The sequence below is a fragment of the Bacterioplanoides pacificum genome (assembly GCF_042648445.1).
GTDB lineage: Bacteria > Pseudomonadota > Gammaproteobacteria > Pseudomonadales > Oceanobacteraceae > Bacterioplanoides > Bacterioplanoides pacificum.
This window is the reverse complement of the sequence record NZ_JBHRYB010000003.1, coordinates 1-57671: the sequence shown is the minus strand read 5'-3', so window position 1 is coordinate 57671 and position 57671 is coordinate 1. Positions and strand designations below refer to the sequence as shown.

The window sequence follows — 57671 nt, the reverse complement described above, 5'->3', positions numbered from 1 at the left end:
TTTCGATCAGACCGAACAGGTAGCGAAATATGGCGATGAAATCCGTTAATTCAGCGCTCCGTGGAGCGACCCGTGGACTGGCTGCGTGCTGTGTTGTGTTGCTGAGTGCCTGTGCCGGTAACAATACTAAACCGGAGTCGCCAGCCGTGGCGGAAGCCGGTGTGTTACAGCCGGACAGCAGTCAGCCACAACTGATGGCGACCGAGGGGTATTTACCGCAGCAGAAAAAAGATGCGCAGGGTAAATGGCTGAGCTATGACGCCATAAAAAATCCTTATCTGGCGAATAAGTCTCAGGTGAATAAAGGTTCGGTATTATTATTTATCGAAGCACAGAAAGCCTGGCGGGATGAAGATTACACCACAGTCGAGCAGAAACTGAATGTCATCGTTAATAATGACAAAGCGTTGTCTGGCCCGTGGGTAATGCGTGCTCGTTTATCGCTGCAGCGTGAGCAATACGAAAAGGCCGAAGAGCAATTATTAAAGGCACTGGCGCTGAACAGTGAAAATGTGAATGCCTATCCGCTGCTGGCTCAGGTACAACGGTTACAGGGTAAGTTTTTCCATGCTCAGAATACGCTGGCTCGGGCGCTGACCTTATGGCCGGATTTTCCTGAAGCTCACTACAACCTGGCCTTGCTGTATGACGCTTATCTGAATAAAGAGGTGGCGGCGCAGCAACATCTGGAAGCGTATCTGTTTCTGGAGAAGGAAGTGGAACCTGCGGTTTATGCCTGGCTGAAAGATATCGCCAGCCGTACCGGCGTGCAGCAAAGCTCGGTCGGTAAACAAACCAACCCGAGCGAATTTTTGCGTCAGGCCGACGTGTTATTAGCTAATGAATAAGCGGAGTGATGATGATTATTAAAAAAACAGTCTGTCTTTCTGCGCTGATCATTGCCTTTGTGAGCCCGGTCAACGCAGATGAACCCATAAAACTGGAAAGTAGTTTTGTTGGTGATAAAGAACAGCCTGCGGTCAGTTATTTTGTTCCCTGGAAAGGACCGGGCGGGGCGGAAAAGCTGTATCAGAAGCAGGAAGATAAATATGAAAAAAGCATTGATAGCGTTGATCGTGAAGTGATGTTGCGATCTATGCGAATTTATAACGAAATGAATTTGGAAGGCCGTGGCCAGCAATAGGCCGGGTAATCAGTCAGAGGTTTTTATGGAATTTTATTCGGCAATTGTCACCTTCTTTCAACAGGGTGGTTTTTTTATCTATCCGATTGCACTGGTGTTTGCACTGGGTTTAGCGATCACAGTGGAACGCTGGCGTTTTCTGAAACGTGAAAAAGAGCGAAACCTGAAAGCCTTTGATGACTTTCTGCCTTTGCTGCGCACCGATGATCACGAAAAAATGACACTGTTCACCCGCGACAATACGGCACCGGTATCACGCATGATTGGTTGTGGTCTGGATATGATGCAGGTTACCCGTATGCGTGCTGATGTGGAGCAGGCTATGAGTGAGGGCATGATGGAATCAGTTCCACGCCTTGAGCAGCGTACCGGTTATCTGGCGGTATTAGCCAACGTCGCCACACTGCTGGGGCTGCTGGGTACCATTATTGGTCTGATTGCCGCGTTTACTGCTGTGGCCAGTGCCGACCCGGCAGAAAAATCACGGCTTTTGTCTGAGTCCATTTCGGTGGCGATGAACACCACGGCGTTTGGTCTGATTGCCGCAATTCCGTTGCTGATTTTCCACGCGGTATTAAGCAATAAAACCAATGCCATTATTGGCAGCATCGAAATGGCAGGCGTTAAATTCCTTAACGTAATGACTCTGAATCGCGCCATTGAAGCGGGAATGCCGAAGTCAAAGGGTTAAGCGTATGAGCTTAAAAATCAAACGGCTGAACACCGACGCGGCAGAAATCGACGTCACCAGCTTTATGAACCTGATGATTGTTCTGGTTCCGGTACTGCTGATGAGTATGACCTTCACCAAAATCACGGTGATGGAAATTAATCTGCCGGAACTGACCGGTGGTGGTGGTGCAACCTCGCTGGATCAATCGCAGCTGGAAGTGGTGGTGCGTGATGATGGCATTGGTGTGTTTTTTCCGGCGGGTACCCGCATTAAAGACATTCCCCTGACGGCGGATGGGCAGTATGACTTTACCACGCTGTCGCTGGTATTACGCGAGCTGAAAAAGCAAGTCAGCGAAAAGCGTGACGCTCTGATTCTGTTGGGTAAAAATCTGGAGTATCAGACGCTGATTAATACCATGGATACGGTTAAATCGTATCAGACGGTGGTTGCCGCAGATCTGGCGGAAGTCGAATTATTCCCGGAAATTTCTCTGGGTGATATCGCGGATAAAAAGCAGGTGAAGCCATGATGCACGGCGGCACGTTTTATAAGCGCGAAGACAAGAAAAAAACCATTGGCCTGCACCTGGTGTCGCTGATGGATATTTTCACCATTCTGGTTTTCTTTCTGTTGATGAACAGCGGTGACAGCCAGGAAATTGAAAGCGCGAAATTTATTACCCTGCCTGATTCCCAGGCAAAAAGTTCCTTCAGTAACGAACTGCTGATTACCGTGACCAGCGAACAGATTCTGATTGATGACAAACCGGTGATGGCTCTGCAGCAGGTGATTGAAGCAGATGGCAAACCGGTGGATGCCATTATGGAAGAGCTGAAGCTGAAAAGTGATGAGCGGGGCGAACTGAGCGAGTTTGAAAAACAATACGGACGTTCGGTGACGATACTGGGTGACCAGGAAATTCCTTACGCCATTTTACGCAGCGTGATGGCCAGTTGTTCACAACAAAACTACCGCGATATCGCCCTGGCTGTGAACCAGGTGGTTAACGGCGTGATACAGGTGGCCAGTGATGAGTGAAATAGCACACAACCCGGTTGATCACCTGGCACTTGAGGTGCTGCTGCCCTGGCATGAAGACCAGGCGCAGAAAGAACGGTTTAAAAAACTGGCGCAGCGCATAGTTATTCCGTTTATGGCGTTTTTGCTGGTGATGCCACTGTTGCCGGATCTGTCTCCGGAAAAAGAGGTGGAGAAAAAAGTCATCACCAAGCTGATGCTGGATAAACCGGAGCCGGAACTGGTAGAGCAGACACCACCGGAAGTGGCGAAGCCGGAACCGGTAAAACCTAAGCCGAAACCGTCGCAGAAAACTCAGCAACCCGGCGCTCCTAAAGCGAAAACCGATTTGCAGGCTTTAAGCCAGCAGTTGTCGGCGTTGCGCACGTCCGCCAACAGCGTGAAGCGTACCCGGAAAAATGTTCTGGTGGCAAAAAGCGGCAAGGTGCAGAAAAGCACCCGCTCTCTGCTGGGGCAAAAAAACGCCACCTCCACCAGTGCCGGACTGGCCAGCAGTGATGTCACGGTGAATTCTCACGGTGTGCAGCTGGCGGGTCACGAATCCGGAGCGGTGGAAAGCCCGGTGATGCCGGTTGAGTTACCAAGTGAAGACGAATATCTGGATCCGCAGCAGGAAAGCCGGCGCGACATGCAGAGTATTCGCCGCACACTGGAACGCCATAAAGGCGCGGTGTATGCGTTATACACCAAGGCGTTGCGCAGCGAACCGGAACTGAATGGCCGCTTTATTTTTGAATTTACTATTTTGCCGAGTGGCGTGGTTTCCGGCCTGAAAATTCAGAGCAGCGAACTGGGCAATGCCGCGCTGGAACAGAAGATGTTGGATAAAATCCGCCAGATCCGGTTTGGTGAACAGGATGTGATTGCCACCGCGGTGCAATACACCTTCACCTTCGTTCCTTCGTAATAAAGCGCCAGTTCAAACCCTGGCTGGCTGTGTTGAGCTGATCCGTTGTTGCTTAACCGGCCAGTCTTTAACCTGCGTCACATTAATGTGGCGTTAATGCTTAGTAAGCTGGCGGCCAATAATGACGTCAGCCTTCTTTTCCGAATGACAAGATAGCTCAGACGATTGATCAGAATGCGTCGAGGTAAAACACTGTGGATATGATTACGATGCAAAAAGGCCTGTTAACTCTGGCAGTATCAGCCGCCCTGGCTGGTTGTAACAGCGAGCTTGGCTCAGAAGGGAACACCGATCAGGAATCGGTGGTTGCCGCCAATACTCCTTTTGCTTATGTCTACCGTGACGGCGAACCGGTATTTCGTGATGCCGACCAGCCGCAGCAATATTATCCCGGCGCCCGTTTAATGGTGCGTTCGGCGTTGAGCCAGGAAGTCGCGGAAGCGGAAATTCTCAGCCAGCGGTTTGCCGGACAGTCTTACGATGCGAAAGATCTGAGCGTGTCGAACGACGGTAAATGGCTGTTGTTCTCTGCCCGCAGTGAACAGGACAGCAGCTGGAACCTGTACGAATATTCGTTCGAATCACAACAGCTGCGGCGCATTATCGCTGATGATCAGCTGGCCGCTGCCGGTAATGATACGGCGCCGGTGTATTCCGACGGCAAAATTGTGTTTTCTTCCGATCGTGGCGACAGCGCCGATGCCACCTTGTTGTTCGTGATTGAACGCGATGGCAGCGATTTAAAAGCCATTACCCGCGGCGATCAGCAACAGGACGTGGAAGGTGTATCACTGGGTTCGGGTGAGGTGGTCTTTACCCGTCGCAGTGGCAACAGTCAGAACGCGTTTGTTCGTGGTGACAGTAACGAACTGAGCCAGCCTGCACTGATGCAGGTGCGCGTTGATGGGGAAGCGTTACAGCCACTGGCGGACAGCCAAACCATCAATACTCAGCAGTTGTCGGCGCTGGTGCAGGGACGTAATGGCCGCCTGATGGGGCTGGCCGGAGCACAGAACTCCAGACTCGGCGGTGGGCAGATCATTGAACTGTATGGCAACCAGGCCGAATCCACGGCCAGCCTGATGACCGCCGGTGAAGACGATGCGGCGATCCGGGCGGTTTACCAGGAATTGCGCAGCCGTTCGTTAACCTCAGATAACACCACTCAGGCGAGCAACGAAGTCAGCACCAATGGCTGGTACAGCGCTTTCTGGCCGTACCGGGATGGCACCAGCCGGATGCTGGTGAGCTGGTCTCAGTGTCTGAAAAACAACGCCGGAGTGGCCCGCTTATGTGAAGCCGGTGAAAACCTGGATGGCGTTGAGCCACGTTATGGCATCTGGGTATTTGATGCGGCAGAAAACTCCCGCCGTCCGGTATTGCGGGCTAAGCAGGATCGTATCTACAGCGAAATTGTACTGGGTTATCCGAACCGCAACGGCGGACTGGGATTTGATGAAATCCCGCCGGGCAAACCAACCGAACCGCCTTACCAGCCAAAAGATCCGCAGGGTCAGGCGTTAACGGCCAGCGTGACGGCGAATGAAGATCAGGCGATTGATATTAATCTGCTCGACGCTGATATCACCGCGCTGGAACAGTTGACCGCATTAACCATCGCCGGAGTGCCTCAGGGTGCCCGTTTGCAACCCGCCACTGAGCTGGAAGACGGTCGCTGGCAGATTGATCTGGCACAGCTGGCCGCGCTGCAGTTTATTCCGCCAGCAGATTCTGCCACCGACCTGCAATTAACCACCAACGCCACCTTTACCGAATATAACCTGGCCGGCAGTGATGATGATCGCAGTCAGAGCTATCAGGGCAGCATTGATATTCAGCTGTTTGCCCAGGCTGACCAGCCGGCACTGACCCTGACCCAGCTGGACTCAGCGACGGGTGAAGTGCGGGTGAAACTGGCTGCGGTACTGAACGACAGTGATGGCAGTGAAACGATTAAAGCACTGCAGATCAGTGGCGTGCCGGCAGGCTCTCAGGTACTGGATGCGGAGCAGGACGGTGAGCGCTGGTTGCTGAATAATCCGGCAGCCAGTGAGCTGGTGATCAGCCTGGCGGCGGAACAGCGTGACGACTTTACCATCGCCGCCTTGCTGACGGTGCAGGATATTGATGCGGATGATCAGCAGGCAGGGGCGGATAACGCCCGGCCAATCAGTGAAAACAGCGTCACCGTCTCCGCCCTGCTGGATATCAGTTCGGTAGTGACGCCGGAACCGCTGGGCCAGCCGCTGTCGTTATCGGCTGTCAGCCAGGAAGATCAGGCGTTTGTTTTTGCCATCGACAGTGCCTCTGTTCGTGATTTTGCTGCCTTGCAACAGGTAGAAATCAGTCAGGTGCCGGCTGGTGTAATGCTCAGCCCGGCAACCGATCTGGGGAACGGCCGCTGGCAGGTCAGTGCCGCTCAATTACCACAGCTGACGCTGATGCCGGCACTGAACAGTGGCGACGATCTGCTGTTATTGACCCAGGCGACTTTCAGTGCCGATGGGGTTACGAATACTCATAACGGCCAGCTGCAATTACAGGTGACCGCAGTGGCCGATCAGCCACAGCTGAGCCTGAGTCAGCTGGCGTCGGATCAGGATCTGGTGATTAAGCTGCGTGTGGCTGCCAGCCTGCAGGATAACGACGGCAGTGAATCTTTCAGCTCGGCGCTGCTCAGCGGTATTCCGTCGCTGGCGCGGGTTGATGGCGCCAGTCGCAGCGGTGACGGCTGGCAGCTGGATCCGGCTAAGCTGGGCGACATTGTGATTCGTCTGGATGCCCAGCAGCGTCAGGACTTCAGCGCCCGGCTGCGACTGGATAACCAGGATATCGACCAGGATGATCAGCCCGGTGGTGATGAGTCACAGCGGCCATTAAGCCGTAACTCCGCTCAGGCCAGCATCAGTATTGTGTTACCGGAGCTGCCGCAGGAACCTCAGGGTGAGGCGGTCAGCGCCAGCCTGCAAACCAACGAAGATCAGCCGGTTGCACTGGCGATTGACGTGGCGGCATTACAGGGCGCGGCACAACTGCAACAGGTGATTCTGGCCGGTCTGCCTCAGGGCGTGGCGTTATCCATGGGTAACGATCTCGGCAATGGTCGCTGGCAGCTGACGCCACAACAGCTGGCAGCCGCTCAGCTGGCGCCGTCCGCTCACAGTGGTGATGATTTTGTGATCAGCACCAGTGCCACCTATGTTGAAGAAAATGGCCCGGGCAGCGAAGACGATCGCAGCAAAACCTATCAGGGCGAAATCCGTGTCAGCGTTCATGCGCTGGCCGACACGCTGGACCTGCACCTGCAACAAAGCGCGCTGAACAGCGACCTGCCGCATCAGGTTGGTATTGAGCTGAGCGCCAGCACGGCGGACAAAGATGGCAGTGAAAGTCTGTCGTCGGTACTGATCAGTCAGCTGCCTGCCGGTGCGGTGGTGCAAAACGCCAGCCAGCAAACTAATGGCTGGTTATTAAACGATGCCGGTGCCAGTCACGCACTGATCGATCTGGACCCACAACAGCGGGATAACTTCAGCGCCCGTGTGACCGTCGTGAACCAGGATATCGATAGCGATGATCAGGCTGGCGGCGATACCTCACAGCGTCCGCTGAGCACCAGTACGGCCAGCGCTACGCTGGCGATTACCACCGCTGATCTGCCCAACGAAGCCAATGGTGAAGCCATCAATGGCCGCTATCTGATTAACGAAGACGAAGTGTTGAGCTTTGCCTTTGATACTGACGCTATTAAAGGTTACGACCAGTTACTGCAGCTGGAGATTTCTCAGCTGCCGGCTGGTGCCACGCTGACTCCGGCAACCGAACTGAGTGCCGGTACCTGGCTGGTGGATGCCGTTGATCTGGCGGCACTGACGCTGACGCCGGTCACGGACTCAGGTGCGGATATGCAACTGCTCACCAAAGCCACCTTTATTAACCGCAATGGTCCGGGCAGCTGGGACGATCATCAGCGCGACTACCATGGTCGCCTGGACGTGGTGGTTCATGCACTGGCAGATACGCCGTTACTGACGGCGGTACAACAACCGCTGAATGCCGAACAGCCACAACGTATCGCACTGCAGGTAAACACCGCAGTCAGCGATAACGACGGCAGTGAAAGTGTTGTGGCGCTGGAACTGAGCGGTGTGCCTGCAACTGCGATTGTGGAACAGGCGGAACTGCTCGATGGCAATATCTGGCGCTTAACCGATGCCAGCTCCAGCGATGTGGTGTTACAGCTGGCGGCAGATCAGGCCGATAACTTTGACCTGACGCTGACGGTGAAAAACCAGGATGTTGATGCTGATGATCAGGCCGGTGGTGATGAATCACAACGGCCACTGAGCCGTAATCAGGCGCAGCTGAGCCTTAATGTCCGGGTGCAGGATGACAGCACCAACCCGGATGAGCTGGCGCTGGTGCACCTGCGCTCTGTGTATGTGCTGAATGATCAGGATCAGTCGGCGCAAGGCATTGACCAGTTGGCGAATCCAACGGAATCGCCGCTGGCACAACGCAGCGAACGGTTTGTACGGGTGCTGGCGGAGCGTGATGAAGGCACTCTGCAGTTCGATATCATCGGCTACAGCCCGATTCAGCCGGACGGTTCGGTGTTATTTGCCGCACCACAAGGGGTGCGTCTGGCACTGGAAGTGGTTAATGGTTATGGCAAAGCACTGAATCAGATGGACGGCAACGACTATCGTTACCAGAACTTTAACCGCAGTGTGGTGTTTATCCGCGCCGAACAGGGTGTGGTGAAACACTTTACCGGACTGGACGACGACGGTAATCCGATTGCTCAGCAGGGTGACGAAACCGGCGTGTATGCCGGAGCAACCGGGCAACAATGGCCAGGCACCAGCAGCGGACTGGAAGCCCGTCGTGGTGAAACCATGGCCCAGACCCTGGCGCGTTATATGCCTGACAGCCTGTTGCTGAAACGCGATATGAGTTATCAGAACCCATGGACCAATGCGGCTGCCGATGCACTGAATATCACGCTCGACCAGCTGACGACCGCGAAACCACTGACTGCCGCCTGTGAGCAGGAATGGCAATCAGGCTGTCGCATTGAAATCCGTTACCAACAGCATATTCAGCCGCTGTGGGATGAGGTTGAACGTGGCAGTGACGGTTATAGCTGTGTGAACTGCCATGACAGTCGTGGCTTCACTGAACTCAATCTGCTGGCCGATGTGCAGGCGGATGGTAAGCTGGCGTCGTACGACCGGTTATTCAGCGACGGCACACCTTATATGTATCTGTTGCATGACTTCAGCCCGGTATCACTCAACAGCTGTCGTCGCACCATTCATCCGCCATTGCTGGTACAGCCGGAGAATGACTGCTTTACCTGTTATGCCCAGTCGCTGATGAATCCGGGCGGTGCGGTATTAAGTGGTAACTTCTTTGATCTGTTCGATAACGACAGCAATGATGACCACAGTTACTTCCGGCCAACGGCGTTAACCGCTGAACAACGTCAGTTGCACCAGCAGCTGCTGACACCAGCAGAGCGTCGTCTGATTGCCGAATGGCTGGATCAGGGCGCAGCGCGCTAACCCCCGGGGGGCAGTGCTGCTGAACCAAGGCCTTCTGCTTGTGGCAGGAGGCCTTTTTTATGACGTTTCTTCCGGCTCGGTATACCAGCAGAAATGGTTTTTACCACGTGATTTAATCCGGTACATGGCCTGGTCGGCCTGTTGATACAGCCATAACATATACGCCAGCATCAGGGCGGTTCAGTATAGCCAAGCTGCCGCGGGCTGCCGTCAGCGCTGGTATTTGTCTTCCACCCGCTGAATCAGGTCATTGGTGATACGCAGACTTTCCAGCAGGTCCAGCAGGTTGTATTCCAGATTGACGTTCAGGTGCGTCGCCTGGCCGCCAAAAAATCCCGGGTTGTGGCCCTGAAACTGCAGCGCCAGATTCAGGCGGCCGTCGGGTTGATATTCGATGCCGGACTCCAGCTGGTCATAACGAAAGTCTTCCAGCAGCTGCATCGCCATGCCGACGGTCTGATCGGAAGATTTCAGCGCCGCGCTGGTGCTGTTGTTATAACGGATAACGCCACCCGGGTCGCGGGCGAACAAATTGCCCCCCGGTACCTGAGGCCCATCCGGGGTTAATACGATCGGTAAAACGCCGTCGAGAACACCGCTGGCTTCGACGTCGGCATTCGCTTCCAGTGCTGCCAGCTGACTGAGCTGGATATTATCCACCTCGATACCGAAGGCGTTAATCTGTTTGCGGCTGTCGAAGCTGATACGTGGGGTATGGATCCGGCCGCCCAGCAAATTGGTGTGCATTTCGTAGATATCCACCAGTGCGTAAGACAGGTCGGCGGGCAGGCGGGTCTGGCTGCGGCCCAGCAGATTATTCAGCTGGATGCCGGCATTCAGACTGTCGGCGGAAATCTGGGCATCAATCAGATAGTCACCCGGATCGCCGAGGTCAAAGTTCAGTGGCCGGCGCAGCGCCAGCAGCCCTTGCCAGCCTTCCAGCGATACGCTGTTGTCGTAGATTGCACTGAGGTTATCAAAGCGCAACATCAGGTCGGGCTTAAGTTGCAGCGGCTGATTCTGCTGTTGTTGCCAGTCCAGCCAGCCCTGGCCGGATAACGCACCACTTAATAGCTGAATACGGCTGAGTTCGGTTAATTGCTCGAGTCCCAGACCACTCCAGTTCAGGGGCAGGTCGGTCAGATGCCACTGCCAGTGACCGCGTTGCTGATTACCCTGTTGCCAGTGGTGTAACTGACTACGCAGGGACAGCTGTTGGTTGGCTCCGGTCAGCTGTGGGCGGGCGTTAACTGTCATAGTGCCCGGTTGTTGGTTGGCTGTTATCAGGCTGATGTTAACGGGGCTGCTGAGCTGCAGATCGGGGATTGGCCAGCCGTCATAGTCGGACGGGGCTAAGCCGGCTTGTAGCTGACAGTCGGCACTCAGGCCAGTGCTGAACAGCCGCGGATCACAGCTGAGATGACTGCGCTCAAGCTGCAGCTGCGCCAGAGGAGACTGGCGGTCTGGCTGTTGCAGCGTCAGCTCAAATGGCTGTATATCCAGCTGCACTGGAGCGAAGCTGAGTTCGCCGGCCTGTGAGTTAAGTTGCAGTTGTGGTAATAACGCCAGTTGCAGCGCTCCGGCAGTGGCTGTCAGGCTGGCGTCACCGGGTAACGCGTAAGGCTGGCTGATAATGCGGCTGACCAGGCCCTGTTCCGAGCTCAGTTGCCAGTCTCCTGCGGCATCGCTATACCAGCGAAACTCCCCCTGACTGCTGAGTGTCAGCTGTGGCCAGCGCGGGTCCTGTTGTTGCGCCTCCAGTTGTACCGCCAAACGGGCTTCGCTGCCCTGTTGCCGATGCCAGCTGAGTTGTGGCGTCAGCTGTAACTGCGCCTGCAGTTGCTGGCTTTGCTGCTGGACCTGTAACTGCCACGGCAGCAGGCCCTGAATATCACATTGTTGCAGCCGGGCATCACAGCTGCCACGTAACAGCGGCTCTGACGCTTGTTGGCTGAGGCTCAGTCGCTGTTGCTGCAGTTGCAGTTGTAGCTGATGCTGGCCAGACAATTGCCACTGCAGCGGCTGATCGCTGTTTTTCTGCAGCTGCAGCTGAAACTGGCCAGACTGCCAGCTGAGCTGCTGGCCGGGCTGGTCAATCAGGGTGGCGGCCTGGCTGTTGAGTTGCAGTTGTGCGTCAAAGCTGAGTTGTTGTGGCAACTGCAGTTGTGGCGGTAACCGGATGCTGGCCTGCAGTCGGGCATCGCTGAGTGGCAAGCGGCCAGCCAGTTGTGGCAATAAGCGGCTGCTCAGGGCGCGGAGATCCAGTTGCTGTTGCAGCTGAATAAGGGTGTTGCCCTGATCGTCCTGGTTTACCTGACCGTGTAGCTGGCTCAGCAGCCGGCGTGCTTCCGACAACATGATTAATAACGCACCGCTGCTTTGCAGCTGCACTTCCAGTTGCCATGGCAGCGGCTGATTATCCAGCTGGGTATCACCCCAGATGCGCCATAGCTGCGGTGAGACATCGGCCTGCAAATGGGCAGCGATGGCCGGATGCTGGATGTCGATATGTTTAATCTGCAACGATTCGAGCGGCAGGCTGAGCCATTCAGTAAAGGCCGGAATATCGATCTGTGGTGTTTGTTGCAATACGTCGGTGGCTGTCTGGCGCGCTTCAGCGGCAGCAGCTCCCGCCAGTTTTTTGCCGCTGTCGGCGGCCAGATGCAGGGTCAGCTGTTGCAGCCGGGCGGTTTTCAGCCGGCCCTGCAATAATCCGCTGAGGCTGTAATTCAGCTGCAGATCCTGCAGCGCAATCAGGCTGCCGTCGGCCAGTGGCAGGCGCAGCGCAGTGACCCTCAGTTGTTGCCATGACAGCCCGGCAATTTCGATATGACCCTGCTGCATACCGGCTCCGGCCAGCATGTCGGGCAACCAGCGGTTGAGCGTGGGTTTTAATAACGCGGGCAGAAACGCGAACAGCAGGAGCAGGACTCCCGCCGCGATAACCAGGCCGGTTAATAAGGATTTAACCCAGCGTTTCATCGGTAGCTCCCTGCGCCAGAGATCGTTGGCTGTGCCGCCTGCGGTAAGTGGATTATTGGCTGATGGTTTTTACGCCATCCTGGGTGCCCAGTAATAACACGTTGGCCGGCCGCAGCGCGAATAAACCATTGGTGACCACGCCGGTGATCTGATTGATTTTGCTTTCCAGTTCTATCGGTGAAGCGATGCGCAGATTATGTACGTCGAGAATATGGTTGCCGTTATCGGTGACCACTCCGGTGCGGTAGACCGGATCGCCACCGAGCTTGACCAGCTCCCGGGCGACGTAAGAACGGGCCATGGGAATCACTTCCACCGGCAGTGGGAAATCGCCCATCGTATCGACCAGTTTGCTTTCGTCGGCGACGCATATAAATTCACGGGCCACGGCTGCAACAATCTTTTCCCGGGTTAATGCGGCACCGCCCCCTTTAATCATTTCGAGATTATTGTTAATTTCATCAGCGCCATCGATATAAAAATCGAAGCCGGCGACCTGATTCAGGTCGAATACCTCAATGCCATGATCACGCAGCCGCTGAGCCGATGCTTCCGAGCTGGCCACCGCCCCTTCAAACAGATGTTTATGTTGCGCCAGTGCATCAATAAAGCAGTTGGCGGTTGAACCGGTGCCGACGCCGATAATGCTGTCTTTTTCCAGCCGGGGCAGAATATGTTGGACCGCGGCTTCGCCAACGGCGCGTTTCAGTTCGTCCTGATTCATGGGATGTACGCTCGTGATCATTCGCTTAAGGGGTGTTGATGCGGGGAATTATATGCATTGATGGGGTACAATGCGCCCCGTTAAATGAAAAAGTGTCTAAAAACTTCTGTTAAAACGGCCAACTCATGTCGAATCCATTATTAAACGATTATCTGAAAAAAATACTCAGTGCCCGGGTCTACGATGTTGCTATCGAGACACCGCTGCATATTGCGCCCTTTCTGACCGAGCGCCTGGGTAATCAGATCTGGCTGAAACGTGAAGACGAACAGCCGGTATATTCGTTTAAGATTCGTGGCGCTTATAACAAGGTCAGCCAGCTTAACGAAGAAGAAAAAGCTGCCGGTGTGGTAGCCGCTTCTGCCGGTAATCACGCTCAGGGTCTGGCACTGGCCGCGAAAGAACTGGGTATTAAAGCCACCATCGTGATGCCGCGTACGACCCCGGAAATTAAGGTGAAGTCGGTAAAAGCCCGGGGCGCCAAGGTGGTTTTACACGGCGATGCGTTTGATGATGCCTTTGCGTATTCGCAGAAGCTGGTGGAAGAAAAAGGCATGACCTATATCCATCCGTACGATGACCCGGACACCATTGCCGGCCAGGGAACCATCGGCATGGAAATTCTGCGGCAGATGCGCCAGCCCATCGATGCGGTGTTTGTACCGGTTGGTGGCGGTGGCCTGGCAGCCGGTGTGGCTGCATATATCAAAGCGCTGCGTCCGGAAGTGAAAGTTATTTCGGTCGAAAGCACGGAATCTGCCTGCCTGGCGGCGGCCAAAGCCGAAGGTGAACGGGTGGTGCTCGATCAGGTGGGTATTTTTGCCGATGGTGTGGCCGTGGCCCAGATCGGCGAAAACACCTGGCAGGTCTGCAAGGATCATATCGATGATTGTCTGACGGTCACGCCGGATGAAATCTGCGCGGCGATTAAAGACATCTTTGACGATACCCGGGCGGTGTGTGAACCGGCGGGAGCGCTGGCCGTGGCCGGTATGAAAAAGTACATCGAGCGGGAAAGCTGCGAAGATCATAACTTTGTTGCCATCCTGAGCGGTGCCAATGTGAACTTCGATCGCCTGCGTTATATCTCCGAAGTGGCGGAGATCGGTGAAGGCCGGGAAGTGATTCTGGCGGTGACCATTCCGGAACAAGCCGGCAGCTTCCAGAAGTTCTGCAGCCTGCTGGGAAAACGCCCGATCACCGAGTTTAACTACCGTTATGGTGATGACGACAAAGCACGTATCTATGTCGGGGTAAAAGTCAGCGATGAAGCCAATGCCCGCCAGGCGTTACTCAGTGAGTTGCAGTCAGACGGTTACCCGGTGATGGATATCACCGATAACGAAATAGCCAAGTATCATATTCGCCATATGGTGGGTGGCCATGCGCCGGACTCAGTGAATGATGAACGGGTATACCGGTTTGAATTTCCGGAACGTCCGGGGGCGTTACTGAACTTCCTGAAGAAGCTGGGTAAACGTTTTAATATCTCACTGTTTCATTACCGCAATCACGGCGCCGCCTATGGCCGGGTGCTGGTGGGTATGCAGGTGCCGAATGACAAAGTGCCGCAACTGGAAGGTTATCTGAACGAGCTGGGGTACCGCTTCTGGGATGAAACCAATAACGAGGCGTATCAGCTGTTTTTACGCTGATCGCCTTGACCGCTGAGTTAAGCACATAAAAAAGACAGGCCAATGCCTGTCTTTTTCGTTTATGGCACAACAGAATCTGCCGCTAAGGCTTGCCTGAATGCGTTGAAAATCAAATAATTACAGAATTGTGACGGCCACAGGGACGGGGCTGAAGAAGAATAATGAGAAGTCCTATGCTGTTTTATGCCCGAGTCGTGCTGCTGACCCTGTATTTCCTGCTGGTGTGTGCCGTGGTTATTCCGTTTTGTATGCTGCGGCCGTTTCACCGTAACAATACCCGTGATGGTTCCTGGCTGATGAGTCTCGGACGTTATCTGCTGGGTATTCGTTTACGGGTGGTACGAAATAACCGTCTCAGTGATGACCAGCCGGCGGTGTATATCTCGAACCATCAGGATAACCTGGATGTGTTTACCGTGACCGCACGTATGCCGGGGAATACATTTTTTCTGGGTAAAAGCACGCTGAAATACATCCCGGTTTTCGGTACCGCTTTCTGGCTTGCCGGTAATCTGTTTATTGACCGTAAAAACAAAGCCAAAGCCTGGGAAACCATGGCTCAGGTGGCACGTCAGGTGCGCCAGCGGCAATGTTCTGTGTATATCTTTCCTGAAGGCACCCGCAGTCGCGGACGCGGGCTGATGCCGTTTAAGTCCGGCGCTTTTGCCCTGGCGATTGAATCCGGTCTGCCGGTGGTGCCGATCGTGTTTTCCAGTTCGGATAAAAACATCGACCCCGGCCGCTGGCAGGCGGGCCAGTGTCTGGTGAGTTTTCTGGACCCGGTGCCGACTGATGGCCTGGGCGAAGCGGATGTGAAAAACCTGGCTGAGCAGTGTCGTCAGCGGATGCAGCTGGCAATCGACGAAATGGATAACCAGCTGGCCGGCGAAACAAAATAAAACGCGCTAAGTGCGCGGCTGCTGGACTACAATTGCCGCTTAATTAACTGAGTGATGGCCAGTGGCGGTGAACGAAGACGAGTTCCTCATTAAACGAAAATTTATTATCAAACTGGGCAAGGCATTGCACAAGTTTGGTACCCCGGCTTACCGGCTGGAATCCCACCTGCGTAATGTGGCCGCGACACTGGGGCTGGAAGGCTATTTCCTGATTACCCCCACCACCATGACCTTTGTACTGCAGCGCGAAAATGATCAGGAATATAACCATATTGCCCGGGTAAAACCCGGTGAGCTTGATCTCGGTTCGCTGGCCCGTTGTGATGAGCTGGTGGATGAATTAACCACCGGTCAGCGTGACCTGAACGACGCCATGGCACGCCTGCAGGATATCGAAAGCCGGCCCAACCCTTATGGCGCTCTGCTCAGTGGCTCGGCGTTTACCGCGGCGGCGGCGGCGTTTGCCATGTTGATGCAAACCAGCTGGAACGATGTGTTGTGGTCGGCGTTATTGGGGCTGATGGTGTATGGCTTTGTGTATCTGGCTGAACGTTCGCCACGTACCAGCGAAATGCTGGAGCCGCTGTCGGCCATTGCCTGTGGTGTATTGGCCTGCCTGATTGCGGTGCTGGATGCCGGCATTAATATTCCGGTGGTGATTTTATCCGGGCTGATTATTTTTGTCCCCGGGCTGGCACTGACGATTGGTTTGTCGGAACTGGCAGCGCGCGACCTGATCTCAGGTACTGCACGGGTGATGGATGCCATGATGTTGCTGTTTAAGCTGTATTTTGGTGCTGTGCTGGGGATGGCGATTGGCAAAGCACTGGTCGGCCCGGTGGTGTACCTGGAGCCGGCAGCGCTGCCGGACTGGGCCCCCTGGGGATCGGTGCCGGTGTTGTCGATGGCGCTGGTGATTGTCTTTAAAGCACGGCTGAAAGATGCCTTCTGGGGCATTCTGGCCGGCGCCATTGCGTTTTCGGTGGCGGCACTGGCAGGCAAATATTTTGGGAATTCCATCAGTGTGTTTTTTGGTGCCCTGGCGGTGGGCCTGTACGCCAGTCTGTATTCGCGCTGGATGAATGCTCCGGCGTCCATTGCCTTGTTGCAGGGCATTGTGATTCTGGTGCCGGGCAGTAAGTCTTATATCGGTCTGAACGCTATGATCACCGGTGAAATGATGCTGAAACAAACCCACCTGGGGTCACAGGTGTTTCTGATTTTTATGTCGCTGGTGGCCGGGCTGATTTTTGCCAATGTACTGATGCCGCCACGGCGCACGCTGTAACAAGGGGAAGCGTCGATGAAACGATTGATCTGGCCATTGCTGCTGCTCAGCCACCTGCTGCTGGCAGCGCTGGGGTTTGCGCTGGGCATTTATACCTTGCCGATTCTGACGGCACCGGCGTCGCCAGCGCCACTGGCGATGATGCGCAGTGCCACTCAGGCCCGTTATGTTGCCCGCATGGAGCGTGATTTACAGGACAGCGACTGGCTGCACTGGGCGGAAGGCACCCTGCGGCTGGCGGATGATTTTATCGCCTTTGACGGTGCTATCGCGCCCGGCCCGGACTACAAACTGTATTTGTCGCCGCAGTTTGTCGAAACCGAAGCCGATTTTTTACGGCTGAAATCCAGCATGGTAAAAGTGGGAGATGTACGTACCTTCGACCGCTTTATTCTGCCGTTGCCCGAACAGATTGAATTGGCGCGGTTTAACAGCGTTATTATCTGGTGTGAGTCCTTTGGCCAGTTTATTTCCGCGGCCCGGTATCGCCCGGCGACCGATTAAAACAGAGAAACCCGGCGGCTTACTCTACAACCGATACGTTGCCTGATAAAATCGCTGCTTTGTCACTGTCAGTACGGATTGCTTAGTCATGCCGGAACAAATCCCCAACGATTCAGTTGGATTGGTGACTCCTCAGATTCATCACTTTGATCAGCCGCTTACGTTGCGCAGCGGCCGGGTATTACCGAGCTATGATCTGGTGTATGAAACCTACGGGGAGTTAAACGCCGATAAATCCAATGCGGTTTTAATTTGTCATGCCCTCAGCGGCGATCATCACGCCGCGGGTTATCACAGCATGGAGGATAACAAGCCAGGCTGGTGGGACAGTGCTATTGGCCCGGGTAAAGCCATTGATACCAACCGTTTTTTTGTGGTGGCGCTGAACAATCTTGGTGGCTGCTCAGGCTCCAGCGGGCCGATCAGTATTAATCCCGACAGCGGCAAACCCTGGGGGCCGGAATTCCCGATTGTGGCGGTACGTGACTGGGTAACGTCGCAGGCCCGGCTGGCGGATGTGCTGGGTATTCAGCAGTGGGCCGCTGTGGTGGGTGGCAGTCTGGGAGGCATGCAGGTATTACGCTGGTCGATCCAGTATCCGGAGCGCCTGCGTCACGCTGTTGTTATTGCTTCGGCGCCAAAATTATCAGCGCAGAATATCGCCTTTAACGAAGTGGCACGTCAGGCGATTGCCAAGGATCCGGAATTTCACGATGGTAACTATCTGGAGCATAACACGCTGCCGAAAACCGGCCTGATGCAGGCCCGCATGTTAGGTCATCTGACCTATCTGTCGGATGATGCCATGAAGCAGAAATTTGGCCGGGAGTTAAAAGAAGGCAAACTGAATTACAGCTTTGCACCGGAATTCCAGGTGGAAAGTTATCTGCATTATCAGGGGGAAAAGTTTTCCACCCGGTTTGATGCCAACACCTATATGTTAATGACCAAAGCACTGGATTATTTTGATCCGGCGGCGGATTACGATAACGATCTGGTGCAGTGTCTGAGCCACGCCCGCTGCGAGTTTCTGGTGCTGTCTTTTACCACAGACTGGCGTTTTTCTCCGGAGCGCTCACAGGAAATAGTCGATGCTCTGATTCACGCCGATAAAAACGTCAGTTACGCCTGCATCGAATCGGACAATGGTCACGATGCTTTCCTGTTACCGATTCCGCGTTATCTGGATATTTTTTCTGCCTATATGCAACGCGTTGCGGCTGATATTCCAACCGGAGGTGGGGCATGAATAATCACGATTTTGACAACCTGCGTGATGATCACGCGCTGATTCAGCACGGCGTAAAACCGGGCAGTCAGGTACTTGATCTGGGCTGTGGTGACGGCTCGTTACTGAAATACCTGCAGCAGCATAAAAATGTTCGTGGTTATGGCCTGGAGATTAATCCCGACAATATCACCGCCTGTATCCGCAATGGCGTGAATGTGATTGAACAGGATCTCGATAAAGGCCTGAATAACTTTGAAGACGGCAGCATCGATACCGTGATTATGACCCAGGCGCTGCAGGCGGTTGAGCGCCCGGATCTGCTGCTGGATGAGATGTTACGGATCGGTAAAGAAGCGATTGTGACATTTCCTAACTTCGGTTACTGGCGCACCCGCTTTTACCTGCTGCTGAAAGGCCGCATGCCAATGTCAGAAACCCTGCCGTATAACTGGTACGACACGCCCAACATCCATATGTGTACGTTCCGCGATTTTGAAATTCTGTGCCGCGAAAAAAACATCAAAATACTCAATAAGACGGTAGTGGATGACAATCATAAACATCACTGGACGATTCGTCTCTGGCCAGCCATGCTGGGAGAAATCGCCGTTTACCATATTACCCGGAGGTAAGCTTATGAAAGTTCTGATGACAATTGCCCTGACATTGCTGTCGGCCCTGAGCCTGGCACGGGACAACGGTGAACAAAAACAGGTGTTTGGTGACTATGAAGTCCATTACATTGGTCTGAACTCCACTTTTCTGACGCCTGAAGTCGCTAAGGCATATGATATTACCCGTTCCGGTTCGCTCGGTTATCTGAGTGTTTCTATCCTGAAAAAAGCGGCAAAAGGAGAACTGGCAAAACCGGTCAGCGGTCGTGTGGAAGGTCAGTTGCGTAATCTGATTGGCCAGGCTAAAACGCTACAGTTTAAACAGGTTAAAGAAAGTAATGCGGTGTATTACATCACCACTTTCCGCTTTGATGATGAAGATATGTATAACCTGAATCTTAAGGTAACACCGGACGGCCAGAAGCGGACGTTTGATGTGAAGTTCAGCCAGCGTTTTTATCAGGAATAGCCCGACCAGGTAGCCATGAAAAAAATTGTTCTTGCCAGCGGCAATGCCGGAAAATTACGTGAATTTTCTGCCATGTTCAGCCGTCATTTTAATGATCAGCCAATCGAAATTATTCCACAAAATCAGTTAAACGTGCACGAGGCCGAAGAAACAGGCCTCAGTTTTGTGGAAAATGCCATTCTCAAAGCCCGTAATGCCTCTCGTCAGACCGGCCTGCCGGCACTGGCGGATGATTCCGGTATTGAAGTGGATGCCCTTAACGGTGCCCCGGGTATTTACAGCGCCCGTTATGCACAACGGTGTGGTTACCAGGGAACGGAACAGGGGGATGCTGCGAACAATGCCATGTTATTACAGGCACTGACGGGAATCGCCAGCGAGCAGCGCAACGCGCGGTTTCAGTGTGTGCTGGTGTATTTGCGGCATGCTGATGATCCGACACCGCAGGTATTTCAGGGCAGCTGGGAAGGGCGCATTGTGCTTCAGCCGGATGGCAATGAGGGTTTTGGTTATGATCCGTTATTTTATGTCGACAGTGAGCAATGCACGGCTGCGGCATTAACCAAAGAGCAGAAAAACCGCATCTCGCACCGGGGTGTGGCCATGAATAAGCTGACGGAAAACATCCGGTTTTAGTACCGTTAGTATGATTACAGAAGAGACATTTGTGGATATTTTAGAGCAGCTAGAAAATAAAATTCTGAACACCATTTGTTCGGTGGAGGATTTACAGCAGGAACTGACAGAACAACGTCAGCAACTGAAAAGCAGTAATGAACAACTGATTGAAAGTGATGCAGAACGACTGACACTGCGCAGCGATCTGCAGGACAGCAAAGAAGAAATAAAAGCACTGCAACACGAAAAAGAAGTCTGGCAGCAGCAGCGTGATGAGCTGCAGCAACAGATTGAAAAACTGCTTGAGCAGCGTACTCAGGTGCAGGATGAAAAAGCCCGCCTGATGGAGGAAAAACAAACCTTCGTCAGTGAAAACGAAACCCTGAAGCAGGAAGTTGAACGCCTGACTCAGGAAAAAAATGACTGGGCCAGCAAAGCGGCGTCCATTCTTGAAGTACTCGACCGGGCTGAACTGCAAAACAGCGCGGAAAGTAACGACGCTGCCAACGTCGCCTGAGGAAACCTCTGACCATGCTCCGGCTACCGCCTCTCAGTTTGTATATCCACGTTCCCTGGTGCATCCGTAAGTGCCCTTATTGTGATTTTAATTCCCATAAGGCCGATGACAATCTGCCGGAACGACAATACGTGGACGCTCTGATAGCGGATCTGGAGCAGGATAAACACTGGCTACAGGGGCGGCCGCTGCAGAGTATTTTTATCGGTGGTGGTACCCCCAGTTTATTGTCGGCCCGGGCCTACGAAAAACTGTTTCGTGAGTTGCGTCAGCGGCTGACCTTTGCCGATGATATTGAAATTACCCTGGAAGCTAATCCGGGTACCTTTGAAGCGAAAAAATTTGCCGCTTACCGCAGCCTCGGCATTAACCGCCTGAGCATCGGGGTACAGAGTTTTAACCCCGGCCATTTGCAGCAGCTGGGCCGGGTGCACGACAGTGAGCAGGCCAAAACGGCCATCAGCAAAGCCCGTAAAGCCGGCTTCGATAATTTTAATATCGACCTGATGCACGGCTTGCCAGGACAAACCGTCGGCCAGGCATTACACGATCTGCGTACCGCACTGGCGTTTGAACCTCAGCATTTGTCCTGGTATCAGCTGACCATTGAACCCAATACCGAATTTTATAAGCGGCCACCGTTATTACCTCAGGATGATACCCTGTGGGATATTCAGGAAGCCGGGCTGGCATTGCTGGCAGAACACGGTTTTGAACACTATGAAATTTCTGCCTTTTGTCAGCCAGGACGGGCATCGCGGCACAATCTGAACTATTGGCAGTTTGGCGATTACCTCGGTATTGGTGCCGGCGCACATGGCAAAATTACGCTGGCGGATGCCAATACCATTTTGCGGACCCATAAAACCCGCCTGCCAAAAGACTACCTGGCGCCGGATAAGGCGTTTCTGGCGGGTAAACAAACCATCGATCCGGATGATATCGGGCTGGAATGCCTGATGAACGCATTACGGTTGCGCCAGGGGATTCGGGTGGAAGATTTTGAAGCCCGTACCGGGCTGACGCTGGCGGCTGTGGCTGAGCCATTACAGCGGGCTCAGCAGCTGGGGTTGTTGCAACTGGATAAAGGCATCCGGGCGACGGAAAAAGGCCAGCAATATCTGAATGAGTTGCTGGCGCTGTTTTTACCTGCTGAGTGATGCTCAGTCGCTGATAATCACATTGCTTTCTTCTTTTTCTGGCATCACCACCATCTCGCGGAACAGTTCGTTATCGTGCAGGCTCTCAAAGCTGGTGTCTTCGCCGGCTTGAATCCTCAACGACTCAGAACGCTGAATTGCCTCTGCCAGGTCGCGTAACGCTTCATCAACAAAGCCTGATTCAGCAAAGGCACAGGCACGCTGGAAAAACGCGTGGCTGTTTTCCGGGTCAATTTCCAGGGCCCGGTTCGCCAGGCTGGTCGCCCATTCGGTCTGACCTAACAGCAGTGCTGCGTCGGCTTTGTAGGTTAAGGCCTCGATATCATCCGGACGTAATGCCAGGATCTGATCGTACAGGGAAATTTTGTTCTGCGGACTGTTTTCCTGTGACGCTTTCAGCCATAACGAATGAATTTCGTTGGTTAACTCAATTTCATCCTGAGCCGCTTTAATATGGCGTGACTTACGGTGCAGTTCTTTTTCCAGGTTCGCCAGCCGTTCTTCATAGGAACTGGTAATCCGGCCGATTTCTTCATTGGCAAAGGTACCGACCCGCTCTTTTACATCACGTAAGGAGTTCCAGCCGATAATCACCAGCAAAGACGACGCGCCGGCCAGCAAATAGAAAAAATAGGTAATGGTATCGGTGGCGTATACCAGCGCCCGGTCGGCGACGGTCAGTTCTTTGGCAACAATCTTTTCAGTCAGCTCAACCCGGGTATTGGCGATTTCCTGGCGTAAATCCTTTACCTCACCGAGGATATACAACTCGGTAAACGGGCTGTACATCTTGGCATCGAGGTTATTGATTTTATCTTTCGCCAGCTGATCGCGCTGGGACTGGGATAGTTGTTCTGCCAGTAACGCCTGCTGGGCAGGCGTCAGTTGCAGGCTGGTGGCGCTTTCTTCTTCTGCCCGGGGCAGGGCGCAGGCGAGCAGTAACCCGCAGAGTGCGAGCCACCGCCCGGCAGCGTTAAACCATTGTGAAACAGTTATGCGCTTGCCTGTTGTTGCCATAGTTCTGATTTCTCCACAAACTGTTGGTGCAGGGCTTCCACGGCTTTGCCGTAATCTTCATCCCGCACCAGAAACATGATATCGACCTGACGCATGGCCTGGTGAACAGAGAGGATATTAACACCTGCCTCAGATAATGCACCGGACGCTTTGTGAAGTAAGCCGGGAATATTCATATCGCTACCGATGGCGCTGACCATCGACAGTTTTTCGACTCGGATATCCGAATCCGGGTAAACCTGCTGCAGTTTATCCATCAGCCAGTTGATACGACGTTTGTTGCCTTTCAGATAGAAGGTATCGGTATTGGCATTGTAGTCTTTGGTTAATACCCGAACGCCGGACTCCTGTACCAGCTGGTTCATCTTTTCGCCGTAGGTTGGGTTGCCGACCATATCCTGGTCGAAAATCTCCAGCGCCCAGACACCTTTGGTGCCGGCGATGATCTCAACTTTGGGCTCATCGCTGCAATAATCACTGCAGATCTGAGTACCTTCGTGTTCCGGCTCGAAGGTATTTTTGATCCGTAACAGGATATTTTTCTTACGCAGGCCGGAAGCGGCACGCGGGTGGATGGCTTCCATCCCGAGGTTGGCCAGCTGATCGGCGACGTCGTAGTTGGTCATGCCAATCGGCTGAATATTGTCGGTACCTACTAAGGCCGGGTCAGCCGTACTGAGGTGATATTCTTTGTGAATAATGGCTTCTGCAGCACCGGTAATGGTGGCGATTTTGCTGAAGGTCATTTCACTGTAACCACGGTCGAAGGTTTTCATCAGGCCTTCGCGGCACTGGGTATAACCGGTGACAATCGGCAGCTGGGTTGCCAGGTCGATACCACCAAATGCCCGGCGGATGGTTTCATCCAGTCCTGGCTGGCTGTCTGAACGCCAGTTGGTCAGGTCGACAAATACAGCATTCACATCGTGCTGACGCAACAGCTGCACTGAGTTGTAGGCGCTGTGTGCCTCACCCAGCGCACTGAGCATTTCACGCACCTGATGCAGGTGGTCATCAAGCTGGAAGTTACCGAAATTACACACGGTTTCCAGATTTTCCAGACAGGTGCGGGTATCGGCAAAGCGCTGGCAAATAAACTGATCGGCGCGTTTGCGCTGCACGTCGTTGCTGAAGATGGCGGCGTTCATCGACAACATGTTGTCGAGCACCTGGTCGAGTTTGTTCTGCCACGGACGTTTTTCGTCCATTTCTGCAAACAGGGCATAAACGCCGGGTTCGCCGGTTTTTTTATGTTCCAGCAGGCCGTTGGTCATGCCGGCGTAGGCCGATACCACAAAGATACGCTGGTATAAGGTGGCCGGGCTGCCTTGTGGGGTATGCGCTCGCAGCCAGATGTTGTTCAGTACTTCCTCGTAGCGGCTCATCGAAGTGCCGCCGATTTTTTCTACGGTATGTAACATGTGTCACCCATTGGTGAGTTTTTTTGACAGGTATGTGTGGGATAGGGAAGCGGGCCGGACCTGAGTCCGGCCGGAGGGATCAGTCGATGGTTTCAGCTTCCAGTGCGTACACACCATTTTCATCATGAATTTCTTTGCCATGCAGGGGCGGATTAAAAACACAGGCCATCTGCATATCTTCCGTGGTGGCACGTAACAGGTGTTTATCGTGCTTATCCAGAATATACAGGGTGCCGGGCTCGATCGGGTAGATCTTACCATCTTCACAGGTTTCCACCTCACCATAACCACTCATGCAATACACAGATTCCAGGTGGTTCTGATACCAGATCGGTGTTTCGGTGCCTTTAAAAATGGTGGTGATATGGAAAGAAAACCCCATGTTGTCGTCTTTTAACAACATACGTACCGATTCCCAGGTACCGCCGTTAATGGCGCGGTTGGACTCTTTGCATTCTTTTAATGTACGGACAATCACACTAATACCTCAGGAAGCTTTGGAAACGTTTTCAGACAGAGCATCAGCAACACAGCTGGCCAGGATATCCAGACCGCGGTCGAGCTGTTCGGTTTCAATCGTCAGCGGAGTTAATACTTTAACCACCTGACCTTCTGAACCACTGGTTTCAATGACCAGGTTGCGTTTAAACGCCAGTTCGGTCACGGCTTCAGCCAGTTCACCGGATTTAAACTCCAGGCCCTGCATAATGCCGCGGCCTTTGTGTTTCAGCTGACCACCGTGTTTGGCCTGAATTTCTTTCAACCGGGCCTTCAGATGGGCCGCTTTTTTCTGCACGTCTTTGGCGAAGCTGTCGTCGGCCCAATAATGTTCCAGTGCCTGACGAGCGGTGATAAAGGCGTGGTTATTGCCACGGAAAGTACCGTTGTGTTCACCCGGTTTCCAGCTGTCCAGCTCTTCTTTTAGCAGAACTACGGCCATTGGCAGTCCGTAACCACCAAGAGATTTCGACAGGGTAATGATGTCGGGTTCGATACCAAACTCTTCGAAGCTGAAGAAGGTGCCACTGCGGCCACAGCCAGCCTGAATATCATCAACAATCAATACCATGTCATAACGGCGGCAGATGTCCTGCAGGCCCTGCATCCATTCTTTGCTGGCGACGTTTAAACCACCTTCACCCTGGATGCATTCAACGATAACGCCGGCCGGGTGACCCAGACCGGAAGATTTGTCCTGCAGCGCTTTTTCGAAATATTCCAGCGTATTGAAGTCACCCAGGTAACCGTCGTACGGCATAAATTGTACGCCCGGCAGCGGCATACCAACTGAGTCTTTGTATTTCTGGTTAGCGGTGACCGCCACAGAACCCTGAGTTACGCCATGGAAACCGTTGGTGAACGACACGATGGTGTGACGGCCGGTATTTTTGCGCGCCAGTTTTAACGCCGCTTCGACTGCGTTGGTGCCGGTTGGGCCGGTGAACTGCATGCGGTAGTGCATGTTACGCGGTGCCAGAATGCGGTTCTGGAACGATTCCAGGAACGCCTGCTTGGCGTTGGTGTACATATCCAGGCCGTGGGTCATGCCGTCTGAGTTGATGTAATCAATCAGTGCCTGCTTGAACTTCGGGTTGTTGTGGCCGTAGTTCAGGGTGCCGGCGCCACCCAGGAAGTCGATGTATTCGTTGCCGTCGCTGTCGGTCAGCAGTGCGTTCTGTGCTTTGGTGAATACCACCGGGAATGAACGGCAATAGCCACGGACGTTAGATTCTAACTGATTAAAGATTTCCATAATAAACCTCTTCTGGAGAGTGTTTTTAAACGTTTGAAGGTTAAAAAGGACCGATCACGACCAGCTCTTCGCTGTCGTGTACGCCGCCAAAGTGGGCGTCTTTATCGAAAAATGTCTGGCTGTTCAGCGTCGCACCCAGATCCTGTGCCAGTCGCCGGAAGGTGTTCCAGGAAGCCAGGTTGTCGGGGGTGATGGTGGTGTGCAGGTAATGCACATCGCCGATACGACGTAACAGTGTTTCCAGCATCTGAGTTGCCAGGCGTTTGCCACGGAAGTCCGGGTGCACCGCAACCTGCCAGACAAACAAGGTGTCGGGTTGTTCAGGCAGACGGTAACCGGAAATAAATCCTGCCAGCTGGCCATTTGCTTCGGCGGCAATACTGGTGCTGCTGAAGTGGCTGCATTGCAGCAGATTGCAGTACATGGAATTTTCATCCAGTGGTTTGCAGTCCCGTACCAGCTGAAAAACAGCGGCGCCATCAGTGGCATCAGGGCAACGGAAGGTGAAATCGGAAGGGGATTGGGCTTGCTTAGGGTTCGGAGTACGGGTTGGTGTACTAATGTCCGAGCTCGTCGAGTCCATGTAGTGAAGAGAACCGCTTACCGGACGATAACAATGCTGTCCGTTACGCTCTCTTTGTTTGTTTAGAGTACTAAACATATTAGCAATGCTCTAAACTGATTACAACTCTAAATAAATAGGAGGTGGTTTTGCAGCAACAACCCTGGCTTGAGTTTGTCGTGGCGGATGAGCGTTATGCCGTACCTGTCGCGCAGGTGATTGAAATCCTGAGCTGGCGTGAGTGTGACCCGGTGCCGGGCGCCGACATTTTTATCCGTGGCATTATCAATTTTCGCGGCAATATTGTGCCGGTGGTGGATATGCATCAGTGGCTGCATAAAACGCCGCTGACACCGCAGGAAGACTCGAAAATACTGACAATGATGATGGCCGGAGAGATGATTGGTGTAGCGGTGGATGGCGTTGAAGAGCTGATTTATCCGCAGCAGGAGCAACGTGAAAGTATTGTCGATGGTGACAACGGCCTGACCGAAACCTGCTATTACCACGACCGTCTGATTGCTCTGTTTGACTGGCAGTTACTGCAGCGGCTGTTCTATCGGGAGCAGGATGTAGATCCGGAATAATGATTAGATATCTAACCAGATGCTCAGTTATTTTTGTGTGCTGAGGGCCAATCAGGATTGAATGGTTGTTCAGACCTCTAACTATTTCTGGGTTTTTCGGGGTGTTGCTGACCGCTGTTTCAGCTCCCGGGCCAGTAATAAGCCTTTGCGCCGTTTTTGTTGCAGAATGGCGAGTTTCTCCTCCAGTTGTTGTTTTTCTTGTGCCTGATCGCAACTCTGCAACCGCTGCTGCAGTTGACGGGATTTTTGTCTCAGCTGCTTCAGGGTATTCATCAGTTCCGTGTATTGCCGGCGCTGTTCTGACGCTGAGGCATTTAATAACCGCTTCAGACGTTTCAGCAGTTTGCTGCGTTTCATAAGCGACTCTCCGGATCCTGGCTGTTATTGTCGCTGAGCTGCTGGTTAATATCCGACAGTTCGTTATCTTCCAGCCCTAACTTTTCTGTTGTCTGGCCGAGCAGCCATAAACTGCGTGCTGCTTTGAGTAGGTTTTTACTGATGCGGTAGGCGTATTCTTTATCGTTCATCAGTGAGGTGGCCATCACGGCGCTGATTTCATCGCTGCGAATCAGCAGCTCAATCTGCTGATCAAACTCCTGATGGTGGCGATTCGCTAACAACTGCAGGTGTTCCAGCTCCAGTTGCAGCTCGCCCTGGTCCTGATCCTGTTCAAATTGTTTGCCGGCCTGATCAATTTTCAGCAGGGTGTGGGCAATGTCCTGGCGCAACTGCTGATAAGCCCGGGTCATGGCCTGGTTGTTGCCGTTGGCATAATGCAGCAGGTTACGCTGCATATGTTTGGTATCTTTCACCGCTTCAATCAGATGAAAACACGCGACACTGAGCTGGCGTAACTGTTCACTTCGGGCCTGAGGCGCATGCTCGCGGGCCAGACTGATAAAGCGGGTGATGTCGGCGTGCAGGTGTTTCAGTCGCTGGTCGTAGGAATCCTGAATATTGTGGTAGCTGACTTCGTGAGGGTCATTGTCATCCGGCAGCTGCTGCTGGCGAAAATCCGCACTGGCCCAGCCCAGGCCACGAATAATAATATCGCGGCCAAAGCGGTACAGCCGCTTACTCTCCTGACGCGCTGCGTGTAATGAGCCACTGACCGAACTCAGGGCGGCATCATTAAGATATTCCGGCCGTTTGATGTGGCTGCGGGGTTCCGGCAGCCAGGACTGCAGCAACATCACCAGACGGTTGAGCCAGGGCAACATCAATAACACCCCCAGGGTGTTAAACAGGGTATGAAATATCGCCAGTCGCAGGGTGAAATCATCCGCCGCGAGACCTAACCGCGCGGCACACCATTCAACCAGCTGTAATAACTGCGGTAATAACAATAAGGCGGTACAGGCGGTCAGCAGGTTAAACATTAAGTGGCCCAGCGCCAGCTGGCGGCCTGCGTGGTTGGCGCTCAGGCTGCCTAATAACGCGGTGATGGTGGTGCCAATATTGGCACCGATGGCCAGTGCTAAGGCGTCGCTGTAACTGATATGGCCACTGCTGAGGGCTGTCAGGATCAGCACCAGAGTGGCGTGGCTGGACTGCATGATCACGGTGGCTAATAAGCCGATACCGAGATACAACAGGCGGCCATCCCAGCCGTTGCTGTGATACAGGCTGAGATCAACGGCCTGCTGGAATTCGGCAAAACCGGTTTTCATCTGATCGATACCGAGGAATAAAAAACCAATACCCACGAGAATGCGGCCCAGGCCCTGGCTGGTGTTTTTTTGCTGAAACATCAGCGCCACACCAAATACCAGCAGTGGCATGGCATAGCTGGATAATTTAATTTTCAGCCCCAGAGCGGCGACCAGCCAGGCGCCGGTTGTGGTGCCTAAGTTGGCACCAAAAATAATGCCCAGTCCCATGCTTAGGTTGATCAGGCCGGCGGATAAAAAGGAAATGGCCAGCACCGACACCAGAGAGCTGGATTGCATCAGGCTGGTGGTCAGGACGCCGAAGGTCAGCGATTTCCACACCCGGTTGGTGCAATAACGCAGGGTTTTCTCCAGCACTCCGCCGGAAAATACCCGAAAGCCCTGCTCCAGCGATAACATACCAAACAGAAAAATAGCGACCCCGGCGGCGATTTCACGGAAGGCGTTGCTGTTCCATAAAGCCAGTGCCAGCAGGGTAAAAATAACCGGTAAGGTCAGGCGTTTCAGCAGATCCAAAAGGTGCGCTCGGGTGACGGTGATTAATATCAGTTAAGCGCGATCGGCAGGGGGCGGCAAGTTCAGCCTGCCGACCGGAGTCAGCAGGCTGGCAGCACGGATGGTTGTTATTCAGTCCAGCAGTGCTTTCAGTGGCTGATGTTGTTCGGCGTCCAGGCGCGGCCCGAACTGGCTGACGACCTGAGATGATGCGGCGCTGGCGAGGCGGCCGGCGGCGGCAAAATCATAGCCGTGGGTAATGGCGTACAGGAAAGCGCCGGCAAACATATCCCCGGCACCGTTGGAGTCCAGAGCGGTGGTGGGTTGTGGAGCAATCTGATGCAGGGTTTCGCCGTCCCAGGCTAATGCGCCGTTGGCGCCCAGGGTAATGGCGAAGGTGTTGGCAACCTGCTTCAGTGCGGCGACGGCGTCGTCGAGGTTATCGCGGTCGCTGAACAGGCGGGCTTCCTGTTCGTTGCAGAATAATAAATCCACTCCGCTGCCAATCATTTCGGTCAGGCCGTCTTTAAAAAACTGCACCATGGCCGGATCCGAGAAGGTCAGAGCGGTTTTAACACCTTGCTGGCGGGCCTGCTGTAACACTTCGATAGCGGCGGCGCGGGAGGTGTCGGATGTTACCAGATAGCCTTCGACATAGACGTATTGGGAGTTCTGCAGTGCGGCGCTGTTGATGTGTTTTTTATCCAGATCGGAGGTGATGCCCAGATAGGTGTTCATGGTGCGCTCGGCATCTGCGGTCACCATCACCAGGCATTTGCCGGTGATGCCCTGATCGCGTTCGCCGTCCATATTGGTATCCACACCGGCGGCTTTCAGGTCGGCGACGTAAAAATCACCGGCTTCATCGGCGGCGACATTACAGCTGTAAAAGGTTTTAGCACCAAAATAGCTGGCACCAATGATGGTGTTGGCAGCGCTGCCGCCACAGGCCCGTTTTTTCAGGCCGTAGTCGCTGGTTAAGGTGTCCAGCAGGCTGTGCAGCTGATCCTGTTCAATCAGGGTCATCATGCCTTTTTCGATACCGGCTTTGGCGAAGAACTCATCGCCCACTTCAAATTCTTTATCAACCAGGGCGTTGCCGATGCCGTAGATATGGTAAGTCATGGGTTATCTCTGTAACGGATTAAAAGCTGCCGGCAGTGTATCCGCCTGAGGCAACAGATCAAGTCGGGATACAAAGCGGTGACGCCGGGCGTCAGGCTGCTATGATAGCGGCCATGAACAAGGTAACCCGTTTTATTCGTCAGCATCAGCGTGTCCGCCATGCGGTGTATCAGACCGACGCCAATATTCGTCGGGCGGTGTTGCGTACCGCGCTGATTCTGGGCTCGATTATCGCTCTGCATATCGCCGCCATGGTGTGGTTCGAAGGTATGTCGCCCTGGTCGGCGTTATGGCTGACGTTAACCACCATTACAACGGTGGGTTACGGCGACTTATCAGCCGCCACGCCAGAAGGGCAGTTTGCCACTGTGATGCTGATGTACGTTTGCGGGATTACCCTGATGACGTTTCTGATCAGCGATTATGTTGATTTTCGTATTGCACGGCGGGAACGTATCCGCACCGGACACTGGGACTGGAACATGGCAGAACATATCCTCATCATCAATTCGCCGAAATATAACCACGAGGCGTATTTCCTGCGCCTGATCGGCCAGATTCGCGAAAGTGGCGAATATCCGGATACGCCGATCATGTTGCTGAATGAAGAGTTTCAGGATGGTCTGCCCGATAGTCTGCGCCAGCTGGGTGTGGTGCATGTGACCGGTTCGGCCAGCCGGCCGGACGATCTGAAGCAGGCCGGTGCTGAACGCGCGCGCCATATTGTGGTGTTGTCGCGGGATGAATATTCCACCGACAGCGACAGCTTTACCTTTGATGTTGCCCATCGTCTGTACAGCCTGCATCTGAGCCATAAAGTGATGGCGGAATGTGTTGATGATGCCAATCGCGAACGGCTGAAAGCGCTGGATATTCCGGTGATTCTGCGGCCAATCCGTTCCTATCCGGAAATCGTGGTGCGTGCCATGGTGTCGCCGGGTGCCGAACAGGTAATTGAAGATATGTTTACCCACGCCGACGACCACACCGTGCGTTTCCCGGTGTGGCTCGAAGGTGAACGCTGGGCGGATGTGGTGAACGCTGTGATTCAGGCCAACCTGGGCACACCACTGGCGTATGTCACCAAAGAAGGGGAGGTGATCAAGCATCCGGACGGTGATCATCATGTTCATGCCCAGTCGCTGATTATGCTGGTGCATACCGAACGTACTCCTTGTGTGCGTGATGTGCAGCGGGCGATTGAGGTGCACTTTAATAAAGAAATTAAAGATCTGGTGTAGCGTTGCGCGCTGTTCCGGTTATCTGTCATCGCGCTGTCATAAGCGCCTGTCTTAATGGTCGGCTGGCCCGTTTGTGTATTTACTTGTCAGCGGCCAGCTTGAGATACTGTGTAATCTTATAACGTTCAGTCAGTCGCCGTTTATGCCGTTTCGTCGTCGTTCATCCTGGTTAGCTTTGCTGCTGTGTACCTTAATGGTGCTGGTGGCCAGTGGTCAGAGTGTGCATGAACAACTGGCGGGTCACGCTTTTTCTGAACAGTGTGACTACTGCCTGCAGGCACTGGATCCCAGTGCTCTGGTACCGCCGCTGTTGATTGCCCTGCCGGCGGTATTACTTGATCTGGCACCGCAGGTGCTGTTGCTTGTATTTGTTCCCCGCCGTTTGTTGCTGACCGGCTCCCCGCGTGCCCCTCCGGTGGTTGCTGCTGCGCAGTAATCCATAGGTTCCAACAATAAATTATCTGATCTGTCACCGGAGACAATCTTCATGCGTATTCGTATGCTGGCGCTGGCTGTTGCTGCTGCGCCCTTCACCCCAGTTATGGCCGACAACAACGCCAGTGAACTCGACACTGTGCGGGTAACCGCAACCCCAACCAACCAGTCTCAGGCTGAATTAGTGCAACCGGCGCTGGTGTTAAGTGGTGAGCAGCTGGATCGGCAGCGGGCTGATTCGTTAGGCGAAACCCTGGCACAGCAACCCGGTGTCAGCAGTTCCAGCTTTGGTGCGGCGGTGGGCCGTCCGGTGATCCGGGGTTTAGGTGGTGCACGGGTTAAGGTACTGCAATCCGGTATGGAAGCGATGGATGCTTCATCGGTCAGTCCGGATCATGCGGTAGCGGTTCATACGCACGGCGCCCGACAGATTGAAGTGTTGCGTGGTCCGGCAACCCTGCTTTACGGCAATGGTGCATTTGGCGGTGTTGTGAATGTGGTCGACGACCGGGTACCTCATGCTGATGATCATGACGGCAGTGAAACTCAGCTGCGCCTGGGTGTTAACAGCGTGAATGATGGACGCGAACTGGCCATCCGTCACGAAGGTAAACAGCAGCGCTGGCACTGGCATCTGGATGCCGCAGCCAGTCGCAGTGATGATTACCGTATCCCGGCGGAGGCCGGAGAAATTCATCGCGAAGCGGATGGTGAAACGGAGAAACACGATGCGGAAGGTAAACGGCTGGATAACAGTGACATCGAAGACAACCGGCAGCTGACGCTGGGTGGCAGTTATGAATTGGGAGGTGGCAGCCATATTGGCCTGGCGGCCAGTTATCTGGAAAGTGCGTTTGGTTTGCCGGGACACGGACATGCGGAAGAGCATGAAGAGGCCGGCGCGGCGGAGGAGCATCAGGAAGAAGGTCCGGCACGGGTCGATCTGCAACAAAGCCGGATTGATCTGGATGCCCTGATTATGCGGCCTTTTACGGCGGCACAATCGTTAAATGTGCAGCTGGCGGTAACCGACTACGAGCACAGCGAAGGCCACGAAGAGGTGCATGACGAAGCGCAGCAGGCGGACGCCGGGCACGAAGAACATGCGCCCACCACCTTCAGTAATCAGGCTCAGGATCTGCGTCTGGAACTGGTGCTGGAACCATGGGCGGGTGTCAGTCATGTGTTCGGCACACAGCTGACAAACAAACAATTTTCCGCCATTGGTGGTGAAGCACTGGTGCCGGAAACGGACAGCCAGGATCTGGCGTTGTTCTGGCTGGCAGAAACACAGTGGCGCGATACCACGCTGGAGTTGGGGGCGCGGCTGGATGCCGTCAGTCATGATCCTGACCAACCGGGTTCTGTCGCAGCTGAATGTGGTTTCAGCAGCCGGGATGTGAATCATAAAGCGTTTACCAATCACAGCCTGTCGCTCGGTTTAATTCATAATCTCGGCCACGGCTGGCAGCTGGCCGGCTCGCTGACGTCGGCCCAGCGGGCCCCGGCGGTGGAGGAGTTGTTTTCCTGTGGCGCACATGAATCGACGCTGAGTTATGACATCGGTAATCCTGAGCTGAAAGAAGAGCAGGCGCTCAACGTTGATCTTTCATTGCGTAAAAACAGTGGCCGGTTCACCACCGGGCTGAGTGTTTACCAGAATCAGATTGATGATTTTATCTATCAGAATGCGGTTGTGGAGAACGGAGCGTTATTGCAACTGGAGGAGCTGCAGGCGTATCAGTTCCAGCAGCAGCAGGCGACGTTAACCGGTGCTGAGCTGCAAATGGCTTACGATCTGGCGGATTACTGGCAACTGACCGCGATGGCTGACAGCGTGCGTGGAAAACTGAAAAATGGCGATTATCTGCCACGCCTGCCGGCTGACCGGGTGGCGCTGGGGGTGAATTTTGAATCACTCAACTGGAGCGCTTTTGCTCAGCACATGCTGGTGGCGAAGCAGGACCGGCTGGCCAGTTTTGGTCGCGCGACGGATGGCAGCGAACTACAGGAGAGCGCGACTGACAGTTATCAGCAGTTGAGTGCCGGAGTGAGTTATCGCATCAGCTCAGCAGCGGCGGAATACCGTATTGATCTGAGCGGCACCAATCTGCTGAACCAAGATATCCGCTATCACTCATCCTTTGTGAAAGACCGGGTGGCACAGCCAGGTCGTGGTGTACGGCTGGGTCTGACTGCCAGATTCTGATCGCTGGCTTTTTAATAATGCGGTTGATACATATTATCATTCAGTATTGTAAATGATAATGGTTCTATATAGCATCCCATGCCCCGGAGTTGCCGGGGTTTATTTGGGGGAAGCTATGAACAAACACGCCTTAACCTGTCGGAGCTCTCTGGCAGCTATGATGTTAATTGCGGTTCCTGCGATTGCTGAGGAACCGGTTGAAGATCTCGACACCATCACGGTAACGGCCGGACAGGATTCCGGTTATCGGGTAACGGCCAGCAGCACAGCTACCGGGCTGGATCAGGATATTCGTCATACGCCACAGTCGGTATCGGTGGTCAGCCGTGCCCAGCTGGATGATTTTGCTTTGCTGAATGTTAACGATGTACTGAACAGCGCAGCGGGTGTGACGGTGGAAAAACCGGAAACCGACCGGGTGTATTACACCTCACGCGGCTTTAAGGTCACTAATTTCCAGAACGACGGTGTTGGCATGCCGCTGACCCACGATAATGTTTACGGCGATATCGATACCGCGATTTATGAGCGGGTTGAAATCCTGCGCGGCGCGAATGCTTTGCGTGCCGGTCTGGGCGACCCGTCAGCCACGGTGAATCTGATCCGCAAACGGCCGACGGCCGACGAGGGAGGAGAAGTGGTGCTCAGCGGTGGTTCCTGGGGAACGTATCGCCTGCAGGCCGATGCTTCGGTGCGTGGCAATCAGGATACAACGGCGGCACGGGCGGTGGTGGCCGAGCAGGATGGTGATTCTTACCTCGATCGTTATGGCGTAAAAAAACGAATTGCTTACGGCGTGCTGGAGCAACAACTGGCACCAAGCACGTTATTGACTGTCGGGCTGAATCAGCAGTGGACCTGGGCCGATGGCCCGTTGTGGGGAGCGCTGCCGATGTACGACAGCAACGGCAAACAACTGGAGTACGATGTGTCCACCAGTTCTGCCGCAGACTGGACCTTCTTTAATACCCGTTCACGTCAGGCTTTTGCCGAACTTAATCATGGTTTCCGTAATGGCTGGAGCCTGAAGGCAACCTACAGCTACCTGTACTCATCCACTGACAGCAATCTGTTTTATGTTGCCGGTATACCGGACGCAGATACCGGAGTGGGTGTGAAAGGCGCTTATGCCAGCGAATACAACTTTCAGGAAAGTCACCGGGTGGGCGACCTGTTGTTATCCGGGCCATTCCGCCTGGCAGGTCGCAGCCATGAGTTTATGGCCGGGCTGAATATTGCCAAAGTACGGGTTGCGGATGAATCTATTTATGATCAGGCGACCGTTACCGGTGCCGGTCCGGATATCGATGTGCCAACCTTCGATGGCGACTATGCCAAGCCGGTATTTAATGTGCCGGGTGGCGGTGGTTTCTGGAATGATAAACAGCGTGCTTTTTATTCCGCTGCACGTTTCAGCCTGACAGACAGCGTGACCCTGATTAGCGGTGGGCGGTTAAGCAACTGGAAATCACAAGGCGCCAGTTACGGTAAAGCGCGCAACACGGCCCACAATAATGTGTTTACCCCTTATGTTGGCCTGACCTGGGATATGCTGGAGAACCTGACGCTGTACTCCAGCTGGACCGAAACCTTTGCGCCACAAAAAGAGCAGGACCAGCAGGGCGAGCGGCTCGATCCGAAGCAAAGTGTTAACTACGAGCTGGGTCTGAAGGCGGAAAACAGTGATCAGACGTTGCGTGGCTCGGTGGCTGTGTTCCGTTCGTTACAGGATAACGTTGCCGTGGCAACCGGGGAAAAAATTCCGGGGACCACCAAAGATGCGTACCGCGCTGATGATGGGGTTAAAACCCTAGGCTATGAAGCTGAACTGGTGGGCGCACCGCTGGATAATCTGGAGCTGAGCCTGTCTTATACCGACCTGGAAATCCGCGATGCGGATAACCGTCTGACCCAGACCTATATCCCGCAGAAAATGGTACGTGCTGCCAGCAGCTGGCGGGTATCCGGGCTGGAGCAGCTGAAGCTGGGCGCCAGTGTCAGCTGGCAGGACGATATTTATCGTGAGCAGGGCGTTGTTGCCAGTGGCCCGAACAGCGGTGACACCATTGTCACCCGTCAGGATGCCTACACGCTGGTTAATCTGATGGCCAGTTATGATATTACGCCACAGCTGAAAGCCGCGCTGAATGTCAAAAACCTGACCAACGAAAAATACCTCAACAGTCTGTCTTGGGCGCAGGCCTATTATGCGGCACCGCGCAATTATATGGCGTCGCTGAGCTGGCAGTTCTGATTTATTTAACACGCAACAGCTAAAAACCACAGCCTCCGGGCTGTGGTTTTTGCGTTCCGGAGAAAAGTTATGAAAAAGCGCCAATGGCTGATGAAAATTCATACCTGGCTCGGGCTGGTGGCTCTGGTGCCGCTGTTGATCAGCTGTTTTACCGGTGCCCTGCTGGTTTTTAAATACGAAATTGATGCTCTGCTGCGTGACGATATGGTGCAGGTTGATGTGTTGGAGCAGCGCCTGGAGCTGGATGAATTACGCCGCCGGATTAATCAGCAGTTACCCGATTACGAAATCAGCGGCTGGGTATTATTTCAGCAGCCCGAGCGGGCGGATGTGGTTTACCTGATTCCGCAGGGCGGGCATGAATGGCACCATGTCTATGTCGATGGTTACCGCGGAGAGATCTTATCGCCCCCGGCCCTGGCAACCAGCTACTTTACCGACTGGTTGCTGGAGCTGCACTACACCTTGTTGCTGGATCATGTGGGGTTGCTGATTTCAGCCATCGCCTCGTCACTGCTGTTGTTACTCGGTCTCAGTGGTTTATTTATTTATCGTCGCTTCTGGAAAAACCTGCTGCGGCTGCGGTTAACTGCAGCGCGCACCACTATGTATGTCGATACCCATTCCAGTTTCGGTATGACGCTGGCTCCGGTATTTCTGATACTGGGTTTTACCGGCGCGTACTGGAATATTATGCATCTGGTTCAGGAGGGGCTGGTGCATGATGACAGTGCTGAATATCACCTGCAGGGGCGGCTGTATAACGATGAGTTGTCATTCGACCGCTTGCAGCAACAGGCGGAAGCGGCCATCGACGGCTTCAGGGCGACGTATATTTCTTTGCCTTATAACCCGCAGCGGCCGTTTGTGTTTTATGGCGATGTGTCTGCCGCCAACCCGCTGCTGAGTCAGTACGCCAACCAGGTGACGTTTGATGCGCAGAGTGGCGAGTTGCTCGATCGTCGTGACATACGCAACCAGGGTGTATTGGTGAAGATCGATGACAGTTTCCGGCGCTTGCACTTCGGTGACTTTGGCGGTGTGCTGGTGAAGCTGATCTGGTGTTTATCCGGACTGGTGGCGTTATGGCTGGGTTATACCGGTGTGTCAGTGTGGTGGAGCAAACAATCCGCCAAGCGTCGCGCCAGGCAAAAACGCGCGGCCCGTCAGGTGGATCCGGAGGTGGCTGTTAACCGTTAATCCGTCGCCGGTTGTCTTCTTTTGATATAGTTTCCCCAGAGATATGTCTGGGTGGGAGGCAACCGTGTTAAATCAATTATTAAACCTGCTGGCTGATGGTCAGTTTCATTCCGGTGAAGAGCTGGGTGAACGTTTGGGTGTCTCCCGGGCGGCGGTGTGGAAGCAGCTGAAAAAACTGGATGAACTGGATATTCCTTATTCATCGGTTAAAGGCAAAGGTTACCGCTTACACGATGAAATTGAACTGCTGCAGCCGGAGCAAATCCGCATGCAGCTCAGTCAGCGACTCGATATTCTCGAAGTGCTGCTGGATGTTGATTCCACCAACTCTTACCTGTTCCAGAAAGCCTCCGATCATATGGGCAAACGTTATGCGGTTATGGCTGAAAAGCAGGCCGCCGGGCGTGGTCGCCGTGGTCGTCAGTGGGTCAGTCCGTTCGGTAAAAATATCTATCTGTCGTTATTGGTGTCTTTTTCCGGCGGCATTGCCGCACTGGAAGGCCTGAGCCTGGTAACCGCTATTGCGGTTGAGCGGGCGCTGGTCAAGCTGGGGATTGATGGCATTGGCCTGAAGTGGCCTAACGACGTGTATGCCGATGGTAAAAAACTGGCGGGCATTCTGCTGGAAGTAACCGGTGAATATAATAGTCACTGTCAGGTGGTTATTGGTGTTGGCCTGAACTTATCGCTGAGTGATAAAGATGCGGAAGATATTGGTCAGCCCTGGGCTGCGCTGAAAACCATCCGCCCGGAGTTGTCGCGTAATCAGGTGGCCGCTGTGTTGCTGGATGAATTATTGCAGGCGGTGGATGAATTCCAGAAACAGGGCTTTGCGCCGTATCAGCAGTACTGGTCGGAGCGCGATATTTTCCACCATCAGGAAGTCGTCATTCTTGGTGGCGGTGAGGAAAAGCGCGGCGTGGTAAAAGGCGTGAACCGCAAAGGCGAGCTGATGTTGCACAGCGATAAAGGCATGGAAGTGGTGATGGCCGGAGAGATCAGTGTTCGTCCTGTATCTTGATATCGGTAACAGCCGGATTAAATGGGCCTATCGCGCGGCCGGTGGCCAGTGGTGCAGTGGCGGTTGCAGCGAAGCGGAGCTGGCCGGACTCAAGTGGCCGCAGTCTCCTGAGCGGGTAGTGGTGTCCTGTGTGCGCTCGCACCCGGAGCTGCAACAGCAACTGCAGCAGCGCTTTGCTGAGCGGCTGACCTGGTTGTCGGCACCGCTGCCAGGCTACCCGCATTTTGTTCATTGTTACTCAGACAGCCAGCGTCTGGGGGTCGATCGCTGGCTGGCGATGTTGGGGGCCGCCCGTCACTGTTGTGACGATGTGCTGGTTATTGATGCCGGAACCGCGCTGACGCTTGATTTGCTGAATAAACAGCATCACCATCTCGGTGGCTGGATCGTTGCTGGCCTGCAGCTGGCCCAGCGGGCTTTATTCAGCCAGACCGAACGGGTTAACCCTTATGCCGATGAGGCTGAAAGTGCCGGTACTCTGCCGGGTCAGGATACGCTCGGTTGTGTCAGTGCCGGGGCGCGCCGTCAGGCATTAGCTCTGGTGGCTTCGGTGTTGGCGGATTATCCGCAGCACCGGGTGTATATCTGTGGTGGTGATGGCGAGTGGCTGGTGCGGGAGCTTGAGCTCACCGGTATGGCGGATGTGGAGATACATCACGCGCCTCATTTGATTTTTGATGGTATGGAATCCTTATGCGCTGGATCTTTTTTGCTTTAGTGTTTGCCAACCTGTTGCTGTTGGGTGTGTTCTGGCAGCAACAGACGCTGGCGCCCCAGCCGGTGCCGGGACAGATAGAAGTCCCGGACGACAGCCGGCGCTTGCAGCTGGTATCTGAGCTGGAGCAGCCGTTACAGGCACTGCGTCTGCCTGCCGGACGTAAGTCTGAGGTGCGTCCGATGTGTTACGTTGCCGGCCCTTATAACGATGAACTGGATGCCCGGCATTTATTGGCCCGTGCTGAAGCGCTGGGCCTTGATGGCCGCATTAACCGGGTTGAGGTGGCAACAGAAGAGCCGTCGGAGTATTGGGTGCATGTGCCGCCGCGCAGCAGTCGGGCAGAAGCGATGCGTATTCTGAAAGAGCTGCAGCAGCGTAAAATTGATTCTTACATTATTACTCAGGGCGATCTGGCTGAAGGTGTGTCGCTGGGGTTGTTCCGCAATAAAACCTCCGCCTACGGACTGCAGGAAAAAGTGGATGGCTTTGGTATTCCGGTCGATGTGCGGGTGATGCATAAGTCAGAGCAGGAATATTGGGCCGAGATCGATCAGGTCTCTCAGCTTAACGATAAGATGCGTGAACGCATCCGTGCCGGCGATGCCAATATCAGCTGGCAGCAGGTGGCCTGTGGTGTTTCAGCCCCGGCAAACACAAAATAAGATAAGTTAATAAAAAATAAGAAAAAAGTTGTTGACAGGGATGCGTCTGGCTCATATAGTACGCGCCACTTCGGTGGGGTTCCCGAGCGGCCAAAGGGATCAGACTGTAAATCTGACGCGAAAGCTTCGCTGGTTCGAATCCAGCCCCCACCACCATCTTTTGATAGCTGTCGGAACGGCTATTGGAGCAAGCAGGTAGGCTTGGTCGTTTGAACCTACTTGTAGGATTGCGGGTATAGTTCAATGGTAGAACCTTAGCCTTCCAAGCTAATGATGCGGGTTCGATTCCCGCTACCCGCTCCAGTTTGCTGATATAGCTCAGTCGGTAGAGCGCATCCTTGGTAAGGATGAGGTCGGCAGTTCGAATCTGCCTATCAGCACCATTATTTAAAACATAAAGGTAGACCGTTGGTCTGCCTTTTTGTGTATGTGATTAAGACAACTGTTAAACCTCAACTGAAGAGAATTGAGTCATGGCAAAGGAAACGTTTGAGCGCTCCAAACCGCACGTAAACGTAGGCACCATCGGTCACGTTGACCATGGTAAAACCACTCTGACTGCAGCGCTGACCCGCGTATGTGCAGAAGTATGGGGCGGCGAACTGGTTGCCTTTGAAGGTATCGACAACGCACCGGAAGAGCGTGAGCGTGGTATCACCATCTCAACTTCCCACGTTGAATACGAATCCCCAAGCCGTCACTACGCACACGTAGACTGCCCTGGACACGCCGACTATGTGAAAAACATGATCACCGGTGCGGCTCAGATGGACGGCGCTATCCTGGTATGTGGTTCTACTGACGGCCCAATGCCTCAGACGCGTGAGCACATCCTGCTGTCTCGTCAGGTTGGTGTACCTTACATCGTGGTATTCCTGAACAAAGCAGACCTGCTGGCTGAAGACTGCGGTGGCGCAGACTCCGAAGAATACGCAGAGATGCTGGAGNGCCAGGACGACAACGAAATGGGTACTACCGCGGTTAAGAAGCTGGTAGAAACTCTGGACGAATACATCCCAGAGCCAGAGCGTGCGATCGACGGCGACTTCATTATGCCAATCGAAGACGTATTCTCTATCCAGGGTCGTGGTACCGTTGTTACCGGTCGTGTTGAGCGCGGTATCGTACGCACTGGTGAAGAAGTTGCGATCATTGGTATCAAAGAGACCACCACCACTACTTGTACTGGTGTTGAGATGTTCCGTAAGATCCTGGACGAAGGCCGTGCCGGTGAGAACGTTGGTGTTCTGCTGCGTGGTACTAAGCGTGACGAAGTTGAACGTGGTCAGGTTCTGGCGAAGCCAGGTTCGATCACTCCGCACACCAAGTTCAAGTCTGAAGTATACGTACTGGGCAAAGACGAAGGTGGCCGTCACACGCCATTCTTCAAAGGTTACCGTCCACAGTTCTACTTCCGTACCACTGACGTGACCGGTGCTGTTGAGCTGCCAGAAGGCGTTGAAATGGTTATGCCAGGTGACAACGTAACTCTGGCGGTTGAGCTGATCGCACCAATCGCGATGGACGAAGGTCTGCGCTTTGCGATCCGTGAAGGCGGTCGTACTGTTGGTGCTGGCGTTGTGGCAAGCATCATCGAATAAGTTGCTCCTGGTCCGGCCGATATTTCGGTCGGATCGGTGTAATGTGTTGGGTTGGTCGGTTGCGAATGGGCTGATCATCCCGGTTGTTTTCATCGCTGGTTGGTGAAAAACGACAAAACCTAAAAAATTCTTGATTTATCAAGAGTAAGCACTTGATTAATAAAAAGGTTGCTGTATATTACAGCGCCCTAATTGAGTGAACTTTAGGCCAGTAGTTCCAATTGGCAGAACGGCGGATTCCAAATCCGCATGTTGGGGGTTCGAATCCCTCCTGGCCTGCCAACATTCCTAAATGGCAGCTTCGGCTGCCTTTTTTGGCTTCAGGGAATTGTGATGAGTACCGAAAGCAAAGCAAGTAAATCGCCTCTTGATATCGTTAAGTGGTTGCTGGCGATCGCCTTTTTTGCCGCCGCAGTGGTGGGTAATTACATGGCGCCAGGGCTGTATCAGGAAGCATACGAAGCGGAATTGCCGCTGCTGTATCAGGTTCTTGGTGTTGTATTGCTGATGCTGTTGTCTGCGGGCATTGCGCTGACATCATCTCAGGGTCAGGCATTCTTACAGTTGCTGAAAGAGGCTAATGTTGAGCGACGCAAGGTAGTATGGCCGACGCGTCAGGAAACGACTCAAACCACGATGATTGTCGTGGTTGTTGTGTTTGTGATGGCTTTAATTCTGTGGGGTATGGATTCTCTGCTGGGTTGGCTGGTGTCCTTGATCGTAGGCTGAGGTAAATCGATATGGCAAAGCGCTGGTATGTGGTACACGCCTACTCGGGCTACGAAAAGCGTGTGCAGAACACCCTGAAAGAGCGTATTGAACTGCATGAAATGCAGGATCAGTTTGGTGATGTTCTGGTTCCGACCGAAGAAGTGGTCGAAGTGCGTGATGGCAAGAAGCGTAAGAGCGAGCGTAAGTTCTATCCGGGCTACGTTCTTGTGCAGATGGAAATGAACGATGATACGTGGCACCTGGTTAAGCAGACGCCGCGTGTTATGGGTTTTATCGGCGGAACTGCTGATAAACCAGCGCCAATTACTGAACGTGAAGCGGATGCGATTCTGCAGCGGGTTCAGGATGGTGCAGAAAAACCGACCCACAAAACTATCTACGAGCCGGGTGAAGTGGTTCGTGTTATTGATGGTCCGTTCGCCGACTTTAATGGCGTTGTGGAAAGTGTGGATTATGAAAAATCCCGCTTACAGGTTGCGGTAACTATTTTTGGGCGTTCTACCCCGGTTGAGCTTGAGTTTACTCAGGTAGAAAAATCGGCGTAAGCGCAACTAGGTGTCCACCTTCGGGTGGTCGGGAAGCCGTCAGGCGTTATACCCATTTGGAGTAAATCATGGCTAAGAAAGTCGAAGCTTATATCAAGCTGCAGGTTGGTGCTGGTAAAGCAAACCCAAGTCCCCCGGTAGGTCCGGCCCTGGGTCAGCACGGTCTGAACATTATGGAGTTCTGTAAAGCGTTTAACGCACAGACTCAAAGCATGGAAGCCGGTGCACCTGTGCCAGTGATCATCACTGTGTACAACGACCGTTCTTTCTCTTTCGAGATCAAAACTCCACCGGCTGCCTTCCTGCTGCGTAAAGCGGCTGGCATCCAGAAAGGTTCTGGTCGTCCGAACACTGAGAAAGTGGGTACGGTAAACCGCGCTCAGCTGGAAGAAATTGCTGAAGTTAAGATGAAAGACCTGACCGCTGCTGATATGGACGCTGCTGTGCGTACTATCGCAGGTTCTGCTCGTGCAATGGGTCTGAACGTGGAAGGAGTTGAGTAATGGCTAAGCTGACTAAGCGCCAAAAGCTGATCGCTGAAAAAGTAGAAGCTGGCAAAGTTTACTCTGTAGAAGAAGCGGTTGAAGTACTGGCTTCTCTGCCTGCTGCAAAATTTAAAGAGTCTGTTGATGTTGCTGTAAACCTCGGCATCGACGCTCGTAAATCTGACCAGAACGTACGTAGCTCTACTGTACTGCCAAACGGCACCGGTAAAACTATGCGTGTTGCTGTTTTCACTCAGGGTGCTAACGCTGATGCGGCTAAAGAAGCCGGCGCAGACGAAGTTGGCATGGACGAGCTGGCAGCAAAAATGAAGGAAGGCGATCTGAACTTTGACGTTGTGATCGCATCTCCTGACGCAATGCGTGTTGTTGGTCAGCTGGGTCAGGTTCTGGGTCCTCGTGGCCTGATGCCAAACCCGAAAGTTGGTACTGTAACTCCGGACGTTGCAACTGCGGTTAAAAACGCAAAAGCAGGTCAGGTTCGTTACCGTAACGACAAAAACGGTATTATTCACACCACAATCGGTAAAGTTGATTTCACTGCTGACGCACTGAAAGAAAACCTGACTGCATTGCTGGCTGATCTGAAAAAAGCCAAACCTTCTTCCGCCAAAGGCGTATTCATGAAGAAAGTGACCCTGTCTACCACTATGGGTCCTGGTTTGACTGTTGATCACTCTGCTTTAGACATCTAAGCAGACGATCAAAACCATCTTTGGGGTTGCTGCCGGCAGCGTTCAAACACGCTGACCGGTGGTAACTGTCAAAGACCGCAGGTGTGAGGAAACATTGCTTTCCGAACTTAATTGATTACCTGCGTAGATAGTGTGTGGCCCCTTCAGAATTCTGAATTGTCACACCGAGACTGGCTCATAAGAGCTCAATTTAACTTGTAGGAGTTAATCGTGGCCTTAGGACTCGAAGATAAGAAGGCGATTGTCGCCGAAGTCCAGGAAGCAGCTCAAGGTGCTCTTTCTGCTGTTGTTGCCGACTCACGTGGCGTCACAGTAGAAGCCATGACCGCTCTGCGTAAAGAAGCGCGTGAAGCCGGTGTTTGGATGAAAGTTGTCCGTAACACCCTGGCCCGTCGTGCTGTTGAAGGTACTGACTACGAGTGTCTGAAAGACTCTCTGGTTGGCCCGACTTTGATCGCATTTAACACTGAGCACCCAGGTGCAGCAGCTCGTATTTTTAAAGAGTTTGCCAAAGGTAATGATGCGTTCGAACTGAAAGCCGGTGCCTTCGAAGGTGAAGTGGTAGACGTTAACATGCTGGCAAGCCTGCCAACATACGACGAAGCTATCGCGAAACTGATGAGCGTCATGAAAGAAGCATCCGCTGGCAAGCTGGTACGTACCATTGCTGCTATCCGCGACCAAAAAGAATCAGAAGCTGCTTAATATCTAGCACCTTCTTAAACGATTTAACGAGCTATTTAAAAGCTCCTTTAAATTTAGGAATTGTCTCATGTCTCTGACAAAAGAAGATATCATCAATGCTGTAGCTGAAATGTCTGTAAAAGACGTTGTTGAGCTGATCGAAGCGATGGAAGAAAAATTCGGCGTTAGTGCAGCTGCTGCAGTAGTTGCTGGCGGTGCAGCTGGCGGCGACGCTGGCGGTGCAGAAGAGCAAACCGAATTCGACGTAATCCTGAGCGCTGCAGGCGACAAGAAAGTTAACGTGATCAAAGCTGTTCGCGGTCTGACTGGTCTGGGCCTGAAAGAAGCTAAAGCAATCGTTGACGGCGCTCCTGCTGCTGTTAAAGAAGGCGTTTCTAAAGAAGACGCTGAAGCCGCTAAAGAAGAGCTGGAAGCAGCTGGCGCGGTTGTTGAAGTTAAGTGATTTGCGCATTATTGCAATGCCGTTACTGTCGCACTAGAGTCTAGATGCGACGACTGGCTGGCGGGTATCTACCCGCCAGCCTTTTCGCGTTATGGAAATCGCGTGTTTTTCCAGCCTGCGCTGGCTTAAATAGCAAGCTCGTGCTTGTTAACAGGTCCAATGACGACCCAATCGGGGCAATAGTCCGGGGATAACTGATGGCTTACTCATATACTGAGAAAAAACGTATCCGTAAGGATTTCGGTAAGTTACCGAATGTCATGGATGTGCCATACCTTCTGGCCATTCAAATCGACTCTTATCGCAAGTTCCTGCAAGAAGGAGCTAACGCAGACGATCGTCACGATCTCGGTCTGCATGCTGCATTTAAATCTGTTTTCCCAATCGTGAGCTACTCCGGGAATGCAGCGCTAGAATACGTAAGCTACCGCCTCGGTACACCTACGTTTGACGAAAAAGAATGTATGCTGCGTGGTGTTACTTATGCCGCGCCGCTGCGTGTGAAGGTTCGTTTAATCATTTACGATAAAGAATCTTCCACCAAAGCCATCAAAGACATCAAAGAGCAAGAAGTGTACATGGGTGAAATGCCACTCATGACCGATAACGGTACCTTCATTGTTAACGGTACTGAGCGTGTGATCGTGTCTCAGCTGCACCGTTCACCGGGTGTGTTCTTTGATCATGACAAGGGTAAAACCCACTCCTCCGGTAAGCTGTTGTATAACGCTCGCGTTATTCCTTACCGTGGTTCCTGGCTGGACTTTGAGTTTGATCCTAAGGATCTGGTTTACGTGCGTATCGACCGTCGCCGTAAGCTGCCTGCTTCTATCCTGCTGCGTGCACTGGGCTACAACACCGAAGAAATTCTGGCGGAATTCTTCGAGAACGACAGCTACCGCCTGACAGCGGACGGCGCCTTGCTGAAACTGATTCCATCTCGTCTGCGTGGTGAAACCGCGGCATTCGATATCATGGACAACGACAGCAATGTGATCGTAGAAAGTGGTCGTCGTATTACTGCACGCCATATTCGTCAGCTGGAAAAAGCCGGCGTTGAAGAGCTGCAGGTGCCGGCAGAATATCTGCTTGGCAAAGCCATCGCTAAAGATATTGTTGATTCCCGTACCGGTGAAGTTCTGGCAGCAGCAAACGCTGAAATCAGTGCTGACCTGCTGGCGGCCGTGGCGGAAGCGGGTGTTGAAGGTTTCGAAACCATCTACACCAATGAACTGGATTGTGGTCCGTTCCTGTCGGATACCCTGCGTACCGACCCGACTACTAATCAGCTGGAAGCGCTGGTCGAAATCTATCGCATGATGCGCCCGGGTGAGCCACCAACCAAAGAATCCGCGGAAGCGCTGTTCGAAAACCTGTTCTTCACTGATGAGCGTTATGACCTGTCTGCTGTGGGTCGTATGAAGTTCAACCGTCGTATCGGTCGTGAAGAAATTTTAGGTGCCGGTGTACTGGATAAAGAAGACATCGTTGCGGTGTTACGCACGCTGATCGATATCCGTAACGGTAAAGGCGTGGTGGACGATATCGACCACCTGGGTAACCGTCGTATCCGTTCCGTTGGTGAGATGGCCGAAAACCAGTTCCGCGTTGGTCTGGTGCGGGTTGAGCGTGCCGTCCGTGAGCGTCTGTCGATGGCAGAATCTGAAGGCCTGATGCCTCAGGATCTGATCAACGCCAAGCCGGTTGCTGCCGCCGTTAAAGAATTCTTCGGTTCTTCCCAGCTGTCGCAGTTTATGGACCAGAACAACCCGCTGTCTGAGGTGACTCATAAGCGTCGTATTTCTGCGTTAGGCCCTGGCGGTCTGACCCGTGAGCGTGCCGGCTTTGAAGTCCGTGACGTACACAACACCCACTACGGTCGTGTGTGTCCGATTGAAACACCGGAAGGCCCGAACATTGGTCTGATTAACTCGCTGGCGACCTTCGCCCGCACCAATGAATACGGCTTCCTGGAAACGCCTTACCGCCGGGTCATCGATGGTGTTGTTACTGACGACATCTTCTACGTATCGGCGATTGAAGAAGCGGATTACGTGATTGCACAGGCATCTGTACCTACTGATGAAAACGGCAAGCTGCAGGGCGACCTGATTTCCGTACGTCATCAGAACGATACCACTATGATGTCTCCGGATGCGGTCACGCTGATGGATGTGTCTCCGCGTCAGGTTGTATCGATCGCGGCGTCGCTGATTCCGTTCCTGGAACACGACGATGCTAACCGGGCACTGATGGGTTCCAACATGCAACGTCAGGCTGTGCCTACGCTGAAATCCGAGAAGCCGCTGGTCGGTACCGGTATTGAGCGTGCGGTTGCACAGGATTCCGGCGTATGTGTGGTAGCACAGCGTGGTGGTGTGATTGATTCCGTAGATGCGTCACGCATCGTGGTTAAGGTGAATGATGAAGAAACCATGGCCGGTGAAGCGGGTGTGGACATCTATAACCTGACCAAATACACCCGTTCTAACCAGAACACCTGCATCAACCAGAAGCCACTGGTGAAAGCCGGTGAAATGGTTCAGCGTGGCGATGTCATGGCTGACGGTCCTTCTGTGGATATGGGCGAACTGGCGCTGGGTCAGAACCTGCGTCTGGCGTTTATGCCGTGGAATGGTTACAACTTTGAGGATTCCATTCTGTTGTCTGAGCGCGTTGCTCAGGAAGACCGGCTGACCACGATCCACATCCAGGAACTGACCTGTGTGGCGCGTGACACTAAGCTGGGCGCCGAGGAAGTCACCTCAGATATTCCAAACGTTGGCGAATCTGCGCTGAACAAGCTGGATGAGTCCGGTATCGTTTATATCGGTGCTGAAGTTAAACCAGGTGATATCCTGGTTGGTAAGGTAACACCAAAAGGTGAAACCCAGCTGACGCCGGAAGAAAAACTGCTGCGCGCCATCTTCGGTGAGAAAGCCTCTGACGTTAAAGATACCTCGCTGCGGGTTAAAACCGGCACCACAGGTACCGTGATCGACGTACAGGTATTCACCCGTGACGGTGTGGAAAAAGATCAGCGGGCACTGGAAATTGAACAGTCTCAGCTGGATGAAATCCGCAAAGACCTGAACGAAGAAATGCGTATCGTACAGGGCGCTACGTTCGAGCGTCTGCAACGTGCGCTGGTTGGTCAGACTGTAAACGCGGCTCCCGGGCTGGCGAAAGGTGCGGCGTTAACGGCCGAATACCTGCAGAACCTGAGCGGTGATGACTGGTTCAAGATTCGTCCACAGGATGAAGCGCTGGTTGAAACCCTGGAGAAGGCTGAGCAATCTCTGGTTGATCGTCGTCAGCAACTGGACGACAAGTTCGAAGACAAAAAACGTAAGCTGCAAACCGGCGATGATCTGGCACCGGGCGTACTGAAGATTGTTAAGGTTTACTTAGCCATCAAACGTAAGATCCAGCCAGGCGATAAGATGGCAGGGCGTCACGGTAACAAAGGTGTTATCTCCGCAATCATGCCAATCGAAGATATGCCATACGACGAAAACGGTGAGACGGTTGATATCTGTCTGAACCCGCTGGGTGTACCGTCGCGGATGAACGTGGGTCAGATCATGGAGACTCACTTAGGTATGGCGGCCAAAGGTCTGGGCGTTAAGATCGACCGTATGATCAAGCAACAGCAGGAAATCGCCAAGCTGCGCGAACTGCTGCACGAGATCTACAACGGTGGTGACGGACGTATCGAAGATCTGGACAGCTTCTCTGATGCTGAAATCATGGAACTGGCTAACAACCTGCGTAACGGTGTGCCGATGGCAACGCCGGCGTTTGACGGTGCTCGCGAGAGTGAAATCAAGCGGATGTTGCGTCTGGCGGATATTCCGGATTCCGGTCAGGTCACCCTGTACGATGGTCGTACCGGTGAAGCCTTCGATCGTCCGGTGACCGTGGGTTACATGTACATGCTGAAACTGAACCACCTGGTGGACGATAAGATGCATGCGCGTTCTACCGGTTCTTACAGCCTGGTTACTCAGCAGCCGCTGGGTGGTAAGGCACAGTTCGGTGGTCAGCGTTTCGGTGAGATGGAAGTGTGGGCACTGGAAGCATACGGTGCTGCGTACACGTTGCAGGAAATGCTTACCGTTAAGTCGGATGACGTGGCCGGCCGGACCAAGATGTACAAAAACATCGTTGATGGCGACCACCGTATGGAAGCGGGCATGCCGGAATCCTTTAACGTATTGGTTAAAGAGATCCGTTCCCTGGGTATCGACATCGAACTGGAAAACGAATAAGGGCGTGGAGCTAAAGCAAAATGAAAGATTTAGTTAATTTTCTGCGTAATCAAAACAACGCTGACGAGTTCGATGCGATCCGCATCGGCCTCGCCTCGCCGGATATGATTCGTTCCTGGTCTTTTGGTGAAGTTAAAAAGCCGGAAACCATTAACTATCGTACCTTTAAGCCAGAGCGTGATGGTCTGTTCTGTGCGCGCATCTTTGGCCCGATCAAAGATTACGAATGTCTGTGTGGTAAGTACAAACGTCTCAAGCATCGCGGTGTGATCTGTGAGAAGTGTGGCGTTGAAGTTACCCAGGCGAAAGTACGTCGTGAGCGCATGGGTCACATCGACCTGGCGTCTCCGGTGGCACACATCTGGTTCCTGAAATCACTGCCGTCCCGTATCGGTCTGATGCTGGATATGACGCTGCGTGATATCGAGCGGATTCTGTATTACGAGTCCTTCGTTGTGACTGAGCCTGGTATGACGACTCTGGATATGGGTCAGCTGCTGAGCGACGAACAATATTACGAAGCGATTGAAGAATTCGGCGACGAATTCGACGCCAAGATGGGTGCCGAAGCGATTGAAGCCTTGCTGGGCCACATCGATCTGGAAGAAGAAGTACAGCGTCTGCGGGAAGAAATTCCGGCGACCAATTCTGAAACCAAGATCAAAAAGCTGTCGAAGCGTCTGAAGATTTTAGAAGCCTTCTATCAGTCGGGTAATGATCCGAAGTGGATGATCATGAAAGTTCTGCCGGTTCTGCCGCCAGATCTGCGTCCACTGGTACCACTGGATGGCGGTCGTTTTGCAACGTCCGACCTGAACGATCTGTACCGTCGGGTGATCAACCGTAACAACCGTCTGAAGCGCCTGCTGGAGCTGAATGCTCCGGACATCATCGTACGCAACGAAAAGCGTATGTTGCAGGAGTCGGTTGATGCGCTGCTGGATAACGGCCGTCGTGGTCGCGCCATCACTGGCTCGAACAAACGTCCGCTGAAATCTCTGGCTGACATGATTAAAGGTAAGCAGGGTCGTTTCCGTCAGAACCTGTTGGGTAAGCGTGTTGACTACTCAGGCCGTTCGGTAATTACCGTAGGTCCTAAGCTGCGCCTGCATCAGTGTGGTCTGCCGAAGAAAATGGCTCTGGAGCTGTTTAAACCATTCATTTTCTCCAAGCTGGAGCACCGTGGTTTAGCGACCACGATCAAAGCGGCGAAGAAAATGGTTGAGCGCGAAACCGCAGAAGTCTGGGATATCCTGGCTGACGTGATTCGTGAACACCCGGTGATGCTGAACCGGGCGCCAACACTTCACCGTCTGGGTATTCAGGCGTTTGAGCCTCAGCTGATTGAAGGTAAAGCGATTCAGCTGCACCCACTGGTGTGTGCGGCCTATAACGCTGACTTCGACGGTGACCAGATGGCGGTACACGTACCGCTGACGATCGAAGCGCAGTTAGAAGCACGTGCGCTGATGATGGCGACCAACAACGTACTGTCTCCTGCTAACGGTGAGCCAATCATCGTACCGTCTCAGGACGTGGTACTGGGTCTGTACTGGATGACCCGTGAACGTGTTAACGCCAAAGGCGAAGGCATGTTCCTGGCCGACCTGGAAGAAGTCAGCCGTGCTTATCACTCAGGTTCTGCTCATTTGCAGGCGCGAGTGAAAGTGCGTATTACCGAACACGTGGCCGATGCTGATGGCAACATCACCAGCAACACCGAAGTGTTCGACACCACTATTGGCCGTGCACTGCTGTTCGGCATTGTGCCAAAAGGTCTGCCGTTTGAGCTGGTTAACCAGCCAATGAAGAAGAAGGCAATTTCACGCCTGATTAACACGGCTTATCGTCGTGTCGGTCTGAAAGATACCGTCGTCTTCGCTGACCAGGTGATGTACACCGGTTTCCAGTACGCGACTAAGTCCGGTTCTTCGATTGGTGTGAACGATTTTGTGATTCCGGACGAAAAAGCCGAAATCATTGCTAACGCGGAAGCTGAAGTAAAAGAGATCGAAAGCCAGTTTGCTTCCGGTCTGGTAACCCACGGTGAAAAATACAACAAGGTGATCGATATCTGGTCTCGTGCGAACGAGCTGGTTGCGAAAGCCATGATGGATAACCTGGGTAAAGAAGGTGTGATCGACCGCGAAGGTAACGAGGTCGAGCAGGAATCCTTCAACTCCGTATATATGATGGCCGACTCCGGTGCACGGGGTAGCCCGGCACAGATCCGTCAGCTGGCGGGTATGCGTGGTCTGATGGCGAAGCCGGATGGCTCCATCATCGAAACGCCGATTGTGGCGAACTTCCGTGAAGGTCTGAACGTACTGCAGTACTTCACCTCGACCCACGGCGCGCGTAAAGGTCTGGCCGATACCGCACTGAAAACTGCGAACTCCGGTTACCTGACTCGTCGTCTGGTCGACGTAGCGCAGGATCTGGTAGTAACCGAACATGACTGCGGCACAGAGCACGGTCTGGTGATGACACCACTGATTGAAGGTGGTGACGTTGTGGTTGGTCTGGGTGACCGTATTCTGGGTCGTGTTATCGCTCAGGACGTTTACAAGCCAGGTGCTGAAGGCGATGTGGTTGTACCGGCCGGTACGCTGATCGACGAAGCCTGGGTATCCAAGATCGAAGCCGAAGGTATCGATGAAGTGATCGTACGTTCTGCGATCACCTGTGACAGCCGAGTGGGCATTTGTTCCAGCTGTTACGGTCGTGACCTGGGTCGCGGTCATCAGGTGAACGTCGGTGAAGCGGTTGGTGTTATTGCTGCACAGTCGATCGGTGAGCCGGGTACACAGCTGACCATGCGTACTTTCCACATTGGTGGTGCGGCATCGCGTGCTTCCGCTGCGGATAGCGTACAGGTTAAAAACAACGGTACTGCACGCCTGCATAACATGAAGACAGTGACCCGTGAAAACGGTGATCTGGTTGCTGTATCGCGTTCCGGTGCCATTGCCATTGCCGATGATCACGGTCGTGAGCGTGAGCTGTACAAACTGCCTTACGGTGCTGTGATTTCAGTACAGGACGGTGCTGCGGTTGAAGCCGGTCAGAAAGTGGCCAGCTGGGATCCGCACACTCACCCGATTGTGACTGAGGTGAAAGGTCGTATCCAGTTCGTGGGTATGGAAGAGGGCATCACCATTAACCGTCAGACTGACGAGTTAACCGGTTTGTCGTCCATTGAAGTGATCGACGCTAAAGACCGTCCGGCTGCGGGTAAAGATATCCGTCCGATGGTGAAGCTGGTCGACGCCTCTGGTGATGATGTGATGCTGCCAGGTACCAATGCGCCGGCGCAATATCTGCTGCCGGCCAACGCTCTGGTGAGCCATGAAGACGGTACTGAAGTATCCGTGGGTGACGTAATTGCACGTATCCCGCAAGAGTCTTCCGGTAACAAAGACATCACCGGTGGTCTGCCACGGGTTGCTGACCTGTTTGAAGCACGTAAGCCGAAAGAGCCTGCCATCCTGGCGGAAATCTCCGGTACCGTGAGCTTCGGTAAAGAGACCAAAGGTAAAAAACGTCTGGTGATCACGCCGAAAGATGGTGGTGATCCGTATGAAGAACTGATCCACAAGTGGCGTCACCTCAACGTGTTTGAAGGTGAGCAGGTTGAGAAGGGCGAAATCATCTCTGATGGCCCGCTCAACCCGCACGATATTCTGCGTCTGAAAGGCGTGGGTGATCTGGCCATGTACGTGACCAACGAAGTTCAGGAAGTTTACCGTCTGCAGGGTGTAGGCATCGATGATAAACACATCGAAGTTATCGTTCGTCAGATGTTGCGTAAAGTGCTGATCACTGAAGCCGGTGATTCAACCTTTATCCCGGGTGATCAGGTTGAATACTCGAACTTCCTGGCTGAGAACGAAAAACTGGAAGAAGATGGCAGAATCACAGCCAAAGGCGAACGGGTACTGTTGGGTATCACTAAAGCCTCGCTGGCGACTGAGTCCTTCATCTCTGCAGCATCGTTCCAGGAAACTACCCGCGTTCTGACCGAAGGTGCGGTAACCGGTAAAGTCGATACTCTGCGTGGCCTGAAAGAAAACGTGGTTGTTGGTCGTCTGATTCCGGCCGGTACTGGTCTGGCTTACCACGAAGAGCGTAAGCGTAAGCGTCAGGATCGCGAAAATGAACGTCTGAAAGCGACCCCAGCTGGTCTGAACGTATCTGCAGAAGATATGGAAGCCAAGCTGAGCGAAGCCTTCAGCGATAAATAAGCTTTGGTTGTAAAACAATCAATCGCTTGACGAGCCGGGCCGGTAGGATTATCCTTCCGGCCCCTTTTCTTGCGTCGGAATTTTTCTGACGTGTATTTTGAGAAATATTGGAGTTTGCTAAATGGCTACAATCAACCAGTTGGTTCGTAAGCCTCGTAAGCGCAAAGTGGCTAAGAATGACGTACCTGCTCTGCAGGCATGTCCTCAGCGTCGTGGCGTATGTACTCGTGTATACACCACTACCCCGAAAAAGCCTAACTCGGCACTGCGTAAAGTATGTCGTGTGCGTTTAACGAATGGCTATGAAGTGACTTCCTACATCGGTGGTGAAGGTCACAACCTGCAAGAGCACAGTGTTGTTCTGATCCGTGGCGGTCGTGTAAAAGACTTGCCAGGTGTTCGTTATCACACTGTTCGCGGTACTCTGGATACTTCAGGCGTTGCTGATCGTAAGCAAGGTCGTTCCAAGTACGGTGCTAAGCGTCCTAAGGGCTAAGTTGCCTTTAACGACCAGATAAGAGTAAGGCTGAGCTAATGTGTCAACATGCTCAGGCTGACCTGAAGACCTAAGAGGGCTTATCCCATGCCAAGAAGACGCGTCGCTGCGAAGCGCGAAATTCTGCCAGATCCGAAATTCGGAAACGTTACTCTGGCTAAGTTTATGAACCACGTAATGATCAGTGGTAAAAAATCCGTCGCCGAAAAAATTGTTTACGGTGCACTGGATGCTGTAGAAGCCAAGCAGGGTGGAAACCCGGTCGAATTATTCGACGCCGCTCTGGAAGCTATTCAGCCAATCGTAGAAGTTAAGAGCCGCCGTGTTGGTGGTGCTACTTACCAGGTTCCTGTTGAAGTTCGTCCTGCTCGTCGTATGGCTCTGGCTATGCGCTGGCTGGTAGATGCAGCACGTTCCCGTGGTGAAAAATCCATGGCTCTGCGTCTGGCGAACGAAATGATGGATGCTGCTGAAGGCAAAGGCGCTGCGGTTAAGAAGCGTGAAGACGTACACCGTATGGCTGAAGCTAACAAAGCGTTCTCTCACTATCGCTTTTAATTGACCTTCGGGTCATTGACGAAAGGACCAGACAGCTGTGCCACGTATTACTCCGATTGAACGTTACCGTAACATTGGTATTTGTGCGCATGTGGATGCGGGTAAGACCACAACCACAGAGCGTATTTTGTTCTACACCGGTGTATCTCACAAATTAGGTGAAGTACATGACGGTGCGGCGACCATGGACTGGATGGAGCAGGAGCAGGAGCGTGGTATTACCATTACTTCTGCAGCGACCACCTGTTTCTGGTCGGGCATGGCACAGCAGTTTGAGCAACATCGGGTCAATATTATTGACACCCCGGGGCACGTTGACTTCACCATCGAGGTTGAACGGTCGCTGCGGGTTCTTGATGGTGCTGTGGTGGTACTTTGTGGTTCTTCTGGTGTTCAGCCGCAGACTGAAACGGTCTGGCGCCAGGCGGACAAATACGAAGTGCCCCGCATGGTATTCGTCAATAAAATGGACCGCACGGGTGCCGACTACTTTATGGTGGTTGAGCAACTGAAAAAGCGCCTTGGTGCTAATGCAGTCCCGATTCAGATCAATATCGGCTCCGAGGACGAGTTTCGTGGTGTCGTTGATCTGATCAAAATGAAAGCCATTATGTGGAGCGAAGAAGACCAGGGCATGACCTTCAGTTATGAAGAGATTCCTGCTGAACTGGTTGATGTCGCTGCTGGATGGCGTGAGCACATGCTCGAAGCGGCTGCCGATGCTTCTGACGAAATGATGGATAAGTACCTGGAAGAAGGTGATCTGTCGGAAGAAGAAATCAAAGCGGCGCTGCGTCAGTTAACGCTGGCAAATGAAGTGGTTCTGGTAGCCTGTGGCTCAGCCTTTAAAAATAAAGGTGTGCAGGCGGTACTGGACGCTGTTATCGAATTTATGCCGTCACCGACCGAGGTGAAGGCGATCGAAGGTGTGCTCGAAGACAAAGATGAAACCGTCGCCGAACGCCACGCCTCCGATGAAGAACCTTTCTCCGCTTTGGCATTTAAAATTGCTACCGACCCGTTTGTTGGCACGCTGACCTTTATCCGGGTGTATTCCGGCGTGCTGAATTCCGGTGATGCGGTATGGAACACGGTGCGCGGCAAGCGTGAGCGTGTTGGCCGTATGGTGCAGATGCACGCTAATTCGCGGGAAGAAATCAAAGAGGTTCGCGCCGGCGATATCGCCGCGCTGATCGGTCTTAAAGACGTCACTACCGGTGATACCTTGTGCGACCAGGATCAGAAGAACCGCATTACCCTGGAGCGTATGGAATTCCCGGAACCGGTTATTTCGGTGGCGGTTGAGCCACGTTCTCAGGCCGATCAGGAAAAAATGGGTGTGGCGCTGGGCAAGCTGGCTCAGGAAGACCCGTCTTTCCGTGTGGAAACCGATGAAGAATCCGGCCAGACCATTATTTCTGGTATGGGTGAATTGCACCTGGATATCATCGTTGACCGCATGAAGCGTGAATTCAAGGTTGAGTGTAATGTTGGTAAGCCTCAGGTGGCGTACCGCGAAAAAATTACTCAAACCGTCGAAATTAATCACAAGTTTGCCAAGCAATCCGGCGGTCGTGGTCAGTTTGGCCATGTGGTGGTGCGTTTTGAGCCTTCTGATGAGTCTGAAGAAGGTCTGGAATTTGTGAATGAAATCACCGGTGGTGCGATTCCGCGTGAATACATCCCGGCGGTTGAAAAAGGCATTGAAGAGCAGATGAAAAACGGCGTGATAGCGGGTTATCCGCTGCTCGGTCTGAAGGCGACTCTGTTCGACGGCTCTTTCCATGATGTCGACTCCAACGAAATGGCGTTTAAAATCGCTGCATCTCAGGCTACTAAAAAACTCGGCCAGGAAGCTTCTCCTGTGTTGATGGAGCCGATGATGAAGGTTGAGGTTGTGACGCCGGAAGATTACATGGGTGACGTGGTGGGTGATCTCAACCGCCGTCGTGGCCTGATCAATGGCATGGAAGATACACCATCCGGAAAAGTGGTTGATGCACTGGTGCCGCTGGCAGAAATGTTCGGTTACGCAACCGATCTGCGCTCAGCGTCTCAGGGGCGTGCGACTTATTCGATGGAATTTGAAAAATATGCGGAAGCACCTGCAAGCGTGGCCGAAGCAATTATCAACAGATATTAATCACATAAATTTAATACGAGGTGTTTTATGGCTAAGGAAACGTTTGAGCGTTCCAAACCGCACGTAAACGTAGGCACCATCGGTCACGTTGACCATGGTAAAACCACTCTGACTGCAGCGCTGACCCGCGTATGTGCAGAAGTATGGGGCGGCGAACTGGTTGCCTTTGAAGGTATCGACAACGCACCGGAAGAGCGTGAGCGTGGTATCACCATCTCAACTTCCCACGTTGAATACGAATCCCCGAGCCGTCACTACGCACACGTAGACTGCCCTGGACACGCCGACTATGTGAAAAACATGATCACCGGTGCGGCTCAGATGGACGGCGCTATCCTGGTATGTGGTTCTACTGACGGCCCAATGCCTCAGA

Annotated in this window: 50 protein-coding genes and 4 tRNA genes (1 of these 54 running past the window's edge); 44 read left to right on the top strand and 10 right to left on the bottom strand. The window is 53.3% G+C overall.

Annotated elements, in window-relative coordinates; translation table 11 throughout:
* The 8 genes from ACFOMG_RS03595 to ACFOMG_RS03560 form a co-directional block, all read left to right on the top strand.
* Positions 1–49, top strand: partial view of a tetratricopeptide repeat protein gene (locus ACFOMG_RS03595; protein ID WP_376864851.1) — the end only. The gene continues 2771 nt to the left of window position 1, outside the view; the window shows 49 of its 2820 coding nt (coding positions 2772–2820); the start codon falls outside the window, past its left edge; the stop codon is at positions 47–49.
* The gene (locus ACFOMG_RS03590; protein WP_376864850.1) at positions 30–848 is read left to right on the top strand and encodes a tetratricopeptide repeat protein; all 819 of its coding nucleotides are present in this window, start codon (positions 30–32) and stop codon (positions 846–848) included. The genes ACFOMG_RS03595 and ACFOMG_RS03590 overlap by 20 nt, the downstream gene beginning before the upstream one ends.
* A gap of 11 nt (positions 849–859) precedes the next feature.
* Positions 860–1144: a hypothetical protein gene (locus ACFOMG_RS03585; RefSeq protein WP_376864849.1), complete on the top strand. Its 285-nt coding sequence runs from the start codon at positions 860–862 to the stop codon at positions 1142–1144.
* Between the two features lie 25 nt (positions 1145–1169).
* A complete protein-coding gene (locus ACFOMG_RS03580; RefSeq protein WP_376864848.1) occupies positions 1170–1835 on the top strand; it encodes a MotA/TolQ/ExbB proton channel family protein in 666 nt (221 codons plus the stop codon).
* Positions 1836–1839: 4 nt separating this feature from the next.
* Positions 1840–2349, top strand: a complete 510-nt coding sequence (locus ACFOMG_RS03575) for an ExbD/TolR family protein (protein ID WP_376864847.1) — start codon at positions 1840–1842, stop codon at positions 2347–2349.
* On the top strand, positions 2346–2858 hold the full coding sequence (locus ACFOMG_RS03570; RefSeq protein WP_376864846.1) for an ExbD/TolR family protein: 513 nt from the start codon (positions 2346–2348) through the stop codon (positions 2856–2858). The genes ACFOMG_RS03575 and ACFOMG_RS03570 overlap by 4 nt, the downstream gene beginning before the upstream one ends.
* A complete protein-coding gene (locus ACFOMG_RS03565) occupies positions 2851–3765 on the top strand; it encodes an AgmX/PglI C-terminal domain-containing protein (RefSeq protein WP_376864845.1) in 915 nt (304 codons plus the stop codon). Before ACFOMG_RS03570 ends, ACFOMG_RS03565 begins: the two co-directional genes overlap by 8 nt.
* Positions 3766–3959: 194 nt before the next feature.
* Positions 3960–9332 carry a TolB family protein gene (locus ACFOMG_RS03560; protein WP_376864844.1) on the top strand — a complete coding sequence of 1791 codons (5373 nt, stop codon included), beginning with the start codon at positions 3960–3962 and terminating at the stop codon, positions 9330–9332.
* Positions 9333–9542: 210 nt separating this feature from the next.
* Here ACFOMG_RS03560 and ACFOMG_RS03555 read toward each other — a convergent pair whose 3' ends face one another.
* A complete protein-coding gene (locus ACFOMG_RS03555; RefSeq protein WP_376864843.1) occupies positions 9543–12314 on the bottom strand; it encodes a YdbH domain-containing protein in 2772 nt (923 codons plus the stop codon).
* 52 nt (positions 12315–12366) lie between these two features.
* On the bottom strand, positions 12367–13038 hold the full coding sequence (gene rpiA / locus ACFOMG_RS03550; protein WP_376864842.1) for a ribose-5-phosphate isomerase RpiA: 672 nt from the start codon (positions 13036–13038) through the stop codon (positions 12367–12369).
* A 125-nt stretch (positions 13039–13163) separates the two neighbouring features.
* Between rpiA and ilvA the strand changes: the two genes are divergently transcribed.
* From ilvA to hemW, 10 genes are all read left to right on the top strand, one after another.
* A complete protein-coding gene (ilvA, locus tag ACFOMG_RS03545) occupies positions 13164–14693 on the top strand; it encodes a threonine ammonia-lyase, biosynthetic (protein ID WP_376864841.1) in 1530 nt (509 codons plus the stop codon).
* A gap of 161 nt (positions 14694–14854) precedes the next feature.
* Positions 14855–15592: a lysophospholipid acyltransferase family protein gene (locus ACFOMG_RS03540; protein WP_376864840.1), complete on the top strand. Its 738-nt coding sequence runs from the start codon at positions 14855–14857 to the stop codon at positions 15590–15592.
* 61 nt (positions 15593–15653) lie between these two features.
* Positions 15654–16880 carry a threonine/serine exporter family protein gene (locus ACFOMG_RS03535; RefSeq protein ID WP_376864839.1) on the top strand — a complete coding sequence of 409 codons (1227 nt, stop codon included), beginning with the start codon at positions 15654–15656 and terminating at the stop codon, positions 16878–16880.
* Positions 16881–16895: 15 nt separating this feature from the next.
* A complete protein-coding gene (locus ACFOMG_RS03530; RefSeq protein ID WP_376864838.1) occupies positions 16896–17384 on the top strand; it encodes a DM13 domain-containing protein in 489 nt (162 codons plus the stop codon).
* Between the two features lie 88 nt (positions 17385–17472).
* Positions 17473–18633 carry a homoserine O-succinyltransferase MetX gene (gene metX, locus ACFOMG_RS03525; RefSeq protein ID WP_376864837.1) on the top strand — a complete coding sequence of 387 codons (1161 nt, stop codon included), beginning with the start codon at positions 17473–17475 and terminating at the stop codon, positions 18631–18633.
* Positions 18630–19247 (top strand): methionine biosynthesis protein MetW, encoded by a 618-nt coding sequence (gene metW, locus ACFOMG_RS03520; protein WP_449237024.1) that lies wholly within the window; start codon positions 18630–18632, stop codon positions 19245–19247. Before metX ends, metW begins: the two co-directional genes overlap by 4 nt.
* A gap of 4 nt (positions 19248–19251) precedes the next feature.
* Positions 19252–19698: a DUF4426 domain-containing protein gene (locus tag ACFOMG_RS03515; protein WP_376864836.1), complete on the top strand. Its 447-nt coding sequence runs from the start codon at positions 19252–19254 to the stop codon at positions 19696–19698.
* A 15-nt stretch (positions 19699–19713) separates the two neighbouring features.
* A complete protein-coding gene (rdgB, locus tag ACFOMG_RS03510) occupies positions 19714–20334 on the top strand; it encodes an RdgB/HAM1 family non-canonical purine NTP pyrophosphatase (RefSeq protein ID WP_376864835.1) in 621 nt (206 codons plus the stop codon).
* 31 nt (positions 20335–20365) lie between these two features.
* Positions 20366–20833, top strand: coding sequence for a hypothetical protein (locus tag ACFOMG_RS03505; RefSeq protein WP_376864834.1), 468 nt, complete (start codon positions 20366–20368; stop codon positions 20831–20833).
* Positions 20834–20847: 14 nt separating this feature from the next.
* Complete coding sequence (gene hemW, locus ACFOMG_RS03500) at positions 20848–21993, top strand: radical SAM family heme chaperone HemW (RefSeq protein WP_376864833.1); 1146 nt, start codon at positions 20848–20850, stop codon at positions 21991–21993.
* A 3-nt stretch (positions 21994–21996) separates the two neighbouring features.
* Here hemW and ACFOMG_RS03495 read toward each other — a convergent pair whose 3' ends face one another.
* From ACFOMG_RS03495 to ectA, 5 genes are all read right to left on the bottom strand, one after another.
* Entirely contained in the window at positions 21997–23010 is a 1014-nt protein-coding gene (locus tag ACFOMG_RS03495; protein ID WP_376864832.1) for a TPR end-of-group domain-containing protein, read from the bottom strand.
* On the bottom strand, positions 22986–24431 hold the full coding sequence (locus tag ACFOMG_RS03490) for an aspartate kinase (RefSeq protein ID WP_376864831.1): 1446 nt from the start codon (positions 24429–24431) through the stop codon (positions 22986–22988). The genes ACFOMG_RS03495 and ACFOMG_RS03490 overlap by 25 nt, the downstream gene beginning before the upstream one ends.
* 79 nt (positions 24432–24510) lie before the next feature.
* Positions 24511–24909: an ectoine synthase gene (locus ACFOMG_RS03485; protein WP_376864830.1), complete on the bottom strand. Its 399-nt coding sequence runs from the start codon at positions 24907–24909 to the stop codon at positions 24511–24513.
* A gap of 9 nt (positions 24910–24918) precedes the next feature.
* Positions 24919–26184: a diaminobutyrate--2-oxoglutarate transaminase gene (gene ectB, locus ACFOMG_RS03480; protein ID WP_376864829.1), complete on the bottom strand. Its 1266-nt coding sequence runs from the start codon at positions 26182–26184 to the stop codon at positions 24919–24921.
* 40 nt (positions 26185–26224) lie between these two features.
* On the bottom strand, positions 26225–26767 hold the full coding sequence (ectA, locus tag ACFOMG_RS03475; protein WP_376864828.1) for a diaminobutyrate acetyltransferase: 543 nt from the start codon (positions 26765–26767) through the stop codon (positions 26225–26227).
* A gap of 128 nt (positions 26768–26895) precedes the next feature.
* Here ectA and ACFOMG_RS03470 point away from each other — a divergent pair, with 128 nt between their 5' ends.
* The gene (locus ACFOMG_RS03470; RefSeq protein WP_376864827.1) at positions 26896–27333 is read left to right on the top strand and encodes a chemotaxis protein CheW; all 438 of its coding nucleotides are present in this window, start codon (positions 26896–26898) and stop codon (positions 27331–27333) included.
* Positions 27334–27414: 81 nt separating this feature from the next.
* Here ACFOMG_RS03470 and ACFOMG_RS03465 read toward each other — a convergent pair whose 3' ends face one another.
* The 3 genes from ACFOMG_RS03465 to ACFOMG_RS03455 all read right to left on the bottom strand — a co-directional run bounded on the left by ACFOMG_RS03465 (position 27415) and on the right by ACFOMG_RS03455 (position 30623).
* A complete protein-coding gene (locus ACFOMG_RS03465) occupies positions 27415–27690 on the bottom strand; it encodes a hypothetical protein (RefSeq protein WP_376864826.1) in 276 nt (91 codons plus the stop codon).
* A complete protein-coding gene (locus ACFOMG_RS03460) occupies positions 27687–29519 on the bottom strand; it encodes a Na/Pi cotransporter family protein (RefSeq protein WP_376864825.1) in 1833 nt (610 codons plus the stop codon). Before ACFOMG_RS03460 ends, ACFOMG_RS03465 begins: the two co-directional genes overlap by 4 nt.
* Positions 29520–29630: 111 nt before the next feature.
* A complete protein-coding gene (locus ACFOMG_RS03455; RefSeq protein WP_376864824.1) occupies positions 29631–30623 on the bottom strand; it encodes an adenosine kinase in 993 nt (330 codons plus the stop codon).
* Positions 30624–30736: 113 nt separating this feature from the next.
* On the opposite strand from ACFOMG_RS03455, the gene ACFOMG_RS03450 reads away from it, so the two are divergent.
* From ACFOMG_RS03450 to ACFOMG_RS03330, 25 genes are all read left to right on the top strand, one after another.
* Positions 30737–31864, top strand: a complete 1128-nt coding sequence (locus tag ACFOMG_RS03450; RefSeq protein ID WP_376864823.1) for an ion channel — start codon at positions 30737–30739, stop codon at positions 31862–31864.
* 142 nt (positions 31865–32006) lie between these two features.
* Positions 32007–32300: a hypothetical protein gene (locus tag ACFOMG_RS03445; RefSeq protein WP_376864822.1), complete on the top strand. Its 294-nt coding sequence runs from the start codon at positions 32007–32009 to the stop codon at positions 32298–32300.
* Between the two features lie 51 nt (positions 32301–32351).
* Positions 32352–34508 carry a TonB-dependent receptor gene (locus tag ACFOMG_RS03440; protein ID WP_376864821.1) on the top strand — a complete coding sequence of 719 codons (2157 nt, stop codon included), beginning with the start codon at positions 32352–32354 and terminating at the stop codon, positions 34506–34508.
* A gap of 115 nt (positions 34509–34623) precedes the next feature.
* Entirely contained in the window at positions 34624–36762 is a 2139-nt protein-coding gene (locus ACFOMG_RS03435) for a TonB-dependent siderophore receptor (protein WP_376864820.1), read from the top strand.
* Positions 36763–36831: 69 nt separating this feature from the next.
* On the top strand, positions 36832–37962 hold the full coding sequence (locus tag ACFOMG_RS03430) for a PepSY-associated TM helix domain-containing protein (protein ID WP_376864819.1): 1131 nt from the start codon (positions 36832–36834) through the stop codon (positions 37960–37962).
* A 64-nt stretch (positions 37963–38026) separates the two neighbouring features.
* Complete coding sequence (birA, locus tag ACFOMG_RS03425; RefSeq protein ID WP_376864818.1) at positions 38027–38983, top strand: bifunctional biotin--[acetyl-CoA-carboxylase] ligase/biotin operon repressor BirA; 957 nt, start codon at positions 38027–38029, stop codon at positions 38981–38983.
* Positions 38964–39701: a type III pantothenate kinase gene (locus ACFOMG_RS03420; RefSeq protein ID WP_376864817.1), complete on the top strand. Its 738-nt coding sequence runs from the start codon at positions 38964–38966 to the stop codon at positions 39699–39701. Before birA ends, ACFOMG_RS03420 begins: the two co-directional genes overlap by 20 nt.
* Positions 39677–40363 carry an SPOR domain-containing protein gene (locus tag ACFOMG_RS03415; protein ID WP_376864816.1) on the top strand — a complete coding sequence of 229 codons (687 nt, stop codon included), beginning with the start codon at positions 39677–39679 and terminating at the stop codon, positions 40361–40363. The genes ACFOMG_RS03420 and ACFOMG_RS03415 overlap by 25 nt, the downstream gene beginning before the upstream one ends.
* A 72-nt stretch (positions 40364–40435) precedes the next feature.
* Positions 40436–40519: transfer RNA gene (locus ACFOMG_RS03410), tRNA-Tyr, on the top strand.
* Between the two features lie 73 nt (positions 40520–40592).
* Positions 40593–40666 (top strand) — tRNA-Gly (locus ACFOMG_RS03405).
* Between the two features lie 4 nt (positions 40667–40670).
* Positions 40671–40746, top strand: a tRNA-Thr gene (locus ACFOMG_RS03400).
* Positions 40747–40836: 90 nt separating this feature from the next.
* Positions 40837–41964, top strand: a complete 1128-nt coding sequence (gene tuf / locus ACFOMG_RS03395; protein ID WP_376864815.1) for an elongation factor Tu — start codon at positions 40837–40839, stop codon at positions 41962–41964.
* 205 nt (positions 41965–42169) lie between these two features.
* A tRNA-Trp gene (locus ACFOMG_RS03390) sits at positions 42170–42246 on the top strand.
* A 51-nt stretch (positions 42247–42297) separates the two neighbouring features.
* On the top strand, positions 42298–42693 hold the full coding sequence (secE, locus tag ACFOMG_RS03385; protein ID WP_376864814.1) for a preprotein translocase subunit SecE: 396 nt from the start codon (positions 42298–42300) through the stop codon (positions 42691–42693).
* A gap of 11 nt (positions 42694–42704) precedes the next feature.
* Entirely contained in the window at positions 42705–43241 is a 537-nt protein-coding gene (gene nusG / locus ACFOMG_RS03380) for a transcription termination/antitermination protein NusG (protein WP_376864813.1), read from the top strand.
* Between the two features lie 68 nt (positions 43242–43309).
* Positions 43310–43744: a 50S ribosomal protein L11 gene (gene rplK / locus ACFOMG_RS03375; RefSeq protein ID WP_376864812.1), complete on the top strand. Its 435-nt coding sequence runs from the start codon at positions 43310–43312 to the stop codon at positions 43742–43744.
* Positions 43744–44439 (top strand): 50S ribosomal protein L1, encoded by a 696-nt coding sequence (gene rplA / locus ACFOMG_RS03370; RefSeq protein WP_376864811.1) that lies wholly within the window; start codon positions 43744–43746, stop codon positions 44437–44439. Before rplK ends, rplA begins: the two co-directional genes overlap by 1 nt.
* A gap of 210 nt (positions 44440–44649) precedes the next feature.
* The gene (gene rplJ / locus ACFOMG_RS03365; protein WP_376864810.1) at positions 44650–45144 is read left to right on the top strand and encodes a 50S ribosomal protein L10; all 495 of its coding nucleotides are present in this window, start codon (positions 44650–44652) and stop codon (positions 45142–45144) included.
* Positions 45145–45211: 67 nt separating this feature from the next.
* Positions 45212–45586, top strand: coding sequence for a 50S ribosomal protein L7/L12 (gene rplL, locus ACFOMG_RS03360; RefSeq protein ID WP_376864809.1), 375 nt, complete (start codon positions 45212–45214; stop codon positions 45584–45586).
* Between the two features lie 197 nt (positions 45587–45783).
* On the top strand, positions 45784–49857 hold the full coding sequence (gene rpoB, locus ACFOMG_RS03355) for a DNA-directed RNA polymerase subunit beta (RefSeq protein ID WP_376864808.1): 4074 nt from the start codon (positions 45784–45786) through the stop codon (positions 49855–49857).
* A 20-nt stretch (positions 49858–49877) separates the two neighbouring features.
* On the top strand, positions 49878–54101 hold the full coding sequence (gene rpoC, locus ACFOMG_RS03350; protein ID WP_376864807.1) for a DNA-directed RNA polymerase subunit beta': 4224 nt from the start codon (positions 49878–49880) through the stop codon (positions 54099–54101).
* A 121-nt stretch (positions 54102–54222) separates the two neighbouring features.
* Positions 54223–54597, top strand: a complete 375-nt coding sequence (gene rpsL, locus ACFOMG_RS03345; protein WP_376864806.1) for a 30S ribosomal protein S12 — start codon at positions 54223–54225, stop codon at positions 54595–54597.
* A gap of 87 nt (positions 54598–54684) precedes the next feature.
* A complete protein-coding gene (gene rpsG / locus ACFOMG_RS03340) occupies positions 54685–55155 on the top strand; it encodes a 30S ribosomal protein S7 (protein WP_376864805.1) in 471 nt (156 codons plus the stop codon).
* Between the two features lie 37 nt (positions 55156–55192).
* Positions 55193–57298: an elongation factor G gene (fusA, locus tag ACFOMG_RS03335; RefSeq protein WP_376864804.1), complete on the top strand. Its 2106-nt coding sequence runs from the start codon at positions 55193–55195 to the stop codon at positions 57296–57298.
* Between the two features lie 27 nt (positions 57299–57325).
* On the top strand, positions 57326–57671 hold a 346-nt coding region (locus ACFOMG_RS03330), incomplete at its 3' end, for a GTP-binding protein (protein ID WP_376864803.1).

What these genes read in the sequence shown, in the direction of transcription:
- ACFOMG_RS03450 (WP_376864823.1), top strand. Translation starts at nt 30,737, where the DNA reads ATGAACAAGGTAACCCGTTTTATTCGTCAGCATCAGCGTGTCCGCCAT.
- rplL (WP_376864809.1), top strand. Translation starts at nt 45,212, where the DNA reads ATGTCTCTGACAAAAGAAGATATCATCAATGCTGTAGCTGAAATGTCT.
- ACFOMG_RS03590 (WP_376864850.1), top strand. Translation starts at nt 30, where the DNA reads ATGGCGATGAAATCCGTTAATTCAGCGCTCCGTGGAGCGACCCGTGGA.
- ACFOMG_RS03440 (WP_376864821.1), top strand. Translation starts at nt 32,352, where the DNA reads ATGCGTATTCGTATGCTGGCGCTGGCTGTTGCTGCTGCGCCCTTCACC.
- ectB (WP_376864829.1), bottom strand. Translation starts at nt 26,184, where the DNA reads ATGGAAATCTTTAATCAGTTAGAATCTAACGTCCGTGGCTATTGCCGT.
- ACFOMG_RS03430 (WP_376864819.1), top strand. Translation starts at nt 36,832, where the DNA reads ATGAAAAAGCGCCAATGGCTGATGAAAATTCATACCTGGCTCGGGCTG.
- ACFOMG_RS03415 (WP_376864816.1), top strand. Translation starts at nt 39,677, where the DNA reads ATGCGCTGGATCTTTTTTGCTTTAGTGTTTGCCAACCTGTTGCTGTTG.
- ACFOMG_RS03570 (WP_376864846.1), top strand. Translation starts at nt 2,346, where the DNA reads ATGATGCACGGCGGCACGTTTTATAAGCGCGAAGACAAGAAAAAAACC.
- metW (WP_449237024.1), top strand. Translation starts at nt 18,630, where the DNA reads ATGAATAATCACGATTTTGACAACCTGCGTGATGATCACGCGCTGATT.
- ACFOMG_RS03585 (WP_376864849.1), top strand. Translation starts at nt 860, where the DNA reads ATGATTATTAAAAAAACAGTCTGTCTTTCTGCGCTGATCATTGCCTTT.
- rplK (WP_376864812.1), top strand. Translation starts at nt 43,310, where the DNA reads ATGGCTAAGAAAGTCGAAGCTTATATCAAGCTGCAGGTTGGTGCTGGT.
- ACFOMG_RS03540 (WP_376864840.1), top strand. Translation starts at nt 14,855, where the DNA reads ATGAGAAGTCCTATGCTGTTTTATGCCCGAGTCGTGCTGCTGACCCTG.
- rpsG (WP_376864805.1), top strand. Translation starts at nt 54,685, where the DNA reads ATGCCAAGAAGACGCGTCGCTGCGAAGCGCGAAATTCTGCCAGATCCG.
- ACFOMG_RS03455 (WP_376864824.1), bottom strand. Translation starts at nt 30,623, where the DNA reads ATGACTTACCATATCTACGGCATCGGCAACGCCCTGGTTGATAAAGAA.
- rpoC (WP_376864807.1), top strand. Translation starts at nt 49,878, where the DNA reads ATGAAAGATTTAGTTAATTTTCTGCGTAATCAAAACAACGCTGACGAG.
- metX (WP_376864837.1), top strand. Translation starts at nt 17,473, where the DNA reads ATGCCGGAACAAATCCCCAACGATTCAGTTGGATTGGTGACTCCTCAG.
- ACFOMG_RS03490 (WP_376864831.1), bottom strand. Translation starts at nt 24,431, where the DNA reads ATGTTACATACCGTAGAAAAAATCGGCGGCACTTCGATGAGCCGCTAC.
- rpoB (WP_376864808.1), top strand. Translation starts at nt 45,784, where the DNA reads ATGGCTTACTCATATACTGAGAAAAAACGTATCCGTAAGGATTTCGGT.
- ACFOMG_RS03435 (WP_376864820.1), top strand. Translation starts at nt 34,624, where the DNA reads ATGAACAAACACGCCTTAACCTGTCGGAGCTCTCTGGCAGCTATGATG.
- ACFOMG_RS03565 (WP_376864845.1), top strand. Translation starts at nt 2,851, where the DNA reads ATGAGTGAAATAGCACACAACCCGGTTGATCACCTGGCACTTGAGGTG.
- ACFOMG_RS03445 (WP_376864822.1), top strand. Translation starts at nt 32,007, where the DNA reads ATGCCGTTTCGTCGTCGTTCATCCTGGTTAGCTTTGCTGCTGTGTACC.
- ACFOMG_RS03515 (WP_376864836.1), top strand. Translation starts at nt 19,252, where the DNA reads ATGAAAGTTCTGATGACAATTGCCCTGACATTGCTGTCGGCCCTGAGC.
- ACFOMG_RS03495 (WP_376864832.1), bottom strand. Translation starts at nt 23,010, where the DNA reads ATGGCAACAACAGGCAAGCGCATAACTGTTTCACAATGGTTTAACGCT.
- ilvA (WP_376864841.1), top strand. Translation starts at nt 13,164, where the DNA reads ATGTCGAATCCATTATTAAACGATTATCTGAAAAAAATACTCAGTGCC.
- ACFOMG_RS03580 (WP_376864848.1), top strand. Translation starts at nt 1,170, where the DNA reads ATGGAATTTTATTCGGCAATTGTCACCTTCTTTCAACAGGGTGGTTTT.
- rdgB (WP_376864835.1), top strand. Translation starts at nt 19,714, where the DNA reads ATGAAAAAAATTGTTCTTGCCAGCGGCAATGCCGGAAAATTACGTGAA.
- hemW (WP_376864833.1), top strand. Translation starts at nt 20,848, where the DNA reads ATGCTCCGGCTACCGCCTCTCAGTTTGTATATCCACGTTCCCTGGTGC.
- ACFOMG_RS03555 (WP_376864843.1), bottom strand. Translation starts at nt 12,314, where the DNA reads ATGAAACGCTGGGTTAAATCCTTATTAACCGGCCTGGTTATCGCGGCG.
- rplA (WP_376864811.1), top strand. Translation starts at nt 43,744, where the DNA reads ATGGCTAAGCTGACTAAGCGCCAAAAGCTGATCGCTGAAAAAGTAGAA.
- rpsL (WP_376864806.1), top strand. Translation starts at nt 54,223, where the DNA reads ATGGCTACAATCAACCAGTTGGTTCGTAAGCCTCGTAAGCGCAAAGTG.
- rpiA (WP_376864842.1), bottom strand. Translation starts at nt 13,038, where the DNA reads ATGAATCAGGACGAACTGAAACGCGCCGTTGGCGAAGCCGCGGTCCAA.
- nusG (WP_376864813.1), top strand. Translation starts at nt 42,705, where the DNA reads ATGGCAAAGCGCTGGTATGTGGTACACGCCTACTCGGGCTACGAAAAG.
- ACFOMG_RS03530 (WP_376864838.1), top strand. Translation starts at nt 16,896, where the DNA reads ATGAAACGATTGATCTGGCCATTGCTGCTGCTCAGCCACCTGCTGCTG.
- ectA (WP_376864828.1), bottom strand. Translation starts at nt 26,767, where the DNA reads ATGGACTCGACGAGCTCGGACATTAGTACACCAACCCGTACTCCGAAC.
- ACFOMG_RS03575 (WP_376864847.1), top strand. Translation starts at nt 1,840, where the DNA reads ATGAGCTTAAAAATCAAACGGCTGAACACCGACGCGGCAGAAATCGAC.
- ACFOMG_RS03465 (WP_376864826.1), bottom strand. Translation starts at nt 27,690, where the DNA reads ATGAAACGCAGCAAACTGCTGAAACGTCTGAAGCGGTTATTAAATGCC.
- secE (WP_376864814.1), top strand. Translation starts at nt 42,298, where the DNA reads ATGAGTACCGAAAGCAAAGCAAGTAAATCGCCTCTTGATATCGTTAAG.